At 61.5% G+C, this 57671-nt stretch carries 46 protein-coding genes and 2 pseudogenes; 22 read left to right on the forward strand and 26 right to left on the reverse strand.

Annotated features, from left to right (window positions below; genetic code table 11):
* Positions 1 to 398: 398 nt before the first annotated feature.
* Both VIO10_RS13875 and VIO10_RS13880 read right to left on the reverse strand, forming a co-directional pair.
* The gene (locus tag VIO10_RS13875; RefSeq protein WP_331965342.1) at positions 399 to 1490 is read right to left on the reverse strand and encodes a hypothetical protein; all 1092 of its coding nucleotides are present in this window, start codon (positions 1488 to 1490) and stop codon (positions 399 to 401) included.
* 202 nt (positions 1491 to 1692) lie between these two features.
* Positions 1693 to 3993 carry a nitric-oxide reductase large subunit gene (locus VIO10_RS13880; RefSeq protein WP_331965345.1) on the reverse strand — a complete coding sequence of 767 codons (2301 nt, stop codon included), beginning with the start codon at positions 3991 to 3993 and terminating at the stop codon, positions 1693 to 1695.
* Between the two features lie 211 nt (positions 3994 to 4204).
* Between VIO10_RS13880 and VIO10_RS13885 the strand changes: the two genes are divergently transcribed.
* On the forward strand, positions 4205 to 5014 hold the full coding sequence (locus tag VIO10_RS13885) for an enoyl-CoA hydratase/isomerase family protein (protein WP_331965348.1): 810 nt from the start codon (positions 4205 to 4207) through the stop codon (positions 5012 to 5014).
* Here the strand turns inward: VIO10_RS13885 and VIO10_RS13890 are convergent.
* Entirely contained in the window at positions 5001 to 5951 is a 951-nt protein-coding gene (locus tag VIO10_RS13890) for a hypothetical protein (protein ID WP_331965351.1), read from the reverse strand. The genes VIO10_RS13885 and VIO10_RS13890 overlap by 14 nt on opposite strands.
* Before the next feature lie 143 nt (positions 5952 to 6094).
* Positions 6095 to 6415, reverse strand: coding sequence for an RNA-binding protein (locus VIO10_RS13895; protein WP_331965354.1), 321 nt, complete (start codon positions 6413 to 6415; stop codon positions 6095 to 6097).
* A gap of 1100 nt (positions 6416 to 7515) precedes the next feature.
* Between VIO10_RS13895 and VIO10_RS13900 the strand changes: the two genes are divergently transcribed.
* Both VIO10_RS13900 and mtnA read left to right on the forward strand, forming a co-directional pair.
* Positions 7516 to 7824, forward strand: a complete 309-nt coding sequence (locus VIO10_RS13900; protein ID WP_331965357.1) for a hypothetical protein — start codon at positions 7516 to 7518, stop codon at positions 7822 to 7824.
* A gap of 237 nt (positions 7825 to 8061) precedes the next feature.
* The gene (gene mtnA, locus VIO10_RS13905) at positions 8062 to 9096 is read left to right on the forward strand and encodes an S-methyl-5-thioribose-1-phosphate isomerase (protein ID WP_331965360.1); all 1035 of its coding nucleotides are present in this window, start codon (positions 8062 to 8064) and stop codon (positions 9094 to 9096) included.
* 30 nt (positions 9097 to 9126) lie between these two features.
* On the opposite strand, the gene VIO10_RS13910 is transcribed toward mtnA, so the two are convergent.
* The 6 genes from VIO10_RS13910 to VIO10_RS13935 all read right to left on the reverse strand — a co-directional run bounded on the left by VIO10_RS13910 (position 9127) and on the right by VIO10_RS13935 (position 15064).
* On the reverse strand, positions 9127 to 10146 hold the full coding sequence (locus VIO10_RS13910) for a DUF7064 domain-containing protein (RefSeq protein ID WP_331965363.1): 1020 nt from the start codon (positions 10144 to 10146) through the stop codon (positions 9127 to 9129).
* Between the two features lie 3 nt (positions 10147 to 10149).
* Complete coding sequence (locus VIO10_RS13915; RefSeq protein ID WP_331965366.1) at positions 10150 to 10584, reverse strand: DUF6285 domain-containing protein; 435 nt, start codon at positions 10582 to 10584, stop codon at positions 10150 to 10152.
* A gap of 64 nt (positions 10585 to 10648) precedes the next feature.
* Positions 10649 to 11668: a phosphotransferase family protein gene (locus VIO10_RS13920; protein ID WP_331965369.1), complete on the reverse strand. Its 1020-nt coding sequence runs from the start codon at positions 11666 to 11668 to the stop codon at positions 10649 to 10651.
* An 81-nt stretch (positions 11669 to 11749) separates the two neighbouring features.
* Positions 11750 to 12562 (reverse strand): ABC transporter permease, encoded by an 813-nt coding sequence (locus VIO10_RS13925; protein ID WP_331965372.1) that lies wholly within the window; start codon positions 12560 to 12562, stop codon positions 11750 to 11752.
* Positions 12559 to 13479: an ABC transporter permease gene (locus VIO10_RS13930; protein WP_331965375.1), complete on the reverse strand. Its 921-nt coding sequence runs from the start codon at positions 13477 to 13479 to the stop codon at positions 12559 to 12561. The genes VIO10_RS13925 and VIO10_RS13930 overlap by 4 nt, the downstream gene beginning before the upstream one ends.
* Positions 13480 to 13483: 4 nt before the next feature.
* Positions 13484 to 15064 (reverse strand): ABC transporter substrate-binding protein, encoded by a 1581-nt coding sequence (locus VIO10_RS13935; RefSeq protein ID WP_331965378.1) that lies wholly within the window; start codon positions 15062 to 15064, stop codon positions 13484 to 13486.
* 96 nt (positions 15065 to 15160) lie between these two features.
* On the opposite strand from VIO10_RS13935, the gene VIO10_RS13940 reads away from it, so the two are divergent.
* The 4 genes from VIO10_RS13940 (at position 15161) to VIO10_RS13955 (ending at position 18241) form a co-directional block, all read left to right on the forward strand.
* The gene (locus VIO10_RS13940) at positions 15161 to 15685 is read left to right on the forward strand and encodes a macro domain-containing protein (protein WP_331965381.1); all 525 of its coding nucleotides are present in this window, start codon (positions 15161 to 15163) and stop codon (positions 15683 to 15685) included.
* Between the two features lie 166 nt (positions 15686 to 15851).
* Positions 15852 to 16499, forward strand: coding sequence for a hypothetical protein (locus VIO10_RS13945; RefSeq protein ID WP_331965384.1), 648 nt, complete (start codon positions 15852 to 15854; stop codon positions 16497 to 16499).
* 214 nt (positions 16500 to 16713) lie between these two features.
* Complete coding sequence (locus VIO10_RS13950; RefSeq protein ID WP_331965386.1) at positions 16714 to 17148, forward strand: hypothetical protein; 435 nt, start codon at positions 16714 to 16716, stop codon at positions 17146 to 17148.
* Positions 17114 to 18241, forward strand: coding sequence for an MBL fold metallo-hydrolase (locus VIO10_RS13955; protein ID WP_331965388.1), 1128 nt, complete (start codon positions 17114 to 17116; stop codon positions 18239 to 18241). The genes VIO10_RS13950 and VIO10_RS13955 overlap by 35 nt, the downstream gene beginning before the upstream one ends.
* 56 nt (positions 18242 to 18297) lie before the next feature.
* On the opposite strand, the pseudogene VIO10_RS13960 reads toward VIO10_RS13955, so the two are convergent.
* Positions 18298 to 19911, reverse strand: a pseudogene (locus VIO10_RS13960) (DHA2 family efflux MFS transporter permease subunit); the annotation flags it as partial.
* 122 nt (positions 19912 to 20033) lie between these two features.
* Between VIO10_RS13960 and VIO10_RS13965 the strand changes: the two are divergent.
* The 5 genes from VIO10_RS13965 to sixA all read left to right on the forward strand — a co-directional run bounded on the left by VIO10_RS13965 (position 20034) and on the right by sixA (position 23562).
* On the forward strand, positions 20034 to 20276 hold the full coding sequence (locus VIO10_RS13965) for a hypothetical protein (RefSeq protein WP_331965391.1): 243 nt from the start codon (positions 20034 to 20036) through the stop codon (positions 20274 to 20276).
* Positions 20277 to 20360: 84 nt separating this feature from the next.
* Positions 20361 to 21221, forward strand: coding sequence for a thymidylate kinase (locus tag VIO10_RS13970; protein WP_331965394.1), 861 nt, complete (start codon positions 20361 to 20363; stop codon positions 21219 to 21221).
* The gene (locus VIO10_RS13975) at positions 21196 to 21954 is read left to right on the forward strand and encodes a hypothetical protein (protein WP_331965397.1); all 759 of its coding nucleotides are present in this window, start codon (positions 21196 to 21198) and stop codon (positions 21952 to 21954) included. Before VIO10_RS13970 ends, VIO10_RS13975 begins: the two co-directional genes overlap by 26 nt.
* A 7-nt stretch (positions 21955 to 21961) precedes the next feature.
* Positions 21962 to 23062 carry a CHAD domain-containing protein gene (locus VIO10_RS13980; RefSeq protein WP_331965400.1) on the forward strand — a complete coding sequence of 367 codons (1101 nt, stop codon included), beginning with the start codon at positions 21962 to 21964 and terminating at the stop codon, positions 23060 to 23062.
* Complete coding sequence (gene sixA / locus VIO10_RS13985) at positions 23062 to 23562, forward strand: phosphohistidine phosphatase SixA (protein WP_331965403.1); 501 nt, start codon at positions 23062 to 23064, stop codon at positions 23560 to 23562. Before VIO10_RS13980 ends, sixA begins: the two co-directional genes overlap by 1 nt.
* Before the next feature lie 24 nt (positions 23563 to 23586).
* On the opposite strand, the gene VIO10_RS13990 is transcribed toward sixA, so the two are convergent.
* Entirely contained in the window at positions 23587 to 25350 is a 1764-nt protein-coding gene (locus VIO10_RS13990) for an OPT family oligopeptide transporter (protein ID WP_331965406.1), read from the reverse strand.
* A gap of 49 nt (positions 25351 to 25399) precedes the next feature.
* Complete coding sequence (locus tag VIO10_RS13995; protein ID WP_331965409.1) at positions 25400 to 26251, reverse strand: MBL fold metallo-hydrolase; 852 nt, start codon at positions 26249 to 26251, stop codon at positions 25400 to 25402.
* Positions 26252 to 26436: 185 nt separating this feature from the next.
* Here VIO10_RS13995 and VIO10_RS14000 point away from each other — a divergent pair, with 185 nt between their 5' ends.
* Both VIO10_RS14000 and VIO10_RS14005 read left to right on the forward strand, forming a co-directional pair.
* A complete protein-coding gene (locus tag VIO10_RS14000) occupies positions 26437 to 26772 on the forward strand; it encodes a hypothetical protein (protein ID WP_331965412.1) in 336 nt (111 codons plus the stop codon).
* 110 nt (positions 26773 to 26882) lie between these two features.
* On the forward strand, positions 26883 to 29297 hold the full coding sequence (locus VIO10_RS14005; RefSeq protein ID WP_331965415.1) for a TonB-dependent receptor: 2415 nt from the start codon (positions 26883 to 26885) through the stop codon (positions 29295 to 29297).
* 270 nt (positions 29298 to 29567) lie between these two features.
* Here the strand turns inward: VIO10_RS14005 and argE are convergent, their stop codons facing one another.
* The gene (argE, locus tag VIO10_RS14010; protein WP_331965418.1) at positions 29568 to 30767 is read right to left on the reverse strand and encodes an acetylornithine deacetylase; all 1200 of its coding nucleotides are present in this window, start codon (positions 30765 to 30767) and stop codon (positions 29568 to 29570) included.
* 175 nt (positions 30768 to 30942) lie between these two features.
* On the opposite strand from argE, the gene ppk1 reads away from it, so the two are divergent.
* Entirely contained in the window at positions 30943 to 33228 is a 2286-nt protein-coding gene (gene ppk1, locus VIO10_RS14015) for a polyphosphate kinase 1 (protein WP_331965421.1), read from the forward strand.
* A gap of 204 nt (positions 33229 to 33432) precedes the next feature.
* Here the strand turns inward: ppk1 and VIO10_RS14020 are convergent, their stop codons facing one another.
* Both VIO10_RS14020 and VIO10_RS14025 read right to left on the reverse strand, forming a co-directional pair.
* Positions 33433 to 33795 (reverse strand): hypothetical protein, encoded by a 363-nt coding sequence (locus VIO10_RS14020; RefSeq protein WP_331965424.1) that lies wholly within the window; start codon positions 33793 to 33795, stop codon positions 33433 to 33435.
* Between the two features lie 106 nt (positions 33796 to 33901).
* On the reverse strand, positions 33902 to 37348 hold the full coding sequence (locus VIO10_RS14025; RefSeq protein WP_331965427.1) for a carboxyl transferase domain-containing protein: 3447 nt from the start codon (positions 37346 to 37348) through the stop codon (positions 33902 to 33904).
* A 174-nt stretch (positions 37349 to 37522) separates the two neighbouring features.
* On the opposite strand from VIO10_RS14025, the gene VIO10_RS14030 reads away from it, so the two are divergent.
* Positions 37523 to 39250: a L,D-transpeptidase family protein gene (locus VIO10_RS14030; RefSeq protein ID WP_331965430.1), complete on the forward strand. Its 1728-nt coding sequence runs from the start codon at positions 37523 to 37525 to the stop codon at positions 39248 to 39250.
* A 45-nt stretch (positions 39251 to 39295) separates the two neighbouring features.
* On the opposite strand, the gene VIO10_RS14035 is transcribed toward VIO10_RS14030, so the two are convergent.
* The 4 genes from VIO10_RS14035 to VIO10_RS14050 form a co-directional block, all read right to left on the reverse strand.
* The gene (locus VIO10_RS14035; RefSeq protein ID WP_331965433.1) at positions 39296 to 40243 is read right to left on the reverse strand and encodes a sugar kinase; all 948 of its coding nucleotides are present in this window, start codon (positions 40241 to 40243) and stop codon (positions 39296 to 39298) included.
* Positions 40243 to 40974, reverse strand: coding sequence for a class II aldolase/adducin family protein (locus VIO10_RS14040; protein WP_331965435.1), 732 nt, complete (start codon positions 40972 to 40974; stop codon positions 40243 to 40245). The genes VIO10_RS14035 and VIO10_RS14040 overlap by 1 nt, the downstream gene beginning before the upstream one ends.
* A 98-nt stretch (positions 40975 to 41072) precedes the next feature.
* The gene (locus tag VIO10_RS14045) at positions 41073 to 42479 is read right to left on the reverse strand and encodes an aldehyde dehydrogenase family protein (protein ID WP_331965438.1); all 1407 of its coding nucleotides are present in this window, start codon (positions 42477 to 42479) and stop codon (positions 41073 to 41075) included.
* Positions 42480 to 43369: 890 nt separating this feature from the next.
* Positions 43370 to 43837 carry a DUF992 domain-containing protein gene (locus VIO10_RS14050; RefSeq protein WP_349259251.1) on the reverse strand — a complete coding sequence of 156 codons (468 nt, stop codon included), beginning with the start codon at positions 43835 to 43837 and terminating at the stop codon, positions 43370 to 43372.
* A gap of 150 nt (positions 43838 to 43987) precedes the next feature.
* On the opposite strand from VIO10_RS14050, the gene VIO10_RS14055 reads away from it, so the two are divergent.
* From VIO10_RS14055 to VIO10_RS14070, 4 genes are all read left to right on the forward strand, one after another.
* Positions 43988 to 44143, forward strand: a complete 156-nt coding sequence (locus tag VIO10_RS14055; protein WP_331965444.1) for a hypothetical protein — start codon at positions 43988 to 43990, stop codon at positions 44141 to 44143.
* Positions 44140 to 46230, forward strand: a complete 2091-nt coding sequence (gene pabB, locus VIO10_RS14060; protein ID WP_331965447.1) for an aminodeoxychorismate synthase component I — start codon at positions 44140 to 44142, stop codon at positions 46228 to 46230. The genes VIO10_RS14055 and pabB overlap by 4 nt, the downstream gene beginning before the upstream one ends.
* Positions 46231 to 46236: 6 nt before the next feature.
* Entirely contained in the window at positions 46237 to 46887 is a 651-nt protein-coding gene (locus VIO10_RS14065) for an aminotransferase class IV (RefSeq protein WP_331965450.1), read from the forward strand.
* Between the two features lie 290 nt (positions 46888 to 47177).
* A complete protein-coding gene (locus tag VIO10_RS14070; protein ID WP_331965453.1) occupies positions 47178 to 48146 on the forward strand; it encodes a hypothetical protein in 969 nt (322 codons plus the stop codon).
* 109 nt (positions 48147 to 48255) lie between these two features.
* Here VIO10_RS14070 and VIO10_RS14075 read toward each other — a convergent pair whose 3' ends face one another.
* Both VIO10_RS14075 and VIO10_RS14080 read right to left on the reverse strand, forming a co-directional pair.
* Positions 48256 to 49497 (reverse strand): aspartate aminotransferase family protein, encoded by a 1242-nt coding sequence (locus tag VIO10_RS14075; RefSeq protein ID WP_331965456.1) that lies wholly within the window; start codon positions 49495 to 49497, stop codon positions 48256 to 48258.
* A gap of 164 nt (positions 49498 to 49661) precedes the next feature.
* Positions 49662 to 50144 (reverse strand): response regulator, encoded by a 483-nt coding sequence (locus VIO10_RS14080; protein ID WP_331965459.1) that lies wholly within the window; start codon positions 50142 to 50144, stop codon positions 49662 to 49664.
* Positions 50145 to 50627: 483 nt separating this feature from the next.
* Between VIO10_RS14080 and VIO10_RS14085 the strand changes: the two genes are divergently transcribed.
* Entirely contained in the window at positions 50628 to 52316 is a 1689-nt protein-coding gene (locus tag VIO10_RS14085; RefSeq protein WP_331965462.1) for a chloride channel protein, read from the forward strand.
* A gap of 38 nt (positions 52317 to 52354) precedes the next feature.
* Here VIO10_RS14085 and VIO10_RS14090 read toward each other — a convergent pair whose 3' ends face one another.
* From VIO10_RS14090 to VIO10_RS14105, 4 genes are read right to left on the reverse strand one after another with little or no spacing between them, the layout of a single operon-like run.
* The gene (locus VIO10_RS14090) at positions 52355 to 53320 is read right to left on the reverse strand and encodes a D-2-hydroxyacid dehydrogenase (protein WP_331965464.1); all 966 of its coding nucleotides are present in this window, start codon (positions 53318 to 53320) and stop codon (positions 52355 to 52357) included.
* Positions 53321 to 53346: 26 nt separating this feature from the next.
* Complete coding sequence (locus tag VIO10_RS14095; protein ID WP_331965467.1) at positions 53347 to 53778, reverse strand: universal stress protein; 432 nt, start codon at positions 53776 to 53778, stop codon at positions 53347 to 53349.
* Positions 53779 to 53810: 32 nt separating this feature from the next.
* A complete protein-coding gene (locus tag VIO10_RS14100) occupies positions 53811 to 54917 on the reverse strand; it encodes an acyl-CoA dehydrogenase family protein (protein WP_331965470.1) in 1107 nt (368 codons plus the stop codon).
* A gap of 29 nt (positions 54918 to 54946) precedes the next feature.
* The gene (locus VIO10_RS14105; protein ID WP_331965473.1) at positions 54947 to 56134 is read right to left on the reverse strand and encodes an acyl-CoA dehydrogenase family protein; all 1188 of its coding nucleotides are present in this window, start codon (positions 56132 to 56134) and stop codon (positions 54947 to 54949) included.
* A gap of 210 nt (positions 56135 to 56344) precedes the next feature.
* Between VIO10_RS14105 and VIO10_RS16245 the strand changes: the two are divergent.
* Positions 56345 to 56635, forward strand: a pseudogene (locus VIO10_RS16245) (YfhL family 4Fe-4S dicluster ferredoxin); the annotation flags it as partial.
* Between the last annotated feature and the right edge of the window lie 1036 nt (positions 56636 to 57671).

A 57671-nucleotide genomic window follows, 5' to 3' on the forward strand; every position in this document is an offset into this window, starting at 1 on the left:
AAACTCGCCGCGCGCATCCGCCGCCGTTCCAATCTGTCGAAGTCCCTGACTACCCCTGCTGGAAATCCCATGCCCTGTAGCCTAACAGAAAATCACAGCAATGTCACTATATTACGCGAAGCTCAATAGTTCAGCCTGACGCCGGCGGATTTGGCGTGCTATGCGTACGCTATGGTCAGCCGCCAGGATGCCTCATACTCGCCAAGCTCGCCTGAAATCGCGCGACGCCTGCTCTTGGCCGAAATTATTTTTGACGGAACAAAGCTAGCCTTAGAGCGGCGCTGTCCCAAAACCACTACAGATGGTAGAAAATTGCTCTTTCCAGCTCGATTCGATCGGCCAGAATCGCGCCAGCGGCAGTGGCCGCGCCCGCCATCGGCGGGCGGCCTTAACACTGGCTACCCGTGCCAACGGGCGCGGAAATTGCGGCGGTACACGACGTAATTCGCGCAGACTTTGGCGCCGAGCTTCTCCGCCGTACGCCGCGACGGCCAGTTGTCGTCGAGCACCAGCGTGTAACTCAGATACTTTGCGCCATTGCCGATCAGTTGCAGAAACGCGTACGAAGCCATCGCCAAGTTGACCCCGCGCCCGCGCGCCGCTTCGCGCACACCGATTCCGAGCGTGTTCAGCTTTTCCGACTCTGCGATCTTCCGCCCCGATTCGAGGATCGCCGCCGACGAAACGTCCGGCGTGACGAAAAGCGCGCCCACCGCCGCGCCCTCACGATACGCCATAACCGAGGTTTCGTGCCCTCCGCTGAAGGCGAGCATCGCGTCAAACAGCGTGCCTTCCTCGCGCGTAGTCGGAACGTGCCCCCAATGCCGCTTGAACGCGTCGTTCATCACGTCGATGAAATCCGCCACTCGCCGGTCGTTCGCTATCTCTTTCGCCGGCACGATTTCGAATCCTGCCCGCCGCGCCGCTTCGAGCGCGCTCTCGTAGCGCGCGACCAGCTCGGCGGTCACTTCGATCTTGTAATCGACCATCCCCTTCTCGGTCTCGCAGCCCGCATCTTTGAGCAGCGAATGGTAGTAGTCGGGATTCTGCCTGAGCAGGTTGGGCGGAAGCAGTTCGTATTCATCGATCACGAAGGGAAAATCGAGCGGGAAGAGATCGCCCACGCGGGCCGCGATTGTGCCGCGCGACTCGAGCCATCGGCACGCTTCGTCCATGACCAACTTGACCGCCTCGCGAGCGCCCGGCGTCGCCTCGAACATCACAACGTGGCCCAGGCGTTCGTTCCAATGGCGGCAGTACCGCTCATCGACTATAGCTACCGCCCGCGCGACCAACTCGCCGCCGTCGCGCGCGGCGATGGGGCGTATCGTCCGCCCCTCGCAGAACGGACTCTGCCCCATCAGAAACGGCAGCTCGATCTCCGCCGACGCGGGCCAGCGGGCGCCGCGGTAGGCGTAAACGCGGTCGTGGAACCCAACGAATTCGGTCAGCGACGCATTGTCTTCGGGGACCTCGATTCTGATTGCCATCCAAACTCCAAGCCGGGCTTCGCGCCGCGCTATTTCAAAGCCAGTCGCTACCGCCGAGCGTTCGGCGATGCGATCCTGCATCGCGAACGACGCGAGAATTAGCTCCGCTATAGACCCGGCGGCCTCCGGTCTGCAAGGTTCCAGCCCGGATTTGTTCCGCGGGCTTTCCAGCGGCGGCGGGCTGTTTGCGGCTAGTTGGCGTTCATGCCGCTTCGCCCGCGATGTCCTGTCGCCGTGTTATATCCGGCGTTCTGTAAAGACCGAAAAAAGTCTTGAGGGCGGCGATCACGAGCGGAACGACACCGACCACGATGAAGATTAGATCGCCGGGCAGCCGCGCCCATTCAAGCGCGTGCATCAGCGGGCTGTGTCCGAACGCGGCGCTGCGCGCGTGCCAGTATCCGTTTTGCAGCACGTCATAGAGCTGGAGAACGCCGCCCGGGAAAAGATTGCTCACGACCATCATCGCCAGCCCGACGTTCAGCCCCCAGAACGAGACGCGGATGTATTTTTCCGTATCATGCCATCGCTCATCGGGCGTCACCTGCCGGAAGGCGAAGACCATGAGCGCAACCGCGAGCATCCCGAATACGCCCATGAACGCCGCGTGCGCATGATTGGGCGTGAGCATCGTCCCGACCTCGAAGTAGCTCACGATTGGCATATTGATGAGGAAGCCGAACACACCAGCGCCGATGAAATTCCAGACTCCCACCGCCATCAGGAAGTAAAACGTCCATCGATGCGGCACCGAAATATCCTCGCCGCAGATATCGCATCGCCCCCGCGTCAGCGCGACGAAATCCCACGCGTCGAGCGTAAGCAGCGTGAGCGGCACGACCTCCATCGCCGAGAAGACGGCGCTGAGCGACATCGTGAGCTGCGCCTGGCCGCTGAAGTACCAATGATGTCCCGTGCCGATGATCCCGCTGCCGAGGTAGAGCAGCGCGTCAAGATAGACGACGCGTGACGCCGTTGCGCTCGAGACGATCCCCAGCTGGTAGAAGATGATCGCGACCGCGCAGGTCACGAACAGCTCGAGGAAGTTCTCCACCCAGAGATGGATGACCCAGAATCGCCACAGGTCAACGACGGTGAAGTTCGACGCGGTGTTGTAAAAGAACGCGGGCACGTAAAAGACCGGAATCGCGACCGCCGCGGCCATGAACAGCGCGGAGAGTTCGCTCGATTCGTGGCCGCGCAGCCGCGGTGCGATCGCGCGGTACAGCAGCACGACCCACAGCACCAGGCCGGCCGCGAGCATCATCTGCCACGCGCGCCCGAGGTCCAGGTATTCCCATCCTTGGTCGCCGAACCAGCTCCACAGCCGCCCCATCCACTGATGCACTCCGGCGAATTCGCCCAGCAGGCTGCCAACGACGATCAGCACGAGCGCAACAAACAGCACGTTTACCCACCGGGTCTGCGCGCGCGGCTCATTTTCTCCAATCGATGGCGCCAGGAATAGTCCGCCCGCGACGTACGATGCGGCGATCCAGAAAATTGCCAGCTGCAGATGCCACGTGCGCAGGATCTGGCTCGGCAGAATCGCGGAGAGATCGATTCCGTAAAAGCTGCCGGCGCTGGCGCGGTAATGCGCGGTGCCGCCGCCGACCAGCGCCTGCGCCAGGAACAGCAGCGCGACGACGGCGAAGTACTTGATCGTCGCCCGCTGGCTGGGCGTCGCCACGCCGGGGAGCATCTTCGGATGCACATGCCCGCGCCGCCCGCGCCATCCAAGGAAGTCGAACCGGCCGAACGCGAACAGCACCAAGGCCGTCGCCCCGAGCAGCGTGATCAAGCTCAGTGCGCTCCATAGCACGGCGCCGCTGGTCGCTACGTTGCCGACCGCGGGATCATAGGGAAAATTGTTCGTGTACGAGTAATTGCGCCCGGGCCGATCCGCGACCGAAGCCCACGCCGTCCATGCGAAGAATGACGTCAGTTCGCGAAGTTGCGCGGAGTCCCTGATGTAATTGTGCGGAAGGCCGCCATTGCTTTCAGGATCCTCGAAGTATTTCGTCCATAGGCCGATCTGCCGCTGGAAGGACGCGGCCTCGGCCTCCGTGAAGCTGAGAGTCTTCGAGGCCGGGTCGTAGCGATTGAGTTTGAGTAGCTGCGCGACTTCCGCGTTGACGATCAATCGCTGGCCGGGCCGCAGCGCCGCCTGCATGACCAAGCCGTGGCGCTGTGCGACAACCTGTTCAGCGTCGAGCGCGAGCGTGTGCAGATACTCAGCCGAGAAGTCGGGTCCGATATACGCGCCGTGTCCCCAGATCGTGCCGTTCTCCATCAGGCCGTAGCGGAGAAAGACCTCTTGGCCGGCCGTGATATCGCGGCCGGTGAACAGCACAGCCCCGTCCGGGCCAACGACGCGTTCGGGAATCGGCGGCGCGCCGGAATAGGTCAGCTTCGTCAGCCATCCGAGTACGCAGAAGCACGCAACAATCGTGACAATCGCTGAACGCCGCCACCACGGCGAGAGGGTTTCAACTTCGGCCATGGTTGACTCTCGGTTTGTTCGTTAGCGACCTTGACCGGAAGTTCCGTTTTGAGTCTCCGATTCCAGCTCCGCTATAGACCCGGCGGCCTCCGGTCTGCAAGGTTCCAGCCCGGATTTGTTCCGCGGCCTTTCCAGCGGCGGCGGGAGGGGATAGTTTCGCGTCTGGCGGGCCGCGGCAGCATGCGGTTGAATACTCATCGAGGTGTCAGCGATGGCGGAAAGTGTAATCAAAGTTCGAGTCGAGGGTGAGCTCGCGTATATCGCGCTCAACCGTCCCGAAAAGCGCAACGCGATCAACCAGGCGATGCTCCGCGCGATTCCCGAGGCGATCGACGAGGTCGATCGTCCCGAGGTTCGGGCGATTATCGTTTACGGCGAGGGACAGGCGTTCTCGGCGGGCATCGATTTCACCTCGCTCGCCAACGACAGCGGCGCGCTGAGCGGTCAGAGCGGAGGGCCCGACATGCAGCGCTTTCGGCGCTTCGTGGCGGAGTCGCAGGCGTCGCTGAACCGGATCGAGAGTATCGAGAAGCCAGTCATCGGCGCGCTGCACGGCTTCGTCGGCGGACTCGGGCTCGAACTGGCGCTCGCGTGCGATGCCAGGGTGGCCGCGGCGGGCGCGCGGCTTGGGATGCCGGAAGTGCGGATCGGCCTGGTGCCCGACGTGGGCGGCACCACCCGGCTTACGCGGACGGTCGGTTATGCACGCTCGAAGGAGTTGATCATGACGGCGCGGATGATCGAGGCGCCGGAGGCGGAACGGATTGGGCTGGTGAATCGCGTCGTCGCCGAAGGTGCGCATCTGGCGGCGGCCGAAGAGCTTGCGCGCGAGATGGCGCGCAACGCGCCAATCGCGGTCGGGCTGGCGAAGCGGATCATCGACAAAGGCCACGGCCTGGACAAGATGACGTTTCAGGAACTCGAGGTGCTGGCGCAGAGTTCGCTGATCGGCACCGAAGATTTTCGCGAGGGCGCGGCAGCGCTGGCACAGCGGCGCGAGCCGCGCTTCAAGGGGCGTTGAGGCGAATCTCGAAGCCGGCCTCGAAGGTATCGCCGGGCGCAAGTTCGCGCATCCCCGCCGCGATGCCACGGGCCGCAAGATTGAAGGCGTCGGGCGCGCAGGTGTACGGCTCGAGCGCGATAAACTGGCTGTCCGCGGGAGCATAGACGACGAAATCGCCGAACGCGCGATCGGCGCGAATCTCGAGCGCGATATTCAGCGACGGATCGATAAGCCGCGCGCGCGGCACGGACCCATTGTTGTTCACGCTTCGCTCCGCGATCGGCGCCATGCGGAATGCGTCGTCGTAAGTATCAGCTCCAAGAGCACGCGGCGCGCGAAGATCATACTTGCCCGCCAACGGCCCGGCGTCACCGATGGGTATGAGGCGCGCGTCGAGCGCCCATCGAGCGTTGGCGTCGAGCTGAATCAGCATCCCACTGCGCAAGCCTGTGGGATTGAGAGGCGCGTGAAAGTAAGGATGCGCGCCGAATCCGAACGGCATAACCGAGCCGCCGGTGTTGGTAATGCGAGCCTTCAATCTCAGTCCATTACCAACTTCGTAGTCTATCTCGAGCACGAACGGCCACGGCCAGATCGAATTGAGATCCGAATAGTCAGACGAATCGAGAGTCGCCGTGACGAAGTACGGTCCGCGCCGCGTCACGCGAAAGGTGCGTTCGCACGCGAAGCCGTGAATCGCGTGCCCGCGTGCGGGCTCGTTCACCGGCAGCCGGTATTCGCGGCCCTTGAACGTGAAGCATGCGTCGCCGACGCGGCCTGGCCACGGAAAGAGGATCGGAATGCCGCCGCGATGCGGATGCTCGCGCCATGCGTCGGGATTGGCAGGGCCCGCGATGACATCGAGCGTGCCGGCGCGGTACCCCAGGCATTGGCATCCGGCGTCGGGCACAATCACGGCGCGCTCGCCAGCTGCTTCAAGCGTTATGAGTTCCACGGTGATGGTTCAATCCGAGGGAGAGTCCAGCCGCAAGGGTTCGGCCCGAGAATCGGGTGTCCCCTCAAGTGGGTTGAGTACGTTGCGCGGCGCGACGAAACAGTGAACTACAATCGCGCGCTATCTGGAAATGCCGGAACTGACTAGTGGTCGCGTCCGCCGCGGTGTTCACCGCCGCCGCCACCACCACCACCGCCGCCACCACCGGCTCCGCCGCTGCGCGCCTGCGCTTCGTTGACGCGAATCGGCCGGCCCTTGATGTCGCGGCCGTTCAGCTTCTTGATCGCGCCTTCGGCCGCCTCATCGGTCGCCATCTCGACGAAGCCGAATCCCCGCGAGCGGTTGGTGGCGCGGTCGATGATGACTTGCGAGCTGTCCACCTTTCCTGCTTCTGAAAACACGTCGAGCAGATCCTGGTCGGTCACAGTCCAAGCCAGATTCCCAACATACAGTCTGCGGCCCATTACCCTCTCCTCGCGCGCGACCCGGTTCCACCGCAGCGTACTCCGTCCGTATCTATAGGCATTCGGAAGCCTGATCGGCGGTACAGACGGCCAAATGGCAGGGCGATACCTACGGCGCGCATCTAGTCCCAATTCCGGACTGCTTATAGCATCGCGCCAATCGCAAACATAGTACTCTGTGCTCCTCCTATCTAATTCCGGAGCTTTATTTCTTGATTTGCCCCAGTGGCTACCTGCTCGCGCATAGGGCGATATCCGTCGCAAATCCGCCTATCGGCGACCAGAAATTAGGCGACCAGCGTGCCAGATTCGAGTAGCAGTTAACAACTTGATAGGGTAAAGGCCCGCGGGCGATTAGGAGTTATGACTGCCGAATCGAACGAATGCCTATGCATGATAATGTATGCATTATGATTCCTGATTGATTCTAACGTCGCTATATCGCACGAGAGCGCCGGCCGGCCATCGTTCCCGGATTTCAGTTTTCAATTGTGTCGTCGCAGGGACCCCGCTCGGGGATGTGGTCGCAGAGCGCTACGCCTAGAGCGCAAGTCTGCGAACATAGCAATTGCGAAAGCGAGAGACGCTTGAGCTGATCGGCGGAGCGTCTGCGACGTTCGGCCGAGCCGCGACGAGATCGAGTTCTTTTTCCAAACGCGAACCCTGGCCGGCGGGCGACGGCGTTTCAGAGACTGGCTAAAATATCGGCGAGTCGATCTGACTATCTGCCGAATAACCTTTAGCGCTGCGCGGAGTAGTCTGATGGCGTCGCGGGGCAGCGGTGAGTCTTTGTAGTCCGCTGGTCAATCGCAGACCAATCATGTCAGGTGTGGAGTTTTCAGTTTTTCACTTTTCGCTTGCACCGAAAGACTAGAACAGAAGAGGCATTGAGAATACCTGACGCTATATCCAATTGACTGAAGTTGATAATGGACAAAATGACTTTGATACTTGTAGGATTAGGATTGATTGTGTATATTCAAAGTAGATTTGCACTGACCAATTCCCGGAAAGGAGATTGCTAAATGCCTCGACAGAAGGCCTCTCGCGGAGCCACATCGGCATTCCAGCAGGTACAGCGGCAAGCGCGCACTCTGCTCATGAATCTGCGCAAAGACATCCGCTTGAAAGAGTCGCTACTGAGTAAACTCAAAGAAGAGGAAGCGCGGCTGGGATCGTTGATCGGTCGTGGGAGCGGTGGAGCGAAAGCGATTAGCGGCGGGTCACGCGGCCGGGTAAATTGGCGCAACGTGCTTTCGGCGCTTCCCAAGCAGTTCAAGGCCGCCGACGTGCGTAACGTGCGGGGACTCAAGCAGAAGCGGCCGTCGGAGATATTTGCGGCGATCACGCGATGGATCGATGCCGGAGCTGCGAGGCGAAGGGCACGCGGAGTTTACGAAAGAGTCTAACCGGGACTTCGCGCGTACCTGCCGCAATGCGGTATCGCGCAATTGGAGCAGAGTTGAGCGGCGCCGCGAATCATCGGCTGCGCCCTTTTCTGTTGCTCAATTCAGTTGAAGTTTCGCAGCGTCATTGTGCGTTCCGATTGCGCTCCGAATAAACTCCGCGCAGCGAAGAATGACAGCAACGCAAGGTTGCTATAAGGTTTTTTGAAACCCCATTCGTGTGCAAAAGAGTCAGACCACATGGCCGTGAGGACGATTGAATGGCGGGCGGACACCGTCCGTATGATCGATCAGCGCCTGCTTCCCGCGCGCGAGGTAATTCGAACCTATCGCGACTACCGTGGCGTCGCACGAGCTATCCGCACGATGGTGATTCGCGGCGCACCCGCAATTGGCGTCGCGGCGGCGATGGGTGTCGCGCTCGGCATCAAGGGCACCGCTGGCGTGAAGGCGCGAAAACGCTTCGAGGTGGTCGCGAGAGCACTCAAGGCCACCCGGCCAACCGCGGTAAATCTGGCGTGGGCAGTGGATCGAATGGGCCGCGCGCTCGACGACAGCATTGCACTCGACGCGGCAGAATTGTTTCGCCGCATGCGTGCGGAGGCGATCGCGATTTACCGGGAAGACCTGGCGGCGAATCGCGCGCTGGGCCGGTTCGGCGCCGAACTGATCGGAAACCCGGCCACAGTGTTGACCCATTGCAACGCCGGCGCGCTGGCGACGGCAGGATACGGGACGGCGCTCGGGGTGGTGCGCGCCGCACGCGACGCGGGCAAAAAGGTCCAGGTGTTCGCCGACGAGACGCGGCCATTTTTGCAGGGCTCGCGCCTGACCGCGTGGGAACTCCACAAAGATCGGATACCGGTGACGGTGATCGCTGACAGCATGGCGGCGACGGTGCTCTCGCAGAACAAGATCGATTGCGTGGTGGTGGGAACAGATCGCACGGCAGCGAACGGCGACGTCGCGAACAAAATTGGCACCTACCCGCTGGCGGTGATGGCCCGGCGCCACGGGGTGCCATTCTACGTCGCGTCGCCGCTGTCGTCGATCGACCTGGACTGCCCCGACGGGGCGGCGATCCCGATCGAAGAGCGCTCGGGCCGCGAGCTCACCGAGTTCGGCGGCAAGCAGATAGCGCCGAAGGGCGTCAGCACGTTCAACCCCGCGTTTGATGTCACCCCGGCCGAGCTGGTGACCGCGATTATCACCGAACGCGGCGTCGCGTATCCGCCGTACACGGAGAGTCTGCGCGCGCTGAAGAGCGGACGATGACTGACTTATCCGGCGCGAGCGACGCGCAGACTACTCATCAAAGTGATCGAGATACTCGGACAGTCCATAGCCAATTTTGCCGTCCCAGTTCCACTCGGTCATACCTTCGGCGATGCGAGTGACTATACCGGCGCGCCGGTTGCGGAGCGGGATCATTGATAGCACTTTGCCGGTAATGACTATTGGCGCTCCACCTTCAGTGGTCTCACAATTCACCTTGATCTTGTCGTGTAGCTGCTGCTCGCCGATGAATTCGGTCTGAATATCGACCTTCACGATATTGAGAATCGGTTGGCCCTTGCGCGAAATGAATCCTCCCGGGAGTTCGCTGCCGTTGCGATTCACCGTAATTGTGGCCATCGCGCCAAGACCCTCATCGAAGTTCATCGTGAGCCATCGGTAGAACTTGGGCGCCTGCCAGTAGCGCGGTCCCCAGCTATGATCGCGCAGGCCAAGCGCGTCGATTTTGAACTCGCGGTCCGCGCCGCCGGTCGTAAGCACCAGTTTTCCCGTTGCGTGGCCGAGCTGTTCCAGGTGGCCCTTGGCGAATTGAGTTTCGGGGTCACCGGATAATTTCGGCGACACCCATTGATCCCCAATTTTTTCGCGCACTTCACCGCCCCATCCGGGAGAAATAGCCACATACTCGATTTCGAGCGACGCTTGCGAGTATGGATTACTTTTGAACGCCTTGGCTGGATCGGCCATCTCGAGCGGATTCTTCAGTAGGCAGAGTTTGCCATTGTAGCTAACGCGATGGCGCTCGAACGGTTTGACGACTTCGAACCTTGCGCCGCCGGCGTCGTGAGCGTTGTTGTCCTTGATCTCGGGCCGCTGAAACATGAAGCCGACGGTTCCGTCCGGAAGGTACAGGCACGCGGTCATTTCGGCGTAACCTTCGTTCGCGCGATTACCCAGTCTGATGAAACCGCCGAGCCGCTGGCTACGATCGAAGAAATTATAGTATGCGCTTTCGTTGAAATTAGACTCGCCGGTGTTGGAATGCATCAGGTCGTCTTGTTCAAGTAATACCACTTTGATTTCAGACATTACTCAGTTCCCCTTTTGCGGTTTCGCGGCGGTGCGAATAGCGATGTCGCTCTCGAGGTAGCGCGGATTAGCGATACGCAGTTTGTCCTCGACGCTCTGACGCACGACCGCAAGTACTTCCACGCGCCAGCCGCCGTCGTCCGCCTCACCCGCGCGAATCTTTGCGGTCAACTCTTCGCCCATGCTGGCAGCGGCCGCGCGCAGATCGTCGAGGCTGTGCAGATGCGGCGCGTCGTGCCCGAGCAGGCGCGCAAGCGCCTTCACCTCGCTGCGAACCAGCGGATCTTCCAGTTTTATTTCGCGCGCGACGACTCTCATCACGTTGGCAGCCACTCGCGCCTGGAACTGGCGCGCGCCTTCGATTGCCGGTACGAGTTCGCGATCGACAAAGTCGGCGGCCGCTTCGAGCAATTCAACTGAAGTCGGGCGGTCCTGCATATTAATTACTCACATCACGTTTGACGAATTGGTGAGACGGCCATCGACGCGAATTACCATGTTGCTATTCGATCAGATTCAACAGTTCGAGCTCAGTCTCGGCAGTACGCCGTCCGATACTAGCCAGCTCGACGCTTTTTACAAATCCGTCGATATGGGTACGGGCCTGGCCGATGGTGATTATGCCCCAACGCAGATTGCCGAAGACCTCCCAGAAGCGAGCCGCTTCGGGATCGACCGCGGCGCCACTGGCTTTTTCGTAGGCGTGGAAAAAATCCTCGCGGGAGCCAAGCCCTCCGACCGGCTTCTGATCATTGCCGAAGCGCCACGCCCGCACGCACATCCAGCCGACGTCCTCCATGGGATCGCCGAGATGCGCCAGCTCCCAATCGAGGATCGATCGCACGCCTTCGGGGCCGAAGACAACATTGCCGATTCTATAGTCGCCGTGCACGAGCGTCTTGCGCGCCATTTTCGGAACGCGCTTCAGGAGCCATCGGAATGCCAATTCGAAGGCGGGATGCGGTTCGAGCGCGAGAACTCGAAAGTTTTCCTGGTAGCGTCGGACCTCGGTCAGCGCCGCGTTGTCGCCCGGCTCCGCCAGGAAGTCGAGCTTGTGCTTGACCGGATCGATTCGGTGAATCTTGGCGAGAATTTCGGCGAGTTGCGCGGGCATCACTTCGCGCGCGCGGGCGTAAGTGTCGTCGCGGAGCAGGCGACGCGCCAAAGTTTCGCCATCGATCCGCTCCATGATGAAAAATGCGGAACCGAGAACGGCCGGATCTTCTGAAACCCAGAACACCTCGGGAACCGGGATGCGTTCTTCGAAGGCGGCCCGGATCACCATGAACTCGTGACGGCGACTGGTGGAGATATTGTGGGCGCCGGGATCGCGCCGCAGCACCATCGCGCGCCGGCTCCTTTCGCCGCCGCGCTCCATCGCGCATTCGAACGACCAGATCTCGCGCGACGCGCCGCCGGGCATCTTGCGAAAATTCTCGATCGCGACGCTGTCGAAATGGCCCTCGGTGCGGATGAAGCCGGTCAGCCGCCGGACCATTTCGCCGGGTTCAATTCTCTCCATGGCGTGCACTCACTCCCGAACTAGAATGAGTATCACGAAATCTTCGCGCTTCGCACACCCGGTGACGGCAGCACTTGAGGGTCAGGCGCGAGGCTCCGCTTTCTGCGCAATCCCATCACCGAGCAGGTTGAAGCCGAGAATCGAAAGCCCGATCGCGAGTCCAGGCGCAGTCGTAAGATGCGGGGCGACGAGCAGGAACGCGCGGCCGGCGTCAAGCATGTTGCCCCAACTGGGCGTGGGTGGCAGCGCGCCCAGGCCAAGAAATGAAAGCGCGGCTTCGGCGCCGATGATTCCGCCGATTCCGAACGTCGCCTGCACCGCCAGCGGTCCAACGACGCCGGGGATCAGATGGCGCATCAGCAGGCGCGATTGACTGGCGCCCAGGCTCTCGGCGGCGAGAACGTAGTCGCGCTCGCGCAAGCTCAGCACTTCGCCGCGCACGATGCGCGCGTAGCCGGTCCATCCCATCGCCGTCAGCGCGATCACAAGATCGATCAGGCCCGGTCCGAGGATCGCCGCCATCGCGATCGCAAGCAGGATTCCCGGAAAGGCGAGGACGATATCCACGCCGCGCATTGCCAGGTTGTCGATTCGACCGCCCGACAGCGCGGCGATTGCGCCAATCAGGCTGCCGACCACGAGCGAGATCGCAACGACGACGGTGGAAATCGAGAGCGAAAGCCGCGCGCCAGAGAGGACCCGGGCGAGCATGTCACGGCCGAGCGCGTCGCAACCAAACGGATGCGCGCGGCTGGGCCCGGCGAGCGTGTTCGCAAGGTCGATCGACAAAGGGTCGGCGCGAAACAGCAACGGACCCAGGATCGCGGCGACAACGATCGCGGCGACGATAGTCACTCCAATAGCCAGTGACGGATTGCGGACGCGCGCGCTCACGAGATTCTCACTCGCGGGTCTACGACCGCATAGACGAAATCGGTCGCCATGTTTACCAGGACGTAAGTAATCGCGAACGTGAGTACGCATCCCTCGACCACCGGATAGTCGCGCGCCCCTATCGCGCCAATGAGCAGGCGGCCGATACCCGGCCACGAAAAAATTATTTCGGTGATGAGGGTGCCGCTCAGCAGCCCGCCCATCTGAAGTCCGATGATGGTCACGACGGATGTGAGCGCGTTCTTAAGGCCGTGGCGAATGAGGGCGGCCCGCGCGCTCAACCCCTTGCTGAGCGCGGTGCGCATATAGTCGCTCTCGCGCACGCGAATCAGGCTCTGGCGCAACATCCGCGCAAGGATCGCGGCAAGCGCGGCGCCAAGCGTGACAGCGGGCAGGACCAAATGCTCGAGACCGCCGCGGCCGGTGAGCGGCAGCCAGCGCAGGTCCAGTGAAAACAAAATCATGAGCAACGGGCCGAGGTAGATGTGCGGAATCGAAATGCCGACAACGGCAAATCCCATCGCGCCCAGATCACCGGCGCCGCCGGGATTGGAACCCGCGATTATTCCCAGCGGAAATGCCAGCAGCACAGCGACCAGCATCCCCGCGGCAGCGAGCTCGATTGTGGCCGGGAAGCGTTCGGCGATAAGACGCGAGACCGGCTTGCGATATGATATCGATTCGCCCATATCGCCTACCGCGAGTCCACCGAGATATGCCGCGTACTGCTCCAGCAGCGGACGGTCGAGGCCCAGCTGATGCCGCATCCCGACAATGTCGGCAGGCGCAGCGGTCTCACCAAGCATCGCAACCACCGGATCGCCCGGCACCAGGTGGATAATCGCGAACGTCAGCGTCGCCACGCCGAGCGCGACGGGCACGAGCGCGAGCAAGCGCCGGATCACGTAATTGATCACTGGATCACTGCGACGGCGCTGCGCCGCTGCCGGGGCCACTGAGCGTCAGCGTCGCGAGCGAACGCAGGCTGCCATTGGGATATGCATCGAAGCCAACCAGCCGTCGATTCATCACGGCCACATTGTCGACCCACCACAGCGAAACGTACGGCAGTTCCTCGGCGGCGAGTCGTTGCACCCGTCCGTATATTTCTTTTCTCGCCTCAGGATCGACAGTACTCATTCCCGCTTCGACCAGGCGATCCATCGCTGGGTTCGAATAGTAACCCCGATTCTGTCCATCCGGTGGCGGCTTGTTCGAATCGAATATCATGTAGTAGCTATTCGGGTCGTTGATTCCGACCCATTGCAGCGAGGTCAGGTCGAAACTTCCGGCCTGAATGTCCGCATAATAGGTGCCGAAGTCGAGCGTTCGGATAGTCAGCTCGATACCCACTCGCTGAAGCATCGCCTGAAACACCTCGCCCAGGCGCACGCCTTCCGGAGTCGTCTTGTATTCGAATCGGAGCCCGCGCATCCCGTTGCTTCCGGCCGTATAGCCAGCCTGATCCAACAGTTGACGCGCTTTTATTGGATCGTAGGAATAGGCAGTGACATTGCCCTCGTATGCCCAATTCTCAGGTGAAAGCATGCCAGTAGCTACCCGCCCAGTACCACGCAAGATGGTGTTGACTATTGTATTGCGGTCGATCGCATGGGCAATGGCGCGACGCACCCGCAATTCGCGCAGCCGAGGATCACGAAAGTTGAAGGACAGGTACTTGTAGGTAGTGCCGGGAGTTCTGCTGACCTCCAGAAACCGGTGCGATCCGAGCCACGGCAATACGTCGTACTCGATATTGTTTCCCGAGAAGTCGCAAACGCCCTCTGCCAGTTCGAGCGCGCGCACGGTAGGATCGGGAACGACCTTGAAGAGGATCGATCGGGCTGCGCTTGGCGGATAGGGAGAATAGGGATTGCGCTCGAGCCGCGCGGCTTCATCGCGCGCGTAAGCAACCATCTGAAACGGGCCGCTGCCGATGGGAGCGGCTGCGTTTCCTTTTGAGGGCAGCGAAGTACCTGCGGGTACGATACCCTCGGTCGCCAACTCAAGCGCGGGGGCGTACGGATGCGCGGTGGTCATGACGACGGTGTAATCGTCGGGCGCATCGATTGACTTCAACTCCTCGATGCCAGCCCGTTTTGCCGACATCGACTCGGGTGCGCGAATCGAATCATAAGTGAATACTACGTCGCGCGCCGTCAGTTCGCGGCCGTCGCTAAAGCGCACCCCGTGCCTAAGATGAAAGACAATTTCCGTTGGCGAGGGACGCTCGATGCGGTCGGCGAGATGGCCGACAAATTGGCCGTTGCGATCGGTCTTCACCAGCGAATCGAAGATAAGTTCGCTGATACGCGACGAGGTCGCGTCAGTCGCAAAGCGCGGGTCGGTCGAAGTCGGCGAGGTTTCGATATCGACCTGGATCATCCCGGGCGAACGATCGGTGCGATAGTGGCCGCATCCCGCGAGCGCTATGAGCGCCGCCGCAAGCTGCGCGACCAATCGCAGCCGAGCAGTCCTTTCGCTGATCCACACGGTGAGCATGCCGTTTCGGGTTATTCCCGATTGGCGCGATAATAACAGAATCGATGCGAGACTTTCGCATTCCACTTTCCCCTTTCCACTGGGTGCGAGGTGACGATGAGTAAAGATTGGCGCGCAAAGATCGGGCTTTGTCAGGGCGATCTTACTGACGCGGATGCGGATGCGATTGTGAATGCCGCGAACAACGACCTGATGCTGGGCGGCGGCGTCGCGGGCGCGATTCGCGTCAAGGGCGGCCCGGCGATTCAGCAGGAATGCAACCGGATTGGTCCGATTGCACTCGGCGAGGCGGCGATTACGGGCGCGGGACGGCTCCGTGCGCGGCACGTAATTCACGCAGCGAGCATGCGGCTGGGAGAATCGGCGTCGCAGACGAATCTACGCGCGGCGACGCGCAACTCGCTGATGCGCGCCAATGAGAACTCGCTTAAGTCGATCGCATTTCCGGCGATCGGCGCCGGCATTGCTGGGTTTCCAATCGAGCGATGCGCGCAGGTGATGCTCGAGGAAGTGCGCGCGCATCTCGGCGGTCCGACGACGCTCGAGCGCATCGATTTTGTGCTCTTCGATCGCCCCTCGCTGGAAGTCTTCGAGCGAGTGCTCGCCCAGATGAAGAACTAGCTACGATCGCGAAGATGGTCCTAGCATCTACCAGCTCTCACCGTTTTTGCTAATAAAGTTTTCAGTGTCCAGAGGGCGGGCGGTTGAGAGGTTGCTAGAATGCGCAATCGCTGATATTCCCAATCGCGTATGATGCAAGAAAGACTGGGCATTTAGGTAGGCTGCTATGCCGGTTCCAAGTACGGAAATTGAGGGCGCCAGCATTGTTCTCGTCGGGAATTTCAACCCGGCGATCTTTCAACCAAGCTGGCTCGGTACGCATGGTATAGTCAGGCCAGAAGAGGCGGAGGACGCGAAGATCAACTTGATCTCTTCGGAAGTGACTTCGTTCAGTACCGAATGGCTGGCATTGCAGTCGACGCGCGACCGATTCCATGTGAGCACGAGCGACGTTCGATATTTTGATCGGCTCGTGGAGGTCGTTCTATCTGCCTTCACTCTTTTGGAGCACACCCCAGTGCACAAGTTGGGAATAAATCGAGATATGCACTTCCCTGCCTCGATAGAATATAGAAACAGATTCGCAGAAATTCTTGCTCCGAAAGTTCATTGGCGTAGTTTGTTCGAAGAGCCGCTCCTCGAGACGCTGATCATGCAGGGAAGGCGCGAGCACAGCCAGGCAAAGTTAGTTCGCATAACGATTCAGCCGTCCTTGCGTGTACAACCGGGAATCTACATAGGATCCAACGAGCATTTCGAGGTCGAAGGGGAACAGACTCCGCAAAAGATACTTAGACTGCTCGCGGAGTCTTGGACCGGCGCGCAAACGTACGCAAAAAGGGTAGCCGAAGACCTCCTCGCTCAGGCAGAATAACAAATATATGGCGCAACAGCCCCAAGCTTTTGAGTTGAAGAACCTATCTACTGCATTCCGGCCTGCCCTGGAGGAGGGCACTGGTCGGGCAGACCGTGCACAGCAGCCGTTGCAGTGGTCTGACTCGATTCTGGGCGGAAGATACGTTCTTGCACGGAAACCCGGTGAGATCGAACCTCCCAGTTCTAGAAATTGCGAACAGGGCATAGACGCGGTGGCAGTCGAACGAATTTCTGGCAACGAACCGGAGGTGAAACGGCGGAACGTTATTGAGATACCGCGTCTGGAAGCGCCGCCTCAAAGCTTCAAGCCGTTACAGCAATGGCGGGGTACCGTCACGACAATTGGTGAATCCGAGTTTGACGCTGAACTTCGTGATTTGACGGACCGTACGCGTGCCAGGGAAACAGCGACTTTCGGATTTGATGAGCTATCTGATAGCGACCAAGATCTCGTGCAAATCGGCGCGGTGTTCTATTGGTCCATTGGTTACAAACTCAGCCCAAGTCGGCAGCGTGAGCTCGTAGCAACCATAATATTCAGACGATTGCCGCGCTGGACCAAGAGCCAGCTTGACGCGGTCAAAGCAAGAGCAAACGAAATAGAGGAGATTCTTGGCATCTCGAATCCCGCTCGAAAAACCGCCTGACGCAGACGAGCTCGAAGTCTCGCTGTTCGGCCCGGGCATCGGCGAGTGCGCAGTTCTACATCTCGGCTCCGGTGAGTGGATAATAGTTGATTCGTGTGTAGATACCGGGACGCACGAACCCGTTGCTCTTGAATATTTGCGCAAACTCGATGTCGATGTCGGGAAGTCCATCAAACTCTTGGTCATCACGCATTGGCATAACGACCACATGCTCGGGGCCTCTAAAATTCTTGCGGCTGCGGATTCTTGCGAAATTGCTTGCTCCGCAGCCCTTGGGAGCCACGAGTTTGCCGAGCTTGTTGCAGCCTCGACCCAAGAACGGTTCGGCGAAATGGAACTTCCAGAGTTTGCTAGAATCGTAGACATATTGCGTGCGCGCAGGAGCGGTGCCCGCAGGGCGTCGGTGGGTCCAGAGTACGCAATCGAGGGTAAAGTTCTGTATCGTCGGGAGGCATCGCACGATCGAGTTCCCGTGCTCGTCCACGCCTTGAGTCCTTCGAGCGGTTCTCTGACTCTCAGCCATTTGCAATTCGCTCGGTTTCTACCGCGATACAAGGAAAGCAGGTTGACGCCGGTCGCCTTGCCTCCGAACGACCTCGCGGTCGCCCTGTGGGTGGCGGCGGGGGATCGCCGGATATTGCTCGGTTCAGATCTGGAAGAGAGCGCCAATCCAAACGTTGGGTGGCGCGCGGTCGTTGCCTCAAAAACGCGTCCACCTGAGCGCGCTTTTATTTTCAAAGTGCCGCATCATGGGTCCGAGACATCTCACAATGAGAATGTCTGGGACCAAATGCTTGAATTGAATTCTGTTGCCGTTCTCACGCCTTTCTTGCGAGGTGTAAAGCCGCTGCCTTCAAAAGACGATGCGAAGAGGCTTCAAGCAAGAACCTCTCAGGTTTTCGTAACCGCTCTGCCGGGCGGATGGAAGCCGCTCAACAGGCAACCTGCGGTGGAGAGAATGCTGGGAAGAAAACTGCGCGCAATGACGGGTAAAATGGGTCATATCCGGATCAGGTGCTCCACACGTTCGGCAGAGGCCCCAACGGTGGATCTCTTTTCGGGTGCGATGCGTTTGCCGGTTCAAGCTGCGTGATCAGCCTGAGCGCACTGGCGGGTCGTATTACGCGGCGATAACCTCACGGTGCAGTCTCAGTGGGCGGCCACAGCGCTGCTCGATCGGGTGCGGCGCAGCAGCAGGAAGGTCGGAATCAGAATCATCATTATAATAGCCAGTGTGCGGTAGATGTCGTTGAACGACAGCATCATTGCTTGGCGCTGGATCATCCCGTACACCATGCCAAGTCCCTGTTTCTGGCCGGTGAGTATTTGCGGCATGTAGTCAAAGCCGCGCGCGCCGGGAGTGAGCCGCGCCGCTTCGCTCATTTTCCACGCGTCGAAGGCGGTGAAATGCTCGACCAGATAAGACTGATGCGTCTGCTCATGATCCACCAGCACGGTCGTCATGTAGGAGATGCCGACCGCAGCGCCGGTGTTGCGCATCATGTTGTAGAGGCTCGCGGCGTAACCGACGCGCTCGCGACTGACGCACGCAAGCGTAGTGGCCGACAGCGTAGGGAAGATCATGCCCATCCCAACTCCCATGACGAGGCTGGGCCACGTCACGGTCCACATGCTGACTTGAGTGTTCCATCCCGCCATCGTCCACAAGGCGATTGCCATTATGGTGAACCCAACGCCGATCAACGGACGCGTATCGTAGCGGTAGCGCCCAAGCTGTCCGACGATCAGCATCGCCGCCATCGTGCCAAGTCCCCGTGGCGCGAGCACCAGGCCCGCCTTCCACGCGCTGTAACCCATCAGCTCTTGGAGAAAAATGGGACTCAACAGTCCGGTGCCGAACAGTGCGAAGCTCATCGCGACCATTAGCATCACGGACATCGAGAAAACGGGAATTCCAAGGATTGAAAGATCCAGAATCGGTTCGGTGGTGCGCAATTCGTTGATCGTGAGTCCCACCAGGCAGATCGCGGAAAGAATTGTACCCCAAACGACCCACGGTGAACTGAACCAATCGGCGCGCTGGCCACGATCGAGCACGAGCTGCCCCAGGCCGAGCCCGACGACGAGCAGAACGATGCCGGTGTAGTCGGTCTTGCCACCCTTGGCGTGGCGGGTTCGCAAGTATGCGGGGTCGTGAACGAACGTCCAGACCATCAGGAAGGCAGCGGCGCCAACCGGCAGGTTGATGTAAAAATTCCAGCGCCAGTTCCAATTGTCGGTGATCCATCCGCCGAGCGTCGGACCCATGATCGGCGCAACCATCAGGCCCATCCCCCACGTCGCCATCGCCAGTTGCTGTTCGTTGGGCGGGAATGTCTCCATCAGGATCGCCTGTGACGACGGGACCATCGCCGCGCCCGCCGCGCCCTGTATCAATCGAAAGACGACCATCTGATCGAGAGATCGAGCGGCGCCGCACAGGCCCGAGGCGGCGACGAACACGGCGACGGACATCATGAAGTAGCGCTTGCGGCCGAAGCGCGACGAGATCCATCCCGTCATGGGAATCATGATCCCGTTGGCGACCAGGTAACTGGTGAGCACCCACGCGATCTCGTCGACGCTTGCCGAGAAGCTGCCTTGCATATGCGGCAGCGCGACGTTGACGATCGACGTGTCGAGAACCTCGAGCGTCGTGCCCAGCATCACGGCCACTGCGATCAGCCACTTGTGGCTGGAGGACCCGTATTCGGGATGGTCGATTCCAATTGCGGATGAGGCTGCGGCTGCCAAGCAAATACGTCCGTGCGGCGTGCTCGGTTCAGATTAAACCTGATGGATTTGCGATGATACCGCGAAAACAAATTCGAAATTCCGCTTTCATCGCGTCGTAACCCGCGTCCCTTCCAATCGTCGCAGGTCGAGTGCGCGATATTTTAAGCCGGCCGCTGCCGGTTTTGGAGCTGCCCAAGTCCGCGCGGGAACTGCTTGAATTCGGCACGTTATTGCACGATGTCGGCCACGCGATTGATCATGACCGGCACAAGCGCCATTGTTACTATCTGATTAAGAATCCGGAGTTGTTCGGTTTCGACGCTGACGAAATCGAGGTCATCGCACAGGCTGCTCGCGGACGCGCTGGATCGAAGCCACTTAGGTGTGGTTAAAAATATCGAGGTCAGTTACTCACCGGGCCGTTTAATCGTCGGAGTCGATTCGAAGCGCGAGAAGGCCGACCTCGAGCTATGGAAATGCCAGAGAAGGACCGACCTGTTATCGAGACGGCTGGATCGCCGGGTGGTCCTGCAGCGCTAGAGCTGCCCGCCGCCGTGCCTTCCCCCAACGGCGCCGTTATTCCATCCTCCACCGGGCCCAAGTCCGCGGCCGGGACCGCGCCCAAGACCCTGCTCGAAACGCCGCATCCCTATCGCGGACGATTGATCTGCGTCGAGGGAATCGACGGCTCGGGCAAATCGACGCAACTGCTGCTGCTCGACCGATGGCTGCGGTCGCGCGGCTACCCGGTCCATTTCACGGAGTGGAATTCGTCGCGGCTGGTGCGGCGTTCGATGCAACGCGGCAAGAAAAAAAATCTGCTGACGCCGACCACCTTCTCGCTGCTGCACGCGGTCGATTTCGCCGATCGGCTGACCTATCAGATCCTTCCGCCGCTGAAGGCCGGCATGATCGTGCTCGCCGATCGCTACGTGTACACCGCCTTCGCCCGCGACGTCGCGCGCGGCGTCCATCCCGAGTGGGTCCGCGCGGTTTACAGCCCCGCGCTGCGCCCCGATTTGACGCTCTACTTTCGCGTGCCGATCGACATTTCGCTCGAGCGGCTGCTGGCGGGCCGCGCCAAGCTCAAGTACCACGAGGCCGGGATGGATGTCGGCCTCTCGACCGATCCGGTCGAGAGTTTCCGCATGTTTCAGAGCCGCGTGCTCGAAATTTATGATCAACTGACGCTCGAGTTCGGGATGCGTCCGATTGACGCGACCGCCGAGATCCCCAATCAACAGAGAGTCGTACGCACGATGGTCCAGGAAATTCTTCGCAACTACGACCGCAATCGAGCGAACGTAAAAAATGGCGTCACATCCCAATCGCGCTAAAACCTGGTACGGTCACGGCCTGCCGTACCTCGCGAAAAAGCGGCTGCCCGGCCACTTGATCGCAATCGAAGGAACCGACGGCGTCGGCCGCTCCGCGCAGATTGAACTGCTCCGGCCGTGGCTGGAACTCGAGGGCTACGCCGTCAGCAACACCGGTTGGACGCGCTCCCCCCTGCTCTCCGAGACCATCAACGAGGCCAAGGCCGGCCATCGCCTGACGGTCACGACCTTCTCGCTGCTCTACGCCGCCGATTTTGCCGATCGTCTCGAGCACGAAATCCTGCCGGCGTTGCAGGCCGGCTTTATCGTGATCGCCGATCGCTACATGTACACCGCGTTCGCCCGCAACTCTGTGATGGGCGCCGACCCCAAATGGACCCGCGAGGTGTTCGGGATGGCGCTGGTGCCCGACCTGGTCCTCTACCTCGACATCGACGTCGAATCTCTGATCCCCCGCGTGATCATGGGCAAGGGGATGGACTACTGGGAATCCGGGATGCATCTCGCGCTCGGCATCGACTTGTTCGATTCATTCGAGCGCTACCAGGGCCGCCTGATAGACGAGTACCGGCGCTTGTCCGGTGAGTTCGGCTTCGTCTCGGTCGATGCGCGCCTTCCGATCGAGGAGCTGCAGGGCGAGCTTAGAAAACACATCGCCGAATATTTGTCGGGCGCCAACGACAAGTCGCGTTCCGATTCGGCTGACAACCGCGCGCCGGCGCGCAAGGAATAGCACGGTGGTGGAAGCCTCGCGCTCCGATGCGCCGCCGCGCAGGGTGACGCTTTCCCCCGGCGAAACCGTCGCCGACGCCGCGCGCAGAGCGATCGCGTTCGGCGCTGAATCACTGTTGCGCCATCAGAACGCGGCGGAGTCCGGCGATGCGGAGCCACTGCATCAACTTCGCGTCGCGGCGCGGCGCCTGCGCGCGTCGATCGAATTGTTCTCCAACGTCATCTACGCCGCGCAGCTCAAGCTCTACCGGCGCGACATTCCGTGGATCGGCGCTCAGGCCGGCGCCGTCCGCGAATGTGACGTGACGGCGGCGTTGATCGGCGCTCGCGCCGCCAAAATCGATCCCGATCTGAGAGCCGCGGTCGCTCCGATGGTCGCGGCGCTCGACCAGCGGCGCAAGTCCGAGCACGCGAAGCTCTATGATCTGCTCGCGTCGAAGCGCTATCGGAACTTGATCGCGAAACTGTCGCGGCCGGCGATCAAGAAAATCGGCGGCGAGCGGATGCTCGGCCCCGTCGCCGCCCAATTGATCAGGCCGGCTACGCACAGTGCGGTGCGTCTTGGCAGAAAACTTGGCCGTGACGCTCCGACGCTGGTTTTCCACAAGCTCCGCGTTCGGGTCAAGCGGCTGCGCTACGAGCTCGAGATGATGGCGCCGCTGGGCGCCAAGCGCCATAAAAAGACCCTGGCGCGGCTCGAGGCGCTCCAGGAACTGCTCGGGCTTTATCACGACGTCACGGTGGCATCCGCCTGGCTGTTGTCGTATGCCGAAGCATCCGCCGCGCCGCCCAGGACCATGCTTGCGGCCGGCGCGTTGATTCAGTCGTTGGATCGCCGCGAAAGTAAACTGCGCCGGCGATGCATGAGAGCGTGGCGTCGGTTCGAGCGCTCCGACGCGATTCGCGATACGCTCGAGGAAATTCGACGCGCCGGTAGGTTGGCGCTGATGCCCGCGAGCTCGCCCGCTCCGGTTACTGAAAAAAGCCAGTCCGATCCGCCGAATCAATCGCAAGTCGCGCGCCGTGAGATCGAAGACGCACCGCAGTCCGATCACAATTCGATGAACTCCCAATCCGCCACGGAAACAATCCCCACGGAAACAATCTGATGATGCTCTATATTCTGCGTCACGCGACGGCCGAAGCGGCCGCATCGAGCGGCGACGACGGCGCGCGCAAGCTCACCGAACGTTCGAAGGAAAAAATGCGCGCAGCCGCCGCGGGTCTGCGCGCGATGGGTCTGAAGTTTGATGCGATTCTGACCAGCCCGCTCGCGCGCGCCGCGGAAACCGCCGAGATCGTCTCGGCCGCCTACGAAAATACTCCGCCGCCGCAGGTGCTGCCCGCACTCGCAACCGGTGTGCCAGCCGCCGACGCGGTGGCCGCGCTGCGCGCATTTGCAAAGCATGGCGAGGTGATGATCGTCGGACACGAGCCGCAACTGAGCTCGATCGCGTCGATTCTGCTGGCCGGCGCGGGCGACGTCGTTCATATGAAGTTGAAAACCGGCGGATGTGTCGCGATTGGCCTGCCCCCGCGCTTCGAACGCGGCGGCGGCGAGCTGCGCTGGATGCTGACCCATCGCCAATTGCGCCAGATGCGCAAATAGCGGCGCCCTCACTCCCAGAACGCTTCAGAAAATCGGCAGCCTGACTCCCGCCGTGACCATCGCGCCGCTGGCAACGCCCATCAGCGCCTCGCCCGCCACCAGACCTGCCGCGAGCAGAATACCAGGCCCGCTCTCGGCCCCATCTTCGGATCCAAAAAGCGAGTGGGCGAGTGCGCCGATAAAAATCGTTACGCTGAGTCCCAGCGGAAGATAGAGACCGATCGCGGCGGGCATGATCGGCGTGCGCCACTTCGATCCGCGCCGTTCCAGATAGCGATCGCCCAAGCCGAGAATCGCCGCGAGTGCGGCGCCGGTCGCGATCGTTCCCAGCGGCAATCCGCCGTGAAAAACTCCCTGCGTAACTTTCGCCATCAGAAACGCTTGCGGAGCGGCCAGCGCGCCGGCTCGCGCGGTCGCAGTGCCCGCTATCCCGTAGCCGGCGATCAGCAGGTTCAGAATCGGCGCCATCAGAAATGACGACGCGATCGCGCCGACCAGCACGCCGATTTCGAGCGAGCGCGGCGTTGCGCCGACGTGAAAGCCGGTCGCGAGGTCGTGCATGGAATCACCCGCCATCGCAGCCGCCGTGCACACGATCGCGCCCGCAAGAATCGCCAGTTGCGGTCCAACGCTTTGTGACACGCCGGCCAATTTCAGAAACAGCGCCACCGCGAGCAATACAATCACCGTGACGCCCGAGACCGGATTGTTCGACGCGCCGACTATCCCGGTCAGATAGCCCGCGATCGCCGTGGCGAAAAAACAGATCAGCGTCAGGATGACTGCCAGCGCCGCGCTGAGCGCGACTTGCCCGCTCAGCCCCAGGCAGACGGCGAAGATTACCGGAACGCAAAGCGCCACCGCGGTCAGCACCGCGCGCGCCGAAAGATCGGTGTCCTCCCGCGCCGTCACGACGGCTTGCGTCGAGCGCACGATCCGGATGCTGTCGGCGATCGCGGATGCGATCCGGCTGCGCAACTTCCATAGCGTCACGACTCCGCCGGTGAGCATCGCGCCGACCCCGAGATAACGCACCTGGCTGCTCCACAGTTGCGACGCGGTCGTGGCGGCGTCGCCCGTTCCGTATCCGGGATGAAACGCGGTGAGCACGGGAATCGCGACCAGCCATGCGAATGCTCCGCCGGCGAACACCAGCGCCGCGATCCTGATTCCTATTATGTAGCCGACGCCGAGCAGCGCCGCCGAAATATCGAGCGACCCTGCCACCGCCGCGCTGCCGACCCACCGCGCGCCCGAGACCGCGCCGGGAATAACTCCGGCGACGTCCTGGAGCGCTTTGAGAGCCGCCGAGACGAGACCCCCCGCCACAAGCGGGCGAACATTTGCCTGTGCCTCACCGGCGCGAAGCACCTGCGCGCACGCGACGCCTTCGGGAAACGGCAGCCGCTCCTCGACGATGTACGCGCGGCGAAGAAACACAACCAGCAACCCGCCCATCGTCGCGCCGACGACGCACAGCGCCGTCACCTCGGCGTACGGCAGCGTTCTCACGCCGCCCAGAATGACCAGCGCCGGAAACGTGAAGATCGCGCCGGCTGCGACCGCCTCGCCCGCCGATGCGATCGTTTGCACCACGTTGTTCTCGAGGATCGTCGAGCCGCCGAGAATCCGCAGAATCGCCATCGAGATCACGGCGGCCGGGATGCTCGCGGATACGGTCAAGCCCGCGTACAGGCCGAGGTAGGCGTTTGCCGCGCCGAGGATCAGCGCCAGCGCGATGCCGAGCGCGATACCGCGACCCGTCAGCTCGCGCGCTGCGGCGGTCACGCGCGACGGCTCTGGAATTGGAATTGGAATGTCGCGCTGCACGCCTGGCTTAGGCCGTGAATCTGAACGAGTCGCCCTTCTTCACGATCTTTCCAGCCGATGGCGTCGCAAAATGCGTCCCGAACACGACCACGTTGGTGTCGGCGTACTTCTCGCAGAACGCGCGCCGTGTCTTCTTCGCCATCGCGCCGTCGGAATCGAATCCGTCGTCCCATTCCGGATATCGGCATTGAATCGGATGATGCATCAGATCGCCGGTGATCACGGCTTCATCGCCTTTCGACGAAATCCGCACGCTGTGATGTCCGGGAGTGTGGCCGGGCGTCGGCTCCAGCCATACTTCGTCGGTCACGCGAAAGTTCGAGTCGATCAGATCGGCCATCCCAATCTCAACAACCGGGCGCACCGAATCATCGACCGGATCGCGCATGTCCTTGCCGTCGAACTTCGACCAGTAATCCCACTCGGTGCCGCCTATCAGGTAGCGGGCGTTGGGGAACGTCGGCACCCACTTGCCGTCCTTGAGCATCGTGTTCCACCCGACATGGTCCACGTGCAGATGCGTGCAGATGACGCGATCGATCTGGTCGCGCGTGTGACCCGCTTTCTCCAGGTCGCTCAGAAACGGCAGCTTCAGATTGCTCCACGCCGGGTTCGAACGAACCTTCTCGTTGCCGATGCAGGTATCGACGATGATGCGCTTGCCCTGCGATTCGACCACCAGCGCGTGGATACTCATGCGGAGCTTGCCCTTTTCGTCGGAGAAGGTGGGGTAGAGCCAGTCGGCTTCTTTCAGGACATTCTCGCCGGTGGCGTCGGGCAAGATGAAGGTGCCCGGCCATGGCGCCTCGCTTTCGATGATCCGGGTTATCTTGACGTCGCCGACTTTGAACTGGTTCATGCTGATCCTCCCGTCCCGCGGCTAACTTAGCCGGATTTTGGAGGTTCGCCAAACCTGGTGCCAAACCTGGAAGGTTCAGTAGGGGGAAGGCGGAGAGCAGGGGCGCTTGACATATCAGGTTGTCAGACGGCACGCTTGTTCGGAGATAGAGTCCGCCGGCAGTCATCCGTGCCGGGCAAGATCTGATGATATCCAGATTTTACAAGGGCGGCAGAGCGGCGGCGCGCGCGATCGCGATCTTTGGCGCGGCGCTGATACTCGTCTCGCAGGCCATTGGCGCGGCTCATTTTCATGAGGGCGCGGCTTCGCGCGACGGGGTTGGAGTCGCGCAGCTCAGCACCGACCCGGGACTCTGTCCGCTTTGTCAACTTGCGTTGCATTCGCCGGGCACGGCTGCAGCGACGGTGACCGTCGCGCGCGGACCGGCGTTAGCCGGGACGATATTCATCGCCGCGCCAATCCGATCCGAGTCACCGGTCTTCTCGGCCGCGCGCGTGCGCGCTCCGCCCGTATCGCTCTAAGCCCCCCCTTTCGACACATCCGAATTGTTCTGGTGCCCGCGATCGGTTTGCGCGGCGCCACTGGCATCTGAAGGGCGTGAGACGATCCTTGAGCGTTACGGGAGCTTGCGATGCGAAGGAAACTGTTTTTATGGATCTCGGTTGCCGGGATACTGATTCAACTGGCTATTCAACTGGCTATTTGCGAGCCAGCGTCCGCGGCTGATTTGAAGACCTCGGCGGCCACGAAATATCGCATCACCGGCGTGGTGAAAGACGCTCTAGGCAGGCCGATCAAGCAAACGGCGCTGTCGATGCAGGCATCGAACGGGCGGATCGTAGCTCATTCTTCGAGCAACGATGAGGGTGAATTCTCGTTCAGCGTGGGGGCGCGCGGTACCTATGCGGTCGTGGCGACCAAGAAAGGATTCAGGACGGCGACGGCGATCGTGACGGTGTTGGCGAAGGGCGCGGCGCCGATTGTGCTCGCGATGGAAGCGGAGAAATCGGTCAGCCTTGCGGTCGCGGCGACGCGGCTGAACAAGTCGCGCAACTCTTTGTCGCCGGGCACCGGTGGCAGCAAATACACGTTCAGCGACAAGGCGATCCAGCAATTGCCGCAGGGCGCGAATACGTCTTTGAACCAGGTGATACTGCAGGCGCCGGGCGTCGCGCAGGATTCCTATGGACAGATCCACGTGCGTGGCGACCACGCCGATTTGCAGTACCGGATAAACGGCATCCAGCTTCCCGAAGGCATCACCGGCTTCGGACAGGTGCTCAGTCCGCGCTTTGCCCAATCGATCAGCCTGCTGACGGGTGCGTTGCCGGCGCAGTACGGCCTGCGCACCGCCGGGATCGTCGATATCAAGACCAAGGACGGGCAGCTGGACAACCTGGCCGATGTTGATTTTTACGGCGGGCAGCGCGGGACCATGCAGCCGAGCTTCGAGTACGGCGGATCGAAGGGCAACTTCAGCTACTTCGTGACGGGGCAATACCTCGGTACCGATCACGGAGTCGAGCCGCCGACCTCGGGACCCACGGCGATTCACGATACGAGCAACCAGGGTTCGGGGTTCGGGTACTTTTCGTACTTGCTGAGTTCCACGACGCGGCTGAGCTTGATCACGGGAACCGCGATCAATCACTTTCAGATTCCCGCGAACCCCAATCAGCCGCAGGTTTACGCGCTGGCAGGCGTGCCGGTCTATCCGTCGGCGAAAGTCCGCGACAACCAGTTCGAGCAAAACTACTTCAACGTGCTGGCGCTGCAGGGCGCCGTTGGGTCGAATTTCGACTACCAGATCGCGCCGTTCAGCCGTTACTCGACGGTCACTTTCAATCCTGACCACGCGGGCGACCTGATCTACAACGGCGCCGCGTCGAGGGTTTTTCGCAGCGACTGGGGCAACGGTTTTCAGATCGACACGGCTTACCACGGAGTTGCCGATCATACGTTTCGCCTCGGCGGGTATTTCGACGCCGAGCGCGCCGAGATCGACAACCACGAGTCAACATTTCCGGCCAATCCGATAACCGGCAAACAATCGTCCCCGTTCCCGATCTCGATCGTTGACGACCTCGCGCTGCAGACCTGGATTTACTGCGGCTACCTCCAGGACGAATGGAAGCTGACAAAACAACTGACGTTTAATTACGGCGTCCGCTTCGACCTGTACGACGGCCTGGTGCGGGCGGACCAGGCCAGTCCCCGCGCTGCGCTGGTTTACACTCCGTTCAAGGGCACCACGATCCACGCCGGCTATGCGCGTCAATTCACGCCGCCGCCGACGGAGCTGGTGTCAACCACCGCCATCGCCACGTTCGCGCACACGACCGGCGCGCCGTTTTCCAAAGGCAACAGCACGCCGGCGGTCGAGCGCGACCATTTGTTTGACGCGGGAGTGACGCAGGACATTATTCCCGGGCTGAATGTCGGCATCGATTCCTATTACAAGAAAGCCGCTGACCTAATCGACGAGGGACAGTTCGGGCCGGCGCTGATCTTCGAAACCTTCAACTACGCGAAGGGGCGCGTTTGGGGAGTCGAGTTCACGAGTTCATACACTCACGAAAGTTTTTACGCCTACAATAACTTCGCCTATAGCGTCGCGCAGGGGACGCAGGTGGAATCGGGCCAATTCAATTTCACGCGCGCCGAGCTTGGGTACATCAGTAGTCACTATGTCTTTCTGGATCACGACCAGACATTCACCGATTCCGCCGGCGCCGCCTACAACTGGCGCGGATGGATGTTCAGCATCGATGGGATTTACGGAAGCGGACTTAGAAGCGGATTCGCGAATACGGGGAACCTGCCGTTCTATATCCAGGTCGATGCGGGCATCTCGCGGCGCGTGACCGTACCCAACAATTACGGCGTGCTCGAATTTCGCACCGCGATCGTGAATATGAACGATCGTACTTACCAGATTCGCAGCGGCACGGGCATCGGAGTATTTGCGGCCCAATACGGCCCCCGCCGAGCGCTATACGGCGGGATAAAATGGGAACTGCCGTTCACCAAGCCCGCCGGCACGTAGCAAAGGCCGCGCTCCGTTGTCGCGCGCGGCATGAAGGAAGAATCACCTGCGCGGTGGGCGGCAGGGGCTGCGGCCCCTGCACCCGCAGTGAGAAGACGCGAAAATCTGCGCGGCGCATCTTCTCGCGACTATGCGATGGCAGCGGTGACCCCTGCGAATTAATACTGGCCAGCCGTGCCAACGGCCAGGGGTGACCCCTGCACCCAATGTTAAGACAAAGATGCGGGCGGAGATTACCCTGAACGAAGTCGAAGGGCTCTGTTAGAACGGTTAGAGGGACATTTGTGCGGCGCAGCACAGGCGTTCGACGACTTGGCGAATCATCGCCGGGCCGCGTTCGAAGGCGTCGCGGCGGATGTGCTCGTTGGGCTGATGCGCCTGCTCGAGATCGCCGGGCCCACAGATGAGCGACGTGATCCCCGAGCCGGTGAACCATCCGCCGTCGGTGGCGTAGACCGCGCCGCCCGACGTGTTCGCGCCGGTTGCGTCGAACAACGCGGCTTCCAGAGCCGTGCCGCGCGGCGAGTCCAGCGGAGGCACGACGTTCAAAAGTCCGATTTCAATTTTCGCGCGATGCTCGCGGCCCGCATAGTCGTGGCCGTCGAGCGCGTCGAGCCGGCGCCCGATCTCACGGTAAACGCCGAGCGGATCGGCGTTGGGCAGCGTGCGATAGCTGACGCGCAGCTTGCATTCCTCGGCGATCATGTTGAGGGCGATTCCGCCCTGCACCGTTCCAAAATTCAGCACGTCGTACGGCGCGTCGGGAAAAATCGCCGCATATTGAGCAGGCCGGCGCGCCGCGAGCTCCTGCTGAAGACGGCCGATCGTGTCGATCACGCGGGCCATCACCGCGATCGCGTTGACGCCCCTGGCCGGTGCGCCGCTATGGCCGCCGATGCCGCGGACGCTTACGTCGAACGCAACGATGCTCTTGTGCGCGTGACATACTGCGTAGGAGGTCGGCTCGCCGATCCACGCCAGCCGCGGGACCGGCGTGTCGCCCAGAATTTGTTTGAGCGCAGGCGCGACACTATGAGCACCGAGACAACCGACTTCCTCGCTCGCGGTGAACACGAATACCAGGGGGCGTTTGAGCCTGGCTGAATCGAGGGTGCGCGCCGCGTCGAGGCATTGCGCGATGAATCCTTTCATGTCGGTGGCGCCGCGGCCGTAAATTCTTTCCCCTGCGGGTTCGAGTTTGAGCGGCTCCCGCTCCCATCCCGGCTGTCCGTCGTAGGGGACGGTGTCCACGTGACCTGAAATTATCAGGCCGTCGGCGCGCGGCGGTCCAACCCATGCGACCAGGTTGGCCTGCGGGACTCCGAACAACTCGATCGGTTGAAGCGTGGTGTTGAATCCCCGCGGTCTGAGTTCGGTTGCGATGTATTCCATCGCGTCGATATCGCTTTTTGCGCTGACCGTGTCGAACTCGACGAGCCGGCTTGCGACTTCATACAAATAATCGTTCATCCTGGCACCGGGGTGAAAAGCCAGTCAGAACAATCGCACAATCGGCACATCGATAACAAATCAACATGGTATAACACCGCGGAAATACTCAACTATTTCTCGGCGGGGACCGGGATAGGCAATAGGTCGCGCGGGCGGCTAGAATGCTTGGGGCAGGATGGGACCGGATGAGCATATGGGGAACCAGGCGGATACTCCCGGGATAGTTGCGGCGACGACCGTTGCGGATGCGCGGGCGACTCAAAATGGAGGAGCGGGCGATCCGTCGGCAGTGGCGACTGTGGTTGACCGGCCGCTTACGGCGGCCGAGAAGGCGCCGACGGCGCGAATCGACAAGGAGCTTACGTCGCCCGACCTGTTCCTCAATCGCGAGCTCACCTGGCTCGCGTTCAATCGGCGCGTTCTGCACGAAGCGGAAGACGAACGAAATCCGCTGCTCGAACGGCTCAAGTTTCTGGCGATCACCGCGTCCAACCTCGACGAGTTTTTCATGAAGCGCATCGGCGGCCTGAAGCAGCAGGTGGTCGCGGGGATGCACGAGCTGACGGTTGACGGGCGCACGCCGCAACAACAGATCGCGGAGTGTTACATGGTGGTGCGCGAGCTCGAGCAGCGGCAGCGCGAGCTTGGTCCGCGAATTCTCAGCCAGCTCGAGAACTACGGCATTCGCGTGCGTCTGTACGCCAGCCTCTCGGCCGACGAGCGCAAGTCGATTCGCGACTATTACTACAAGAACATTTTTCCGCTGGTGACGCCGCAGGCGATGGATCCTGCGCATCCGTTCCCGTTCGTCTCGAATCTGTCACTCAACCTGCTGGTCACGGCGCGTTACCAGAACGACTCGGACCCTTTGATGGCGCGGGTGAAAGTGCCGATCGGTTTCGGAATCCCGCGTTTTCTGCGGGTCGGAAATCAAAGTGATTTTGTCCGGCTCGAGGATGTCGTCGCGAACAATCTCGATCTGCTGTTTCCCTCGATGCTGATCGACTCGTACGAGCTTTTTCGGGTGACGCGCAACGCCAACACGGAACGCGACGAGGACGAGGCCGACGACTTGCTGGCGCTGATCGAATCCGAGCTGCGCGACCGCCGGTTCGCGCCAATCGTGCGGCTCGAAGTGCTGACCGGAATTAATCCGGTTCATCGCGGAATGCTGGCCGCGGAACTTGGACTGGACGAACGCGCCGACGTGTTCGAAGTGGACGGGATGCTCTCGATGCGCGACCTGGGAGAGCTTGCGGCGATCGACGCGCCTGCGCTGCACGATCCGCCGCATCACCCGGTGGATCACCCGCGCCTCACCGTCGGGCGCAGCATCTTCCACGTCATTCGCGACGCTGGTCCGTTCCTGCTGCTGCATCCGTACGAGTCGTTCTCGACGTCGGTGGAGCGGTTTTTGCGCGAAGCCGCGGACGACCCGAAGGTCCGCGCGATCAAGATGACGCTGTATCGTACGTCGCCCGATTCGAAAATCATCGGCTACCTGTGTGACGCGGCGCGCAACGGCAAGCAGGTGGCGGTGGTGGTCGAGTTGAAGGCGCGCTTCGACGAGGCTGCGAACATCCAGTTTGCGACCCGGCTCGAGGAATTCGGAATTCACGTAACCTATGGCGTCGTGGGCCTGAAGACTCACAGCAAGGTAATCTTGGTTGTTCGCCAGGACTACAACGGCCTGCGCCGTTACGCGCACATCGGCACTGGCAACTATCATCCCGGGACGGCGAGATTTTATGCCGACTACGGACTACTTACTTGCGATAATACTATTGGTGAAGACCTGACCGAACTGTTCAACTACCTGACGACTGGCTATATGCCGGATCGTCCCTATCGCAAGATCCTGCCGGCTCCGACCGTGCTCAAACGCGCGCTGCTCGCGCGAATCGAGCGCGAAATCAAGCTCAGCTCGGCCGCATCACCCGGGCTGATTCAGTTCAAGATGAACGCGCTCGAGGACGTGGACATAACGCGCGCGCTTTATCGCGCCTCGCAGGCGGGCGTGAAGGTTGACCTGATAGTCCGCGACACCTGCAGGCTGCGCCCGGGAATCCAGGGGCTGTCGGAAAACGTGCGCGTGGTGAGCATTGTTGGCCGGTTCCTCGAACACGGCCGCATCTTTTATTTTCGCAATGGCGGAGCGGAGGAGTTTTTCATCGGCTCCGCCGATTGCATGAAGCGCAATCTTGAAAGTCGCGTCGAAGTCGTCGCGCCGGTCGAGGACCCCCAACTGCGCAAGGAGTTGCGCATCGTGCTCGACCTCCAGTTGCGGCCCAATCGATGCCAGTGGGAAATGCTGGCCGACGGCGCCTACGTCAGGACCGCGGCCGCGGACGCATCCCCGGCCTGCCAGCAGGCGATGATCGATTTCGCCGAGACGCGACAGACCGAAGCGGTCAAGGTCAAGAAGCGCCGCTCCAAAGGCTTCGCCCGCCGCACGGTACGAGAACGCAGCGGCGAGTGAGGGGACCTCTGCGTCCAGTGGGCTGGTTTTTCTGATCCAACCCCGCCCCCGCGTGACGCAGTCGTGCCGATGTACGCTCACGCACGCCCGGAAATCGTGATTCATCTGGCAGCGGTGGTACGCGGCGTAGGCGCCAATCGCGCGAGTCCGGGACGATGGCCGCCGCAGGCTGGCCGATCGAATCAGACCGCGGAGCGAGCGCGGCTATTCGCCGGGACGCGGCGGAATCGCAACGTAGTTGCCGGGATTCGCCGTCATTGCCTGGCGAATATCCGGATGCGCCGAGAAGAACGCGCCGAGTTGCGGATGCTTCTTCGCATAGCCGTCGTCATTGATCAGCGCGGAATTGTGGGCGAGTTCGCTTGCGACCTTCCGATGCCCGGCCGCGAAAGCGTTCCAGGTCTTGAGCTTTTGCGTGTCGATATCGCCAGTGTCGGCGGCCTTGAACGTGGTCGTGGTATTTCCGTTGACGACGGTACCCAGCGTTTTTCCTTCCTGCGCGATCGTTGGAGCAGCGAAAGCGATTGGAAGCGCAACTGCGATCAACAGAGTCGATATTCGGTTCATGCTCTCAGCTTAGTGCACCTCGCTTGAAATGCAAAAATTGCGCGCGTGCCGTCAGGAACCTAAACGCGCGATTGGATCGCGGCAAACACCGTTATCGTGGCGCCTGTCACCAGCTATCGACGTTGGGCCGCTTCTTGCCGGTGCGCGGCGCGTTCGGCGGCGTCGAGCGCAGACCCGCAGCGATCCATTTGCGCGAGTCGAACGGATCGATGACGTCATCGATCTCGAAGTGCGTCGCGGTGTTCACCGCTTTCCCGTGGCGATACATCCGCTCCACCATTTCGTCGAACAGTGCTTTGCGCTTTCCGGGTTCCGTAACCGCTGCGAGTTCGTTGCGATAGCCGAGCTTCACCGCTCCCTCCAGCCCCATGCCGCCGAACTCTCCGGTGGGCCACGCGACGGTGAAAAATGGCGCCTTGAAGCTGCCGCCCGCCATCGCCTGCGCGCCCAGTCCGTAGCCCTTGCGCAGCACGATCGTAAAAAACGGCACGCTGATGTTCGCGCCGGTCACGAACATCCGCGCCGCATGCCGCACCAGCGCCGTCTTCTCGACCTCCGGGCCAACCATGATGCCGGGAGTATCGCACAGGAACACCAGCGGAATGTCGAACGCGTCGCAAAGCTGCATGAACCGCGCGGCCTTGTCGGCGCCGTTGCTGTCGATTGCGCCCGCGAGATAAACCGGGTTGTTGGCGATCAGTCCGACCGGACGTCCTTCGATCCTGGTCAACGCCGTCACCATCCCGGGGCCGAACTGCCGACGTAGCTCGAGCACCGATCCGGTATCGGCCAGAGTCTCGATGACCGATCGGACATCGTAGATGCGAAGTCGATTCTCGGGAATGATTGTGCGCAACAAACGCTGGTCGGCGCATTCCCAGCCGCGCACCTCTCCCTGGAAGTACGATAGGTACTTCTTGGCCACTAGCACTGCCTCGGCCTCGTCGGCGACCGGAATGTCCACCACGCCATTAGCCACTTGCACGTCCATCGGTCCTACTTCTTCCGGTCGAAAGATACCCAGTCCGCCGCCTTCGATCATCGCGGGACCACCCATCCCGATGTTAGATCCCTTGGTGGCGATTACTACATCGCAGCATCCGAGCAATGCTGCATTGCCGGCGAAGCACCTGCCCGAGTTGATACCTACCAGCGGCACCAGGCCGCTCAACTTTCCCCAGTAGTTGAACGCCAGGCAGTCGAGTCCCGCCACGCCAAGCCCATCGGTATCGCCGGGACGTCCGCCGCCGCCCTCGGTGAAGAACACCACCGGGATGCGCGACTTCTGCGCGATTTCGAACATCCTGTCTTTCTTGCGATGGTTTTGTGCCCCCTGCGTTCCTGCGAGCACGGTGTAATCGTATGACATGAGGATGCATTGCGCTTTGGATTCCTCGAACAGGTCGCCGTTGACGCGTCCGATTCCGGCGACCATTCCATCGGCCGGCGTGTTCTTGATCAGGTCCTCGACTGTGCGCCGCCGCCGCTGCGCCGCGATCACCAGCGGACCGTACTCGACGAAGGTACCCGGGTCGCACAGGTCGTCGATATTTTCGCGAGTGGTGCGCTGCCCGGTCTTGCGGCGGCGCGCGACCGCGTCGGGCCGCGCGGCGTCGAGTCCAAGCGCATGACGCTCGACCACTTCCGCAAGATCGGGGCGCACGCGATCCAGGTCCACCTCTTCCGCCGCGGCGCGATCCGTCGTTTCGACTTGGGCCTCCTCGATAAAAGCAAGTGGATGTCCTTCGAAGATTGCGTCGCCCTTGGCCACCGTGATGCGCCGCACGATCCCGCTCTTATCTGCCCCGATGACGTGCTCCATTTTCATCGCTTCCATGACGAACAGTTGCTGGCCGCGATGTACCCGGTCGCCTTCGCTGACATCGACGGAAACGATCGTGCCCTGCATCGGAGCCTCGATCGCGACCGTGTTCTCAGGCCCCTTGATCTCGTGCGTTTGTGATGTCACGGCGGTGGTGGAAGCCGCCAATGGCGACGGCGCGATGCTCCCGGATTTGCCATGATGGAGCACTGCCAGCGGATCGCTCGCGTCGATCTTTGCTCCTGCGCGCCGTGCGCCGGCATGCTCGGCGCCCGCTGTGGGAGCCGGCGCTTTATGCTCGAAGAACAGCCGCTGATGCCCGGATTCTGCACCGCCAACCAGCGCCGCGATATTGTCCTCGACGAAGCGCGTGTAAACACGATTCGCGATGAACTCGGGATGCTGCAACAAACTCTGCAGGAATCCAATGTTGGTCGGCACACCCTCGATTCTGAATTCGCAGAGAGCGCGATATGTTTTCGCCACCACGTCGGCGAAATCCGCCGAGTGCGAATGCGCAATGAGTTTGGCGAGCAGCGAATCGAAGTTCGGGCTCGTCGTGTATCCCGCGTAGGCGAACGAATCGGTCCGCACGCGCGGTCCCGACGGCGCCTCGAACGCGGTGATCGTCCCGCCCGCCGGTTTCGCGCTGCCATCGGCGCGCATCGATTCCATGTTGATTCGCACCTGCATCGCGAACCCGCGCGGTTTGGGAATGTCCGCTTGTTGCATCCCCAGCTCAGCGAGCGAGCGGCCTGCCGCCAGTTGAATTTGCAGCTTGACCAGATCGATGCCCGTCACCTCTTCGGTGACGGTGTGCTCGACTTGGAGCCGCGGGTTGGCCTCGATGAACGCAAAGCTCGCCTCGTCATTCTTCGCGGATGCGTCGCTATTGACCAGAAACTCGAACGTGCCGAGGTTGTCGTAACGCACCTCCTTGGCCATCCGCACCGCGGCCGCCGTCAGCCGATCGCGCAGCGCCGGCTCCAGTCCCGGGCTCGGCGCTATCTCCACGATCTTCTGATTGCGGCGCTGGATGCTGCATTCGCGTTCCCAGAGGTGGCTGACGTTGCCCGATCCATCCCCGATGATCTGCACTTCTATATGACGCGCGCGCGGCATCAACTGCTCGACGTATACGTCGCCGTTGCCGAATGACGCGCGCGCCTCGGACTGACAGCGTTTGTATGCTTTCTCGATTTCATCGATGCGCGAGACGGCGCGCATGCCGCGGCCGCCGCCGCCTGCCACCGCTTTGATCATCATCGAAGCGCCGTCGCCCAACGACGAAAAAAAGCGCCGCGCTTCATCGAGGCTCGTCGGCCCCGAGGTGCCGCGCAGGATTGGCACGCCGCATCGCTCGGCCAGCCGCCGCGCCTGCACCTTGTCGCCGAAAAGTTCCAGTATCTCGGCTCGCGGTCCCACGAACGTGATGCCCTCGGTTGCGCATCGCCGCGCAAAGCCGGCGTTCTCGCTGAGAAAGCCGTAGCCGGGATGGATCGCATCGCAGCCCGCCTCTTTGGCGAGCGCGATAATCTGTTCTCCATCGAGGTACGCGGCCGCGCCCGCGCCGCTTAGACGAAGCGCCTCGTCGGCCTTTCGCGTGTGCAGCGACGCGGAATCGTCGTCCGGGAAAACGGTCACGGTGCGGATGCCCATCTCGGCGGCCGCACGGATGATGCGAATTGCGATCTCACCGCGGTTGGCGATCAGAAGACTGTTCGGAGTCATATTTCTCTCGTCTCTTTTTCGGTACGCTCAATCCTTCGCCTGAATCTGTATCTAAAGCATGATGAGCCGGCCGCGCGAAAGCGCCCCGCAACCGATCGATAGGTTCATCGCCCCGCTCTTGCGGCGAATCGGTGCGCAACCTATGTACAGTGTCATCGCGCGGGGCGGGCAAGCATGAAGATTCACAAATCCGCGTTGGCGGCGTTGATCGCAGCACTGTGCTGCGGCGCCGCGGCCAGCGTGGCCTTCGCCGCCGGCTCTCCCGCGGCGACTCCGACGCCCAACGCGGCCCCACCTGCCAGCGCCGCCGCAGCTCAAGGCCCGGGTGATCTCGGCGCTCTGATCGCCGCAGGCACACTGCCAGACTTGCGCTGGCCCAAATTCACTGACTATCGCGACGATGCAAAAAAATTCTACGACTCGGGTGGCAATTCGCTGGGCTGGATCCAAAACGGCAACGCCAGCCCTCAAGCCCTCTCGATGATACTGCTCTTTCAGAATGCTTCTTCGAAGGGCCTCAACCCCGACGACTACGATGCATCGCGATGGGACGCGCGATTGGCCAAGCTCCAACCGTCGGTGCCGAAAGCATCCGACACCGACCTTGCACATATCGATCTGGCGCTGACGGTCTGCGCGATGCGCTACATTTCCGCCCTGCATGTCGGAAGGATCAACCCGCAACACTTCAAGTTCGGCCTGGTCGTTGGACCCGCACAGTATGACTTGGCCGAATTGCTTAGGACGCAAGTTCTTCCGGCGCTGGATGTTCCCGCGGTGATCGCGAAAGTCGAACCGAATTATGATGGTTATCGGCGGGCCGAAGATGCGCTCCTCACCTATTTGAAGATGGCGAGCGCGGGCGATGCTCCGCTCGTGCCTGTACCGCAAAAGGGCGTGCGCCCCGGAAATTCCTTCGCGTCGATGGCTGAGCTGGCCGCGCGATTGCGTCAGCTCGGCGACCTTCCATCCAATGCCGGCGTGCCCGCCGACTCGACTGTTTACAACGGCGCCGTCGTCGGCGCCGTGAAACATTTCCAAGGTCGCCATGGCCTCGATATCGACGGTGTGTTGGGTAAAGGCACGGTGACCCAATTGAACGTGCCGCTCAAAACCCGCGTGCGACAGCTCCAACTCACGCTGGAACGATATCGCTGGATACCGCCGGACTTCCCCGAGCCGCCAATCGTCGTCAACATCCCCGAATTTCGGCTGCGTACGATGCGCCGTCAGCCGGCCAACTTCCTGACGATGAAAGTAGTCGTCGGCAGGGCGATGCGGACGCAGACGCCCGTGTTCGCGGAGGACATGAAGTATGTAATCTTCCGCCCATATTGGCTTGTTCCGCTGTCGATCCAGCGCAACGAGCTGGCGCCAAAGACTCGCCGCGATCCCGATTATCTGGCAGATCATGGATTCGAAGTAGTTGATGGAAGCGGCGACGTTGTCCCTTCATCGCCGGCGTCGGACGAGGTCATCAGCGGACTTCGTTCCGGCGCACTGAGCGCTCGACAACTGCCTGGACCCAAGAATGCACTCGGCCTGGTCAAGTTCATATTCCCCAATCAATACAATGTGTACATGCACGGCACGCCGGAGCAGGAACTGTTCGCGCGTTCTCGCCGCGACTTCAGTCACGGATGCATCCGGGTCGAAGATCCGGTCGCTCTGGCGGCGTGGGTGCTGCGCGACAAACCCGAGTGGACGGTGGACAAAATTCGCGCCACGATGAACGGCGATACCACCATACAAGTGAATCTCGACAAGCCTATTCCGGTACTAATTCTCTATAGTACGGCGGTAGTAGAGCCGGATGGCGAAGTCCGCTTCTTCGATGACATATATGGCTATGATGCGTCGCTGGCCAGGGCGCTCGCGAATGGCTATCCATATCCGGGCTGATTAGCCACTCCAATAGTCAGTCGCAAATATACATTTCAGGCTGCGTCAGCTCGAACGCAGGGGAGTGTCGCGCATGAAGCGGACGGTTTCGGCCAAATCGCGGATGCCGGCGTCCGAGCCCAGGCCTTGCGCCACCAGAGCTGCCGCGGCATTGCCCAGCTTCATGCATTCCGACGGCGGCCAACCCAGCCGGATCGCGCGAATGAAGCCGGCGCAATACGCGTCGCCGCATCCCGACGTATCGACTACCGCAATATCGTGCGCCGCCAGATGCAGCTTCTCGCGCGCGGTCGTCAGCAGGCTGCCGCCGCCGCCCATCGTGAGCACAACTCCGCGCACGCCGAGGCCGAGCAGGTGCCGGGCTGCCTCTTCGGGTGCGTGTGATCCCGTGAGCTTGCAAGCTTGATCGGCGTTGGGCATGAACCAATCAACGAATGGCAGGCACGGCTTCAGGATGGCGAGGAGCTTGGGCGAGCCTTCGCTCAGGATGTCCATGCTGGTGGTCGCGCCGCTGTCGCGTGCGCGCCGGAGTATCTGCGCGGCTCCATCGCGCCCGAGTCCGCGCATCGAATCGCTGCCGCCGAGATGCAGATGCGCCGCGCTCTCGATCAACGGCCATGGTACGTCGTCGATCGCAAAGCAGGCGTTGGCTCCGATCGCATGAAGCGCAGGCCGATCGCCGTTTGGCCTTATCGGCAGGATGCTGGCCGAGGTCTGGACGGCGGGCTTGCGAATAACGTGGCTGGTATCGACGCCGAAGCCGTTCAACGCGCGGATAAGCACGTCTCCCAAGGCATCGTCGCCGACGGCGCCCACCGTCGCAACTGAGAGTCCCAATTTCGCCAAGCCAACTGCCGTGGCCGCCGCAGACCCAGCCGGTGCGAGCCGAATCTCGTCGAGCAACACGCTGCCTTGCCCCTCGGGGATATGAGTCACGTAGCGGCCGAGGATGTCGAGGATGTGTGCGCCGAGCGTCACCGCTGGGCCGCTCATCAGTGACTCGGCTCCGCTTCGGGGACGACTTTCATCCGCGTGACGTGGCGTTCCTGCTTGCGCGCGATTTCGCGATCCTGGCGCGCGATCATCGCGGAGTGAAGCTGCGCGACGGTCTTTTCAGGGAGAACGGTCACCGGCTTGCCGGTCGCCAGCGCTTGCATATAGATGGTGGCGGACTTCTCGAGCAACTCCACAAAAGTGAAAGTCTCGTCGAGATCGGCGCCGATGCAAAGCGCGCCGTGATTCTGAATTATGTAGCAATGGCATCGATTGGCGAGCTTGCGCGCGACGTTGTCGTGCAGTTCGCGCGAGCCTGACAGGGCGTAGGGCACGATGTCGACGGTATTGCCAATCGCCAGCGTGACTTCGTCGAACAGCGGCGGGATCGGCTGGTTCAGCACGCTGAGTGCGCTCGCGAACGCCTGATGGGTATGAATGACGGCGCTCACGTCCGCGCGCACTTTGTATGTCGCTACGTGCATCGGAGTTTCGATCGACGGTTTGCGCGCGCCCTCGATTCGAGCGAGGTCGAAGTCCACGACGCAGACGTCCTCGACCGTCATCACGTCGTACCGCAGGTGCGACGGCGTGACGACGACGGCGTCACCGCCATCGACGAGCATCGAGACGTTGCCCCCGCTGCCGGACTTCGATCCGAAGTAACCGTCGGCGGACAGCCGCTGGCTGATGCGCAGGACTCGCCGCTTATAGTCGTCGTAGTGTCCCATTTCAGAAAAACGCCGTCCCTGGGGTATCGCTCGAATTTCAGGATACCGCGAAGGTGACAGTTCTTAATACATTATAAGATGTCTTCGATGCGCGCGCCTCACAGCTTGACCGAGTTAACCACCTGGATTTCCGTAAAGCCGAGCAGACCCCAGGGGCCGTTCTCCACGCCAATCCCGGACCACTTGGCTCCGCCGAACGGAAGATTCGGTGCGATCGCAACATGCTGATTGACCCAGGCCGAACCGCACTCCAGTTGCGACGCCACCTCAGCGCCGCGCGCCGAATCGTTGGACCATACCGAACCGCTCAGCCCGTAATGGGTCGCGTTCGCACGGCGGACCGCATCGTCGACATCCTTGTAGGGAATGACCGGAAGCGCGGGGCCGAACTGTTCTTCATCGACGAGCCGCACGCCATCGGAAATGTTTCCGACGATCGTGGGGGCGAAGAAGTAACCTTCCTTGCCCACGCGCGCGCCGCCGGAGACAATCTTGGCGCCGTGCTTCCTGGCGTCCTCGACCAGCTCAGTCACCCGCTCGAACTGGGGCTTGTTGTTGATTGGACCGAGCTGGGTCCCGGCCTCGAGCCCGTTTCCCACCTTGACCCCGCGCGCGAGCTCGCCAAGCTTCTCGAGCAACGCGGCGTACATCTTTTCTGGAACGTACACCCGCTTGATCGCGCTGCAGATCTGCCCGGAGTTCTCGAACGCGCCCCAGAAAATCTTCGGCGCTACCGCCGCCGGATCCACGTCCGACAAAATGATCGCGGCATCGTTGCCGCCGAGCTCGAGCGTAACCCGCTTCAGATCCGGCGCGGCTGCCGCAGCCACCTTCTTGCCGGTCTCAACCGAGCCGGTGAATGAAATCTTTCTCGGCGCCGGATGACTGGTCATCCACGCACCGAGCGCGTCGCCGCCCGATACCACGTTGAGGACTCCGGGCGGAACAATGTCGCGCAGGATCTCGCCAAGCATCAGCGTGGTGATCGGCGTGAACGGCGAGGGCTTCAGCACGACGGTATTGCCGGCGAGCAGCGCCGGCGCGATCTTCCACATCCCCAGCATCAGCGGGTAATTCCACGGCGTGATCGCGGCGACGACGCCGAGCGGTTTGCGCTTTATTTCAATTTTGCCCTGCGCCGTGTCCTGGAGTATCTCGCTGGGCAAATCGAGCATCGCCGTGTATGCGCACCACATCGAGGTGCCCACGATTTCCTGCCCCGCCTTGTCCAGCGGCTTGCCCTGCTCCTGGGTCAGAGTCCGCGCCAGCCCTTCAGGCGGTTGTTGCAATGCGGCCGCGCATTCGTTGAGGACCTTGCGCCGCGCGTTGATGTCCTTGCTCCAGGCGGGAAACGCACGCTGCGCGGCGGACATCGCCTGATCGAGTTCGGCCTTGGTGCAATCGGGAACCTCGGCGAAGACCTTTCCGGTGGCGGGATTGATCACGCCGGTGGATTTCGATCCCTTCACCGACTGGCCGTCGATAGTCATGGTGTATCCGGGCATTGTGAATCTCCTAATATGCGCAGTCCGTGCAGGCAAATGTAATTGATTCATTACAACGCCGGTCGTATCGCACGCAAACGGCGCTTGGCTGACAGCGTGAATTACTCGATCAGGCGGGCAAGATGAGGGCGGCCCGATACCGAGCCGCCCCCGATTGTTCCGAAGCGATTAGTTTGTCTTTTGGCTCGAGCTTTTGTCGGTGGTCGTGGTAGAGCCACCCGGATTGTTATTGTTCGTAGTCGTGGTCGATGACTCCGAGGTTTTCTCCGAGCCCTGCGCCGGAGCGGCTGCGCCGGGAGCGCCCGGTGCTCCTGGGGGGCCTTGTTCGCCGGCTACGGGGACTGTCGTAGTAGTTTCCTTTTCGCATCCGACGACCGCGGTACCGAGCAGGAATGCGATACCAATCAACGCCGCTGCACTGCCTATCTGTCTCTTCATAGTGATTACTCCTGATTCCTCATCGAAGCCTTTCTTGCTGCTCGTGGGATAGTAATTTTCCGCACCTATTCTTCGAGAGTTACGATATCAGTACTGGTCAGCGAATGTATCTTTGGATCGTCGATCATAGTTACTACCATAACCAAAGGGGCGTTTTGTCTCGGCTCAGCCAATCTCGCGAACTATACTCTGGATTCGCGATGCATGAACCCGTAACACCGAAACGCGGGCCCGGTGACTCGGCGGCCCGCGGCACATCCGCGCAAAAGCCTGATGCGAAGTGGCATTGGCTAAAAGGTCCGGATCGCCAGTGTCAATGACTGCGCGATCTCCCGATCCCGGACGCTTAATCGCGGCTTCACGTGAAACTCGCGCGAATTAATCTCGCGTGACAATCAGGCGCCGGATTTCGCCGGCGCCCCGATTGATCTCACGTGCGTTGGCAGAATTGTTCAGCGCGGTTCTTTCTCGCCGCGGTAGTTGAGCGTGAGTTCCGCGACTCCGGCCGCGACGTTAAGTCCGTTCTGCCCTTCGACTGATACCGGCTGAAGCGCGATCGACTGATCGAAGCCTCCGATCAGGACGTTTGCGCCCCCGCCTGCGCCGAGCGTGAGGCTCGCGGTCACACCGCCGTAGTGCCCGGACAAGGCCCCGGGCTTGATATCCTTGGTCGGTGCGGCGACCGCCCACAAGATCACCGATGATTTCAGATAGCCGATATCTGCGCCGAACTTCGAGATGCTTCCGCTGTAGTATTCGGTTCTTCCGCCGTTGGACGAGTATGAGCATTTGAGGTCGCGCGAAGATCCGAACACAAATCCCCATCCCGAGGCTTCGTGACAAGTCAGATAGCCTGTCTTGACGGTGTACTTGCTATCCTCGGCGTGCGCCGTCAATGACCAACAACTCAAGAAGAGCATACTGGTAGCAGCAACCGCGATGCGGAGTCCTGATTTCATGTCTTCCTCCTGAAGGCCATGCGCTAAATTGTTCCCTGATTGACGTTAGCCAAAAAACAACAACCTGGGATTGTCGTATTGCTTCTCCGATCCTTGTAGACCGTAGACCGAATGGCCTCCCTCGGCAAGCTGCAACTCGGCTTCGGTCCGCCCAGACCAGCCCCGGCCGTCCAGAACGCCGATCGATGCCTTGCCTCCCGCCGCTTCACGATCGATGCTTCCACCTTCGGCGGGAGCGAACGCAATCTCAGTGGCGGCGCGAAATGATTCAAACTCTTCTGATCGACAATTACGATTCCTTCACGTTCAACCTGTTTCAGCTCATAGCGCAGGTAAACGGACAGGAACCCATCGTCATAAAAAACGATCAGCTTGCCTGGGACGATCTGAAAAATTACCGCTTCGACAATATCGTTATTTCGCCGGGGCCCGGATGCCCTCAAAACCACCGCGACTTCGGCGTCTCCCGCGACGCGATCCTGTTTGCCGAGGCGCCGATCCTCGGCGTCTGCATTGGTCATCAGGGAATCGGCGATGCCTTTGGCGCCGCCGTCGCGCTTGCGCCGGAGCCGATGCACGGCCGGGTCGCCCAAGTCTATCACCATGGCGATCCTCTGTTCGCGGGCGTGCCTTCCCCCTTTTCCGCCGTCCGCTATCATTCGCTATGCGTCGTGCCGCCCATCCCGGCGCCTCTGGCGGCGATTGCCTGGACCGGCGACGGCGTGGTGATGGGCATCCGTCACCGGGATCGGCCGATCTGGGGCATTCAATTTCATCCCGAATCGATCTGCAGCGACTATGGCCATCGGATTTTGGCGAATTTTCGCGACCTGTCCCATTCCTTCAAACAGACCCGCAAATGCCGTTCCCAGCCGTCTTCTCCGCCCGCAAAGTCTCCGCTCCCGCCGGGGGCCGAGCCGACTGCGGATCACCATCCGAAGTTTCAGCTTCGCTCGCGACGTCTCGATATCTGTCCCGACGCGCAAGCCGTGTTTGCCGCCACTTATAGCCGTTCGCCAAGCGCATTCTGGCTCGATAGCAGCCTGATCGTTCCCGGCCTGTCGCGCTTCTCCTTCCTTGGTGATGGTTCGGGTCCTTACAGTTTCAGAGTCATGTACGATACTCACAGTCGTACAGTCACCGTCGCCGATTCATCAGGCCTGCGCCGGATCGGCCAGAGTGTGTTTGAGTACCTGCGGGAATTTATCGAGCAGGTGCGCATTGCTCCCGCCGATTTGCCCTTTGATTTTACCTGCGGGTTTGTAGGCTACTTTGGCTATGAACTGAAGCGGGAATGCGGCGCCGGCTTCGCCTACAAGTCGGCCACTCCCGATGCTTACTTTCTATTCGCCGACCGGCTGATCGCAATCGATCACCTGGCCGCCGTCACCTATCTGGTCTGCCTGGCGCCCGCCGGAGATGGCGCCGATGAGAGCGAGTGCTGGTTCGATGCGATCGAGGCGCATCTGCGCGGCCTCCCGGCCGGGCCTGGCGCGCCCGCGTTCGCCCGCCCGGAGATCGCGATCGCGATGCGCTATCAGCATTCGCCGCCGGAGTACCTGAAGCTGATCGAACGATGCCTGCACGAGTTGCGCCGCGGCGAATCCTACGAAATCTGCCTGACCAATAAAATATTCCCGCAGGCGCGAATCGAGCCGTTGGCCACTTACAACGTGCTGCGCACGATCAACCCCGCGCCGTACGCGGCCTTTCTCAGTTTTCCGGGGCTGTCGATCCTGAGCGCGTCGCCCGAGCGCTTTGTCAAAATCGATAGCGCCGGCAATGTCGAATCGCGGCCGATAAAGGGCACCGCGCCGCGCGGGCGTACCCCTGCCGACGACGAACGCATTCGCCGGGACCTGCAATCCAGCGAAAAGGAGCGCGCCGAGAACCTCATGATCGTGGACTTGATCCGCAACGATCTGGGCCGCGTCTGCAAGATCGGCACGGTCGAGGCGCCGCGCCTGATGGAAGTCGAGAGCTACGCCACCGTGCATCAGTTGGTGAGCACGGTGCGCGGATGCCTGCGGCCAGGGGTGACCGCGATCGACTGTTTAAGGGCCGCGTTTCCGGGTGGTTCCATGACCGGCGCGCCGAAACTTCGGACCATGGAGATCATCGATCGCCTCGAGAACCAGGCGCGGGGAATTTATTCCGGCGCCCTGGGGTTTCTTTCGATTTCCGGCGCGGCGGATTTTTCAATTGTTATTCGCACGATCGTTGTCGCCGACGGCGCGATTTCGATCGGCGTCGGGGGCGCCGTCGTGGTCGGCTCGGAACCCGCGCGCGAGCTCGAGGAGGCGCTGCTGAAAGCCCAGGCGCCGATGCGCGCGATTGCGCTGACCCGCGAGTGAAAGGATATGGCCGATGACGTGGAATTCAGCCTGATTGAAACCATCCTCTGGACGAAGTCGTCCGGCTATGTGCTCCTGCAATACCATCTGCGGCGGCTGGCGGCGTCGGCGGCCTGGATGGGCTTTCTCTGCAACTTGGCCGAGGTCACCCGCACCCTGCAAGAATCCGCTGGTAACCTGTCCGCCGAGCCGTTCTGGAAAATTCGATTGATACTGGCGCCGGACGGCACGCTATCCGTATCCGCCACCCCAATCGAACCACCCGGGCATAAGCAACCTCTGCCACGGGCGGTGATTTCCACCACCGCAGTCTCCAGCGCGGACCCTATCCTGCGCCATAAGACGACCCGGCGCGCCTTGTACGACGCCGAGCTTAAGGCCTGGTCGGCTCGCACCGGATGCTTCGACGTCATCTTCGTCAACGAACGCGCCGAAGTTACCGAAGGCGCGCGCACCAACCTGTTTATCCAGCGCGGCGCGGCTATCCTTACGCCGCCGCTCGAATGCGGGCTGCTGGATGGCACGCTGCGAAGATGGATGCTCGATAGTCAGGCGATGCGCACGCGTGAATGCGTGTTGACGGTGGCGGACCTGGCGTCGGCGGATCGTATTTTTCTCGGCAATTCCGTCCGCGGCCTGGTCGAAGTCTGCTTATAGCGCCACCTTTTACGCGCGCGATTCTTCTGAGCTACGACGCCTTGCTTTCGAGTGATTTTATTGGGAAAGAAATACGAACCCGTGGAAAAAAAGATCCGGGGTCCAGATATGACACTGAGAGGGATTGGGTCTTTTTACTGGACAGGGGCAAAGGCTAGCCCCTGCGGTTTCGCTTCGGTGGGGAAGATATGAAAAAGAGTTCGTTTCGAGTTCTTGTTCTCGCGGTTGTAGGTGTGGCTTTCGCGGCTGGTTCGGGGTTGGCGGCGGATGCGGGTGCGGCCGCATATAAGTTGGCGTCGACTTTGAAGGTCGGCGGCGACGGGGGATGGGACTACGCCACCCTCAGCGCTGACGGCCGGCTGCTATACGTCACGCGCACGACGCACACGATGGTGTTGGACGTATTGACGGGCAAGACCGTCGCGGATATCGGCGGACAGCAAAGATCTCACGGCGTAGCTCTCGTGGCGGACGCGGGGCGCGGATTTATCAGCGATGGCAAGGGCGCCTCGGTGCTGATCTTCGATCTGAAGACCAACGCGACCATCGGCAAAGTGGCGGCGTCGGATGACGCCGACTCGATCATCTATGACCCCGCCAGCGATCGCGTGCTGGTCTTCTGCGGCGATGCGCATCGGATGGTTGCGATAGCGCCCGACGTGAATCCAACCGGCGGGCAGGCGGCGGCGACGATCGATTTGGGCGGTTCGCCGGAGTTCGCGGTCGCGGACGGGAACGGCAAAGTGTACGTCAATATCGCAGACAAAGACGAAGTGGCGGTGGTCGATACGAAGGCGATGAAAGTCGTCGCGCGATGGCCGACTGGGCCGGGTCGCCGGCCGACCGGGATGTCGATGGATCGCGCGACGCGCCGCCTGTTCGTGGGTTGTCGAAATAACAAACTGATCGTGATGAACGCCGACGACGGGAAGATCGTTTCGGATTTTCCGATTGGCGCGTTCGTCGACGCGACCGCATTCTACAACGGGCTGGCATTCGCCAGTTGCGGCGATGGGACGTTGACGTTTATTCGCGAAGTGTCAGCGGACAAGTTCGAGCTTGCGCAGGTGGTGAAGACCGAGTTGGGCGCGCGGACGATGGCTGTCGATGCACGGAGCGGGACGGTCTATCTGCCAACCGCGGACCTGGCGTTTCCCGCACCGAGCGCGAGCGGGCTGCCTCCACGGCCGAAGCCGGTTGCCGGGACGTTCAGGATCCTGGTGATGAGCAGCAGGCAGGGGCCAGCTCCTGCGCCCTAGCCAGGAAGAAGATTCACACAGGAAGGGCGAAACGCAGTGCGGGTTCCGCTGACTCTGCTGCGCCCTTTCACCCGCTTTGGTACCGCGTACCTGATGCTTCCGCGGCGATCTATGCGCCGAATTGCTTGCGCACGGCCTCGAACGCTTGCTCGGTGACGGCCAACGTCTGCTCGAGGTCGCGCTCGGTGTGCGCAGCCGAGATGAACCAGTTGTGACGAGGCGCGACGTACACTCCGCTGCGCGCGCATGCGCCGCAGAAAACCTTCGCGCGATCATAATGACCCGCGTCGGCTTTGAACGTCATGTACGGCATCGCCGGCGGTCCGGAGTAGGTCACCTCGAACCCGGCGCTGCGCGCCTGCGCGAGCAGACCCGTGCGCAGCTTCTCGCCGATCGTGCGCATCCTCTCGATCCCGCCACCCGCCTGCAGCTCCTTGAGGTTCGCCAGGCTCGCCGCCATCGGCACGGCGCTGGTGAAGTACGATCCCGTAAAGAACACTTCCTGCGCTGCCTGCTTGAGGCTGTCGCGCCCAAGGCATGCGGCGAGCGGATAGCCGTTGGCGATCGCCTTGCAGTAAGTCGTCAGGTCGGGGCGCACGCCAAACAACTCGCCTGAGCCGCCCATGTGCAGGCGGAAGCCGGCGCGAACGTCGTCCAGGATGAAGACCATGCCGTTGTCGTCGCAGATTTTCCGCACGCCCGGCAGAAATCCTTCGACCGGCAACTCCGAGTCGTGTCCGGCGTCGTGCTTGAACGGCGACAGGATTACGCCCGCGATCTTGCCGCGGTTTTCCTCGACCGCATGGCGCAGGCTCTCGAGATCGTTGAATCGAAAATAAACCATGTTCGCGCGGTCTTCCGGCGTCAGTCCGCCGGGAAGCGGCGTGCACCATGCATGGGTGCCGTGGTAGGCGCCGGAGCACATTGCGATTTTCGGCCGCCCGGTCGCTTGACGCGCGACTTCGGTCGCCCAGGTGCATACGTCGGATCCGTTTTTCGCGAACACCGTCCAGTCGGCAAACGGCGTGATCGAGACAAGATGCTCCGCGAGATCGACCCACACCGGACCCGGCGCGTTGAAGCAGTTGCCGAGTTCCATCTGGCGGCGCGCGGCTTCCTCGACTTTGGGATGCCGATGGCCGAGCACGATTGGGCCGTATGAACATATGTAGTCGATGTACTCATTGCCATCGACGTCCCAAACGTGGGAACCCTCGCCGCGCGCGAAAAATGACGGGTAGGCGCCCCTGGTAAGCAGCAGCGGCGCCTGATGGCCGTAGATGCCGCCGGGAATAACTCTTTTGGCGCGCTCCATCAGCGCGTCACTATGCTCGAATGTGTAGGGTTTCACGGCAACTCCTGTGCGATGATTTTCGCCGCATTGCAAGTCTCGTCTGCTGCCGGGCAGACCGTCAGCGAGAATCCTATTTGCCGGCGCGAGCGTCAAGCCGGCAAAATCGAACGGGCCATGAGTTGCGCGACTCACAGCCCGTCTGCGAATGCGATCAAGCTTGACTAGTGGCGATATGCCGGATCGGCCGGCCGCTGCGATAGCGGCAGTGCGCCCACGCGCACCAGCTCGTCGCGCAGCTTGGCCCGCGACAGCGGCTTGCACAGGACCGCAGACGCGCCGAGTTGGTAGCTCTCCGCAATATCGCGGTCATAGAGCGAACTGGTGATAACGAACATCGGTACCGCCGTCAGCGCCTCATTCGCCCGCGTCGCCTGCAACACGGAGAAGCCGCCGTTGTCAGGCAAACGCAAATCCACCAGGAACAAATCCGGGCGATCGTGCTCGGTGAACTGCGCGATCATGAGCAATGCCTCGTCGGCATTCGACGCATGCACCAGCTCGATATCGTCGCCCAGCACCTGCCTGACTACAGTGAGCGCGATAAAAACGTGGTCCGGATTGTCTTCGACGAGAAAAATCCTGACCGCAGAATTCAACAGAGTCGGTTCTTGGCCTTGTTCCTTTTCCTTGTCTTGGTCGCTCATAATCCCCCCTCTCACCTGGCGAATCCGTGGCAGTTGGCTTCCAGAGCGTACCAGCTAAAGTTGCCTGGATGAAGCGGGTGAAGTCCCTTGTCGACTAATTATCTAATGATCATTCAATTGCCGTGCCATATCCCTCAGCGTTATATTCGAGTCGCGACATGACGAGGAATGACGCGCTTAATCGACCTATGATGCTGCGGAGCCAGTTGTAACCCTCGATGACCCGCGAATCCCCGATTTGGACGTTGAACATCAGTTCCATCCTGTATACCACTGCCGAATCTTCGATGCGCCACCTTCCCGCCAGCGATCGTTTGTGGCAATTTTGCTACATTCGTTACTCCGACTATACACATGCGACACATGGCATCAATCATTGATATTGCAAAATGAGTCACCGAGCCGATTCCAGATAGGGAAAGGATCGCAGCATTGGGAATCTTGGCGAACTTCCTGGATTCGAGTTTTTTTAAGCACCCCCTATTGCGAAAGTACACCGCTCTGGTCCATGAAGACCTGACGGCAACGTACTCGCGCGACATCCAGAAATGGCTTCTCGTCGCGCCTATCATCGGTATCTTGACCGGCCTCATCATTACCGGGATCGCCGTGCTCATTCTCGACGTCATCTGGGCGGCGCTCCTTCCTTACTATCTTGCTCATCACTGGGCAATCGTGGTCGGACTCGTCGCCGGCTTCTTCGTGACGGGGCTGATAATGCAGTTTCGAACGCCCGACCCCGACCAACACTCGACCGAGGAGATCGTTCGCTCCTACCACGAGCACCAGGGCGACATCGACATGCATCCGTTCTGGTGGAAGCTGCTCGCCGCGGTGACCACGGTCGGCTCGGGCGGCAGCGCGGCGCTCGAAGGACCAAGCATTTACAGCGGCGGCGCGATCGGATCGTGGCTATGGACCAAGCTGCGCCGTTTCGGTCTGGAAACGCGCGACCGCCGCATCATGTTGATCAGCGGCGCAGCGGCGGGCATGTCGGCGGTCTTCCGTGCTCCTCTTACCGGCATCGTGTTCGCGCTCGAGATGCCGTACAAGGACGACCTCGCGCACGAAGCGCTGCTGCCGTCGCTGATCGCGTCGGTGGTCGCTTACGCAACGCTGGTGTCGATCGTCGGCGCCAAGCCGTTGTTCGGTTTCGCGGGCAGCACCAGCTTCAGGGCAATCGACGTCGCATGGTCGGCGCTGCTCGGCGCTGGAATCGGGCTCATCGCAATCGTCTTCGACATCACGTTTCGCCGCGTGCGCGTGTTTTTCATCACCAGCAGGATACCGCATACGCTCAAGCTCACGATCGGCGGACTCGGCACCGCGCTGTGCGGCCTCGCGTTCGTGACGATTTACAACGGCCCGCTCATTCCGATCGGCCCAAACTACGAGGCCGTCCGCTACGTACTCAGGCATCCGATTCCGACCGAAGTGCTGCTGGCCTTCGCCGCGTTGAAGCTGCTCGCGACGATTTTCTCGCTCGGCTCGGGCGGCGTCAGCGCGATGTTCGTGCCGCTGTTGCTGGTCGGCGGAGCGCTCGGCAACGCCTACGCGCAATCTGTAGTTCACTCGCCGACGCACGATCTCTATGCCGCGGTCGGGATGGCGGCGTTCCTCGCGGCCGGATACAAAGCTCCGCTCACCGCAGTGGTCTTCGTCGCGGAAACCACCGGCGGCCATTCCTACATCATCCCGAGCCTCATCGGCGCCGCGGTCGCCTACGCAATCTCAGGCGAGGCGTCGGTTTCCGGCGATCAGCATCTTCACGAAACCGCCAAACTCGCCGACCTATCCGGGATGGCGGTGCGGGACGTGATGCAGCGTCGCGCCATTTCCGTGCAAGCCGGGTCAACGATTCGCGAATTCGTCGCGAGCGTCGCGGCCCGTCATCGGCACACGATCTTTCCCGTGTACGAAGGCGACCAGGTCGTGGGGACGATTTCCGTATCTGATCTCAGCCGGGTCGCGCCCGAGGAATGGGACAAAATCACCGTCGGCGAATTCGCGGACCGCGGCGCGATTCGCGTGACGGACGACTGCGACTTGAGCGAGGCGCTGCGGCTGCTGGTGCGCGAGCGCGGCGCACAGATGCTGCTGGTGACGGACGCCGCCGGCGCTCTCAATGGAATCGTGACCAAGACCGACATCCTGCGCGCCGTGAAACAGTGAAACAGTGAAACAGTGAAGATGTCGCGGTCCGTAGAAGCTTAGTTCACAAGGTTGACGGGATGGCCGTCCAGAAATGCTCGCACATTGGCGATCGCGGTATCGAGCAGCCGCGTTCGCGCTTCCTTCGATGCCCACGCGATGTGCGGTGTCACGATGCAATTCTTCGCACGTAAAAGCGGATTGTCGGCGGAGGGCGGCTCGCTCGAAAGCACGTCAACCGCGGCGCCCGCCAGACGCCCGCGGTTGAGCGCGTCAGCCAGGTCCTGCTCGATGACCAGCGGGCCACGCGACGTGTTGATGAGAAAGGCGCTGGGTTTCATCATCGCCAGAGACTTGGCATTGATGATTCCCTGGGTTTGTGGAAGCAGCGGGCAGTGCAGGCTCACGGCATCGGCTTGGCGCAGCAGTTCATCGACTTCGCACCATCGAAAGCGGGGCCAGTCGGGAACCGGCCTTCTGGCCGCACCGGCAGCAACCACCCGCATTTCGAAAGCCAGCGCGATCTCGGCCACGCGCCGGCCAATCTGACCGAGACCGATTATCCCGATCGTCTTGCCCGCCAGCTCGACCAGGGGCGTTTTCCAGAAGCTGAAATCCTTTGATCGCGACCACTCTCCGGCGCGGGTCGCGTCGGCGTGAAGGGCCACGTGATGGCACAGCTCGAGCAGCAGCGCAAAGCTGAATTCCGCTACCGAGGCCGTCGCATAGGTCGGGATATTGGTGACGGAGATCTTGAGCTCGCGTGCCGCTTGCACGTCGACTACGTCGTACCCGGTGGCCAGTACACCGATATAACGGGTACTTTTGAGCTGCCGCAAGATTTGCGCAGACAGCCGGGTCTTGTTGGTCAGCACGATTTCGGCCTCGTGCGCGCGCGCTATGATCTGATCGTCCGCGCTATGGTCAAAGACTTGCAGTTCGCCAATCGCGCTGAGCGCCTTCCAGCTCAAATCGCCCGGATTCAAGGCGCGACCATCGAGAACAACTATCTTCGTGACGGTCACCTCGATCCGCGTTTATTGAACGGTCATTATTTACGGTTCCGACCGCATACTATTAGCACCGGGCAAGGAGCCTCGCGCTCGACGCTCTCCGCAATGCTGCCGAGCAGAAACCGATCGAACCCCTTCCTTGCGTGTGTGGCCATGACTATGCAACCGGCATGAATTCGGCGCGCTGCTTCCAAAATGGACTTGGCCGTGTCATCGCTCTTTTCGACAAGGACTTCGTAGCGAATCTGGCCGCCGAGGTGTTTAACCGCAAGCTCTTCAAGTTTTTCCTTCGCATCTGACAGAGGCAGTGTCGCCTCTTCATCGGTAAGCGGGAATTTAAAATTCATCGCGTGGAGCAGGTAAAGGCGTCCATCCCGCCCCTGCAGCATGTCGCGAGCTGTTTTCGCCGCGACAATGGAATTCTCGTCGAAATCTACCGGACAGAGAATATTCTCGAAGAGCGTGGTCATTCGCTTTCTCCGGGTTGAACTTTCGCCCTGGCTCAATACGCGTCCAGCGCGGCGACGCGCTCGCGATGGTACGCGGGCGAGCCGAAGCAGGACTCGTTGAAGCGCGCGCGCTTGAACCACAGATGCATATCGTGCTCCCAGGTGAAGCCGATTCCGCCGTGCATCAGCACCGCGCGGTCGGTGCCGCGGCTGTAGATATCGCACAGGCGCGCTTTCGCCATCGCAGCCGTGCGCGATGCGTCTGCCGCGCCGGTATCCTGAGCGTAGGCGGCGTACCAGAGCATCGCGCGCGCGGGTTCCAGCTCGGCGACGATTTCGGCCGCGGCGTGCTTGAGCGCTTGGAACGATCCGATCGGTTTGCCGAACTGCTCGCGGACTTTCGAGTATTCCACCGCCATCTCGAGCGCGCGCTCGGTGCCGCCGAGCGAGTCGGCAGCGATGGCGACGGCAGCGACGTCGATTAGTTTCGCGAAGAGATCGGTTCCGCCGCTAAGCCGCTCGGCGGGAGCGCCCGTGAGCTCGACGCTCGAGACGCGCCGCGTCAGATCGAGATTCTTGAGCAAACGGGTCGTCACGCCCGGCGCTTTTGTATCGACGACGAACAGAAGAATTTCACCAGCATCGTTTTTGGCGGCGACGACGATGAAATCGGCGACGTTGGCATACGGCACGAACATCTTGGCGCCGTTGAGACGCCATCGGGCGCCGTCTTTCGCCGCGACTGCCGCGATGTCAACTGGATCGATGCTGGCGGCGCGCTCGACGATCGCGACCGTGCCGATTGCTTTGCCCTCGGCGAGCGCGGTGAGCCATTTTGAATTGAGCTGCTCGGAGCCGCCGAGTTTGAGCGCGCTGGCCGCAAGCACGGACGAGAACAAAAACGGCCCCGGCATCGCAGCGTAGCCGCCCTCTTCGAGAATCATCGCCATGTCGAGCATCCCGAGTCCCGCGCCGCCGAATTTCTCGGGAACGACGAGCCCGCTCCATCCGAGCTTGGCAATCTGGGCGTAGAGTTCGCGCGGATAGCCGTCATCGGCGGCCATTATTTTGCGCACGAACGCGCCGGCGCATTCGCCGCTGAGAAACGCGCGCGCGCTTTCCTTGAGCTGCTGTTGTTCTTCGCTGAGACCGAAATCCATGATTGTACCTTCGCTCTTTCCTGGTTAACTCAACGGGATTTCGGCATTTTGAGGCCGCGCTCCGCGATGATGTTTTTCTGGATGTGCGACGTGCCGCCGCCGATCACCAGCCCGAGCGAGAACATCCACTCATACGGCCAGTAGCCGCGATCGAGCACGGCTTCGTCGTCGCGCGCGAGCATCGAGTAGTCGCCCATCGCCTCCATCGCGGCGGTGGCGAGGTCGTGATTCAACTCGGTGCCGACCAGCTTGTTGATCATTGCCTCGACGCCCGGATTCTTGCCGCGAATCTGATCGGTCAGTTGGCGCAGCGCGTGATAGCGCATCGCCTCGACGCGGATCTCCAGCTCCACCAGCCTTTGGCGGAAGACGGGATCCTGGCTGAGCGGACGGCCGCCGCGCTTGATCGATTTGGCAAGTGCGAGCAGGCGATTGAAACGCTGCTCGCTGCCGCTGGCCGAGCCGAGCATGTTGCGCTCGTGAAAGAGCGTGGCGTTGGCGACGATCCATCCTTCGTTGAGCTTGGCGACCAGATTTTTGCGCGGCACGCGGACGTTGTCGAAGAACACTTCATTGAAGCCGCGATCGCCGGTCATCTGAGCCAGGGGACGCACGGTGATTCCCGGCGTGTGCATGTCGATAAGCATGTACGAAATGCCGCGATGCTTGGGCGCTTCGGGGTCGGTGCGCACCAGGCAGAACATCATGTCGGCGTATTGCGCGCCGGAGGTCCAGACTTTCTGGCCGTTGACGACGAACTCATCGCCGACGATTTCCGCGCGCGTCTTCAGCGCGGCGAGGTCGGAACCCGCGCCGGGTTCGGAGTAACCCTGACACCAGATTTCCTCGGCGGTGAGAATCTTCGGCAGGTAGCGCTGCTTCTGGTCCTCGCTGCCCCACGAGATAAGCGTCGGCCCGAGCATCGAGAGTCCCAATTGGCCGACCAGATACGGCGCCTTCGCCCGGACCATCTCGTCGTTGAGGATCGATTGCCGCACGGGATCCAACGCCTGGCCGCCGTATTCCTTGGGCCATGCGAGCGCGACGTAGCCCGCCTGGTACAGTCCGCGCTGCCAGGCCTTGGCCTTGGCGATCCAGGTCTTGTCATCGCGGCCCTCGCTGTCACCCGACAGGCCGCTGCTCGGCATGTTCTCGGCGAACCAGCTGCGGACCTTTAGCCGAAATGCTTCTTCTTCGGACGTGAATTGAAGATCCATGTGCGAGACACTCCTGCGGTCGTGATTGCGCTTCGGCTCGGGCGTACCGCGGCTTCGCGTCCAGCATAGTCAATACCACGTCGCCGCGAAAAGCGCGCATCGCACGCGGGAATCGCGGCTGCAGGCCGATTGCCTGCTCAGATCGGCGTTGTTAGAGTTTTTTTAAAGTCGATCACAATCCAGTTTTGCCGATAGACCGGGGTTCACAAGATGGCGACGACGATCACCAACGAATGCATCAATTGCGGAGCATGCGAGCCGGAGTGTCCGAACACGGCGATTTACGCGGGCGGAGCGCCGTGGGAGCTCGACGGCGCGTCGAGTCCCGCAATCGCACAGGACATTTATTACATTGTGCCGTCGAAGTGCACCGAATGCGTCGGCTTCTTCGACCATGAAGCGTGCGCGGCGGTATGTCCGGTAGATTGCTGCATCCCCGACCCGGCCAACGTCGAGAGCGAAGGCGTGCTGCACGCGCGCGCGCGCAAGTTGCATCCCGACGAGACGATCCCCGACGAGCCACCGTCGCGCTTTCGCAAACCGGCGGTCGCGGCCAGCGCGCAAGCGCCCGCGGCCAATGCCGCAGCAGTCGAAGCAGTCGTGCCGGTCGCGCCCAAGCCAGCGCCCGCGCCGGCGGAGGCTGCTAAACCTGCAGCGGCGCCAGCAGCGGCGGAGGCTGCGAAACCTCCCGTCGCACCAGCAACTGCAGCGGCGCCAACTGCGGCACCCAAGCCCGCGCCTGCTGCAACTGCAGCATCCAAGCCTGCCGCGGCGGCGGCGGCGAAACCTGTGGTCGCACCAGCAGCGGCGGCGCCGGCAGCGGCGGTGAGTCTCGCGATGATGCGTCTGCCGAAGGACGTCAGTGCGTTGCCCGGACCAATTGGCGAGAAACATTTCCCCGGCGAGCTCGAAGCTGATTTCGATGCCGTCCTGGCTTCAGTTAACGCTTCGCGGGTTCGCACAGCGCCGGCGTCGGTGCAAATCGCGCTTCGGCTTGCCGAGCCGGTTCTCGGCGCGATGCCGGCCGGCGTAAAGGCGCGACTCGAAGAGACGGTGGGCAGCAGCGCAGCATTTTCGAGAGTCCGCTCGACGGCACTCAACCTGGTTCTGAATCTGATTCTGTACCCCGTTGTACTGACTGCGTATGCGGTTGTGGTGCTCGGCGACCGGCTGTTTTCGCAGAGTACGGGCGGATGGATCATGCTCGGCGTATTGATTGCGTCGGCGGAGGCCGCGTGGCGTTTGCGCGAGGGAGTGATTCACGCCAAGCCCGCCGGCGAGCTGACGTATCGCGGATGCTGGTACGGGCTCGGGCTCGCGCCGCTCGGCTCCATGCTCGCACGTGCGATGGGCGCGGGCAGGAGAACAGAGCGCAAGGTGGCATTCGACGGGTTCGAGGGCGCCATGCACGAAGACAAGACCGAGCGCGATCGCCGCTACGGGACCGTTTACACCGTCGCCGAGTATGCCAACGCGTACCTGGTTCGGCTCGAGATGCCGCGCAAGCTGCCGCTGTCATCGCTCAAGCGGTTGTGGG

The sequence above is a fragment of the Candidatus Binatus sp. genome (assembly GCF_036567905.1).
In the GTDB taxonomy this organism is placed as follows: Bacteria; Desulfobacterota; Binatia; order Binatales; family Binataceae; genus Binatus.

Excerpts from the sequence above, each read along its gene's own strand:
- VIO10_RS13875 (WP_331965342.1), bottom strand. The coding sequence starts at position 1,490 with ATGGCAATCAGAATCGAGGTCCCCGAAGACAATGCGTCGCTGACCGAA.
- VIO10_RS13880 (WP_331965345.1), bottom strand. The coding sequence starts at position 3,993 with ATGGCCGAAGTTGAAACCCTCTCGCCGTGGTGGCGGCGTTCAGCGATT.
- VIO10_RS13885 (WP_331965348.1), top strand. The coding sequence starts at position 4,205 with ATGGCGGAAAGTGTAATCAAAGTTCGAGTCGAGGGTGAGCTCGCGTAT.
- VIO10_RS13895 (WP_331965354.1), bottom strand. The coding sequence starts at position 6,415 with ATGGGCCGCAGACTGTATGTTGGGAATCTGGCTTGGACTGTGACCGAC.
- VIO10_RS13900 (WP_331965357.1), top strand. The coding sequence starts at position 7,516 with ATGAATCTGCGCAAAGACATCCGCTTGAAAGAGTCGCTACTGAGTAAA.
- mtnA (WP_331965360.1), top strand. The coding sequence starts at position 8,062 with ATGGCCGTGAGGACGATTGAATGGCGGGCGGACACCGTCCGTATGATC.
- VIO10_RS13910 (WP_331965363.1), bottom strand. The coding sequence starts at position 10,146 with ATGTCTGAAATCAAAGTGGTATTACTTGAACAAGACGACCTGATGCAT.
- VIO10_RS13915 (WP_331965366.1), bottom strand. The coding sequence starts at position 10,584 with ATGCAGGACCGCCCGACTTCAGTTGAATTGCTCGAAGCGGCCGCCGAC.
- VIO10_RS13920 (WP_331965369.1), bottom strand. The coding sequence starts at position 11,668 with ATGGAGAGAATTGAACCCGGCGAAATGGTCCGGCGGCTGACCGGCTTC.
- VIO10_RS13935 (WP_331965378.1), bottom strand. The coding sequence starts at position 15,064 with ATGCTCACCGTGTGGATCAGCGAAAGGACTGCTCGGCTGCGATTGGTC.
- VIO10_RS13940 (WP_331965381.1), top strand. The coding sequence starts at position 15,161 with ATGAGTAAAGATTGGCGCGCAAAGATCGGGCTTTGTCAGGGCGATCTT.
- VIO10_RS13945 (WP_331965384.1), top strand. The coding sequence starts at position 15,852 with ATGCCGGTTCCAAGTACGGAAATTGAGGGCGCCAGCATTGTTCTCGTC.
- VIO10_RS13970 (WP_331965394.1), top strand. The coding sequence starts at position 20,361 with ATGCCAGAGAAGGACCGACCTGTTATCGAGACGGCTGGATCGCCGGGT.
- VIO10_RS13975 (WP_331965397.1), top strand. The coding sequence starts at position 21,196 with ATGGCGTCACATCCCAATCGCGCTAAAACCTGGTACGGTCACGGCCTG.
- sixA (WP_331965403.1), top strand. The coding sequence starts at position 23,062 with ATGATGCTCTATATTCTGCGTCACGCGACGGCCGAAGCGGCCGCATCG.
- VIO10_RS13995 (WP_331965409.1), bottom strand. The coding sequence starts at position 26,251 with ATGAACCAGTTCAAAGTCGGCGACGTCAAGATAACCCGGATCATCGAA.
- VIO10_RS14000 (WP_331965412.1), top strand. The coding sequence starts at position 26,437 with ATGATATCCAGATTTTACAAGGGCGGCAGAGCGGCGGCGCGCGCGATC.
- VIO10_RS14005 (WP_331965415.1), top strand. The coding sequence starts at position 26,883 with ATGCGAAGGAAACTGTTTTTATGGATCTCGGTTGCCGGGATACTGATT.
- argE (WP_331965418.1), bottom strand. The coding sequence starts at position 30,767 with ATGAACGATTATTTGTATGAAGTCGCAAGCCGGCTCGTCGAGTTCGAC.
- ppk1 (WP_331965421.1), top strand. The coding sequence starts at position 30,943 with ATGGGGAACCAGGCGGATACTCCCGGGATAGTTGCGGCGACGACCGTT.
- VIO10_RS14020 (WP_331965424.1), bottom strand. The coding sequence starts at position 33,795 with ATGAACCGAATATCGACTCTGTTGATCGCAGTTGCGCTTCCAATCGCT.
- VIO10_RS14025 (WP_331965427.1), bottom strand. The coding sequence starts at position 37,348 with ATGACTCCGAACAGTCTTCTGATCGCCAACCGCGGTGAGATCGCAATT.
- VIO10_RS14030 (WP_331965430.1), top strand. The coding sequence starts at position 37,523 with ATGAAGATTCACAAATCCGCGTTGGCGGCGTTGATCGCAGCACTGTGC.
- VIO10_RS14035 (WP_331965433.1), bottom strand. The coding sequence starts at position 40,243 with ATGAGCGGCCCAGCGGTGACGCTCGGCGCACACATCCTCGACATCCTC.
- VIO10_RS14040 (WP_331965435.1), bottom strand. The coding sequence starts at position 40,974 with ATGGGACACTACGACGACTATAAGCGGCGAGTCCTGCGCATCAGCCAG.
- VIO10_RS14045 (WP_331965438.1), bottom strand. The coding sequence starts at position 42,479 with ATGCCCGGATACACCATGACTATCGACGGCCAGTCGGTGAAGGGATCG.
- VIO10_RS14050 (WP_349259251.1), bottom strand. The coding sequence starts at position 43,837 with ATGCTCTTCTTGAGTTGTTGGTCATTGACGGCGCACGCCGAGGATAGC.
- VIO10_RS14055 (WP_331965444.1), top strand. The coding sequence starts at position 43,988 with ATGGCCTCCCTCGGCAAGCTGCAACTCGGCTTCGGTCCGCCCAGACCA.
- pabB (WP_331965447.1), top strand. The coding sequence starts at position 44,140 with ATGATTCAAACTCTTCTGATCGACAATTACGATTCCTTCACGTTCAAC.
- VIO10_RS14065 (WP_331965450.1), top strand. The coding sequence starts at position 46,237 with ATGGCCGATGACGTGGAATTCAGCCTGATTGAAACCATCCTCTGGACG.
- VIO10_RS14080 (WP_331965459.1), bottom strand. The coding sequence starts at position 50,144 with ATGAGCGACCAAGACAAGGAAAAGGAACAAGGCCAAGAACCGACTCTG.
- VIO10_RS14095 (WP_331965467.1), bottom strand. The coding sequence starts at position 53,778 with ATGACCACGCTCTTCGAGAATATTCTCTGTCCGGTAGATTTCGACGAG.
- VIO10_RS14100 (WP_331965470.1), bottom strand. The coding sequence starts at position 54,917 with ATGGATTTCGGTCTCAGCGAAGAACAACAGCAGCTCAAGGAAAGCGCG.
- VIO10_RS14105 (WP_331965473.1), bottom strand. The coding sequence starts at position 56,134 with ATGGATCTTCAATTCACGTCCGAAGAAGAAGCATTTCGGCTAAAGGTC.